Source organism: Marinomonas sp. AWM4_232 (assembly GCF_056158325.1).
Map to the genome: position 1 here is coordinate 1705001 of NZ_JBSWTA010000001.1, position 56472 is coordinate 1761472.

Below are 56472 nucleotides of genomic sequence, written 5' to 3' on the forward strand. Positions count from 1 at the left end.
CTAGGATTAGACCCGAAACCGGGCGATCTATCCATGAGCAGGTTGAAGGTTGGGTAACACTAACTGGAGGACCGAACCCACGTACGTTGAAAAGTCCGGGGATGACTTGTGGATAGGAGTGAAAGGCTAATCAAGCTCGGAGATAGCTGGTTCTCCTCGAAAGCTATTTAGGTAGCGCCTCGCGTATTGCCATTGGGGGTAGAGCACTGTTTGGGCTAGGGGGTCATCCCGACTTACCAACCCCATGCAAACTCCGAATACCAATGAGTATGAGCGCGGGAGACACACGGCGGGTGCTAACGTCCGTCGTGAAAAGGGAAACAACCCAGACCGTCAGCTAAGGTCCCAAAGTTACAGTTAAGTGGGAAACGATGTGGGAAGGCTTAGACAGCTAGGAGGTTGGCTTAGAAGCAGCCATCCTTTAAAGAAAGCGTAATAGCTCACTAGTCGAGTCGGCCTGCGCGGAAGATATAACGGGGCTCAAACTGTACACCGAAGCTACGGGTTTACACTATGTGTAAGCGGTAGAGGAGCGTTCTGTAAGCCGTTGAAGGTCAAGCTGTAAGGCAGGCTGGAGGTATCAGAAGTGCGAATGTTGACATGAGTAACGATAAAGGGAGTGAAAACCTCCCTCGCCGGAAGACCAAGGGTTCCTGTCCCATGCTAATCAGGGCAGGGTGAGTCGGCCCCTAAGGCGAGGCTGAAAAGCGTAGTCGATGGGAAACGGGTTAATATTCCCGTACCGATGTATATTGCGATGGAGAGACGGAGAAGGCTAGGCCAGCACGGCGATGGTTGTCCGTGTTTAAGGCGGTAGGCTGAGTACTTAGGCAAATCCGGGTACTTAAAGGCCGAGAACTGATGACGAGTCCTCTTTTGGACGAAGTGGTTGATGCCATGCTTCCAGGAAAAACTTCTAAGCTTCAGATATACATTGACCGTACCCCAAACCGACACAGGTGGTCAGGTAGAGAATACCAAGGCGCTTGAGAGAACTCGGGTGAAGGAACTAGGCAAAATGGCACCGTAACTTCGGGAGAAGGTGCGCCGGTTAGGGTGAAGGACTTGCTCCGTAAGCTCTGACCGGTCGAAGATACCAGGTGGCTGCGACTGTTTATTAAAAACACAGCACTCTGCAAACACGAAAGTGGACGTATAGGGTGTGACGCCTGCCCGGTGCTTGAAGGTTAATTGATGGGGTTAGCGTAAGCGAAGCTCTTGATCGAAGCCCAAGTAAACGGCGGCCGTAACTATAACGGTCCTAAGGTAGCGAAATTCCTTGTCGGGTAAGTTCCGACCTGCACGAATGGCGTAACGATGGCCACACTGTCTCCACCCGAGACTCAGTGAAATTGAAATCGCAGTGAAGATGCTGTGTATCCGCGGCTAGACGGAAAGACCCCGTGAACCTTTACTATAGCTTCACAGTGAACTTTGAACCTACTTGTGTAGGATAGGTGGGAGGCTTTGAAGTACAGACGCCAGTTTGTATGGAGCCAATCTTGAAATACCACCCTGGTATGTTTGAGGTTCTAACTCAGGTCCCTTATCGGGATCGAGGACACTGTGTGGTGGGTAGTTTGACTGGGGCGGTCTCCTCCCAAAGAGTAACGGAGGAGCACGAAGGTGCGCTCAGCATGGTCGGAAATCATGCAAAGAGTGTAAAGGCAAAAGCGCGCTTAACTGCGAGACAGACACGTCGAGCAGGTACGAAAGTAGGTCTTAGTGATCCGGTGGTTCTGTATGGAAGGGCCATCGCTCAACGGATAAAAGGTACTCCGGGGATAACAGGCTGATACCGCCCAAGAGTTCACATCGACGGCGGTGTTTGGCACCTCGATGTCGGCTCATCACATCCTGGGGCTGAAGCCGGTCCCAAGGGTATGGCTGTTCGCCATTTAAAGTGGTACGCGAGCTGGGTTTAGAACGTCGTGAGACAGTTCGGTCCCTATCTGCCGTGGACGTTTGAGATTTGAGAAGAGTTGCTCCTAGTACGAGAGGACCGGAGTGAACGAACCTCTGGTGTTCCGGTTGTCACGCCAGTGGCATTGCCGGGTAGCTACGTTCGGACGGGATAACCGCTGAAAGCATCTAAGCGGGAAGCCTCCTTCAAGATAAGATCTCACTGGAACTTAGAGTTCCCTAAAGAGCCGTTCGAGACTAGGACGTTGATAGGTTGGGTGTGTAAGCGTTGTGAGGCGTTGAGCTAACCAATACTAATTGCTCGTGAGGCTTGACCATATAACACCAAAGTGGTTTTGCTGAGATTGTTCCAGACAATCTCGAGTACTTCCTCCCTCCATGGAGGTCGTGCACTACAGAATTTACGATAGTACTGAAATTGTTCCAGACAATTTTCAGTATTGCCTCCATCCTTGGAGGTACCGGTTTGATACTTGGTTATCGACTATTTCAAAGTCTAATTGTTAAAGATATCAAGTTTACGAACTTGCGTGTTTTGGACAAGGCAACAGAAAGCCACCCAGAACGAACGCAAACCCGTTTGCTTGACGATCATAGAGGCGTTGAACCACCTGATCCCATCCCGAACTCAGAAGTGAAAAGCGCCATCGCCGATGGTAGTGTGGGAGATCCCATGTGAGAGTAGGTCGTCGTCAAGCTTTTAATTAAAGAAGCCCTGATCGCTAGCGTGGTCAGGGTTTTTTTACGTCTGAAGAAAATCCCTCGCCTTGATCACCCCTGGAGTTCTATCCGGTACGGTATCGTCCCATTGAGTGTGTCTCTGCTCTCATCAAACATCTTTATTTATCTCTTATTTAAATAAATTGCTCTTTTGGAATCGACTCACTGGGTGACGATAAGTACTGCTATTCATATCAATCGCAACCTTGCTTAAAAGAGTTAACACTGATTCAACATTAGGCATCGAGTTTCTAATTTTCAATGTTCTTTTGAAGGCTTTGTTCAGTCGCTCAATCCAGTTGGTGGTGTAAATCATATTTCGGATATCATACTCGAAGCTTAGATAAGTTGAGTAATATGAGAGCCAATATGGATCAGCTAGCCTTTTCATATGAGGGTAGTAGCGCTGCCACCGTTGGGCCACTTGTTGTGCTCTGTCTAGCAACTGTTCTTTTGTATCCTCCCGATTTTCAATTTGAAAAATCTCATTCAAGTCACTGACGACGGCTAGGCGATGCTGCTTTTTGACCTTGTTCAGTATGGATCGCTTGAGATGTAGCACACACTTTTGAATTGAAGCATCAAAGTGCTTTTCTAATGTGCTATCGAGTTCGGTAAGGTTATCGATGACGAATAAGTCTGTTTGCTGCATTCCCCTGTCTTTAAGATCTTGGCAAATCTCATCCCAAAAACTTGATGACTCTGTTGGTGCATTATAGATACCAATCACTTCTCGAGTCATATCAGGTAAAACCGCTAACGCTATGTAATACGCCTCACTGGAGACTCTTTCTCGTTTGGTTTTCACAAACGTGGCATCAAGATATACGATGGGATAATAGCTGTTTAGTGGCCGTTCTCTAAACTCTCGCATTGCATCGGACAAGCTAACAGTAATACGAGAGATCTGGCTTTTTGACAGATGCTGACCGTAGATAGTATGTGTAATGGATTCGATATCACGCGTTGTTAAGCCCTTAGCATACAGCTCAAAACACAACTCATTCAGCGTGTCCGATTGATTCCTCATAATATTGAGTAGTGTCGGCTTGAAGTGCCCTAATCGATCCCTTGGGATTTGCAGTGATAAAGCCTCTCCGATACCAAAGCCATTCACGTTGCGATAGCCATTTGCTTTATTGCCTTGTACAGCAGCCTCAAGATAAGCTGCTCGCTCGGCCTTCATCAGGCTGTTGATCGCCATCTCGAGTAATTTATTGATACCGTCAGGCTGCAAAGTTAGCTGATCAACGGCGGCTTGTATCTGTTGAGTGTTTAGTTTTAAAGTGTCCATAGTCTCTCTTTTGTTAAATGGTTTGTTTTTTGGTCGAAACAAAAACATTTAATGAGAGAGGGGCGCCTAATACAACGTCCTTTACTAGACACACTTCTGGGGACGGTATGTTCTATCCCCGATAGAATCGGGTCGTACGAGTCATCTGATCGAGAAATTGCTCATTCCTTTTATTGTGTATATGAATACGCAGTTCTTTGAAATTCTTTACCGCTTGTCAAGTATTCGTCTGCGTCGAAGCTAGGTAGCATTCCAGCTAATATTAGAAAACTACAGGATATATACGATGCGTAGAAGCTTGTCTTTCCAAACATTGGAACATCAAGGCTTGCAAGCGTTGCTAAAGAGTAGCATACGTCTGGTAAGCAGATTGGCACTCACGGTGAGTGCTTTGGTAAGTGTTACTGCGTGTGCGGTCACACAGCCTATTGTGAACCCTGAGAAGGGAGAAGCGTTCAGCTATGCATGGTTGAAAGGGCATGCAAGAAGTCTCTCAGAAAGGCCTTTTGTGAGTCATGAAGGTGACGTGCCAAGTGTTCTTTCCGATCTAGATTGGGATGAGTATCAGCAGCTCCACTTTAAGCGTGACCAAAGTCTTTGGCAGAAAGACGATACTGCTTATCGTGCCACCTTCTTTCATCTAGGGCAGGGCTTCATCACGCCTGTGCATATCAATGTCGTCGAGGATGGCAAGTCAACGCCTGTAGATTATTCATCAAAAATGTTCGACTACGGTGACTCTCATGTAAATGGTAAATCGCTACCAGAGGATCTTGGTTTCGCTGGTTTTCGTATGCAATATGGTACGGATTGGGAGCGAGATATCGTTGCCTTTTTAGGGGCTAGCTATTTCCGCGCTGTTGGTGCTGAAATGCAGTACGGATTGTCTGCTCGAGGCCTTGCCATTGATACGGCAATGAATAAGCCCGAAGAGTTTCCTGTGTTCACAAATTTCTGGTTTGAAAAACCAAAGCCTAATTCTGATGAAGTGACGATTTATGCTTTATTAGACTCGGACAGCGTGACGGGTGCCTACCGTTTTGATATCAAGGCAGGTGAGCCGCTGAAAATGCGTGTTGATGTGGCTTTATACCCACGTAAAGAAATCGAGCGCCTAGGTGTTGCTCCGCTTACCAGTATGTACATGATTGGTGAGAATGACCGTCGTACCAATTACGACTGGCGTCCAGAGATCCATGACTCAGATGGTTTGGAAATGCTTACTGGCAACGGTGAGTGGATTTGGCGTCCATTGGGTAACCCAGAACAACTTCGCTTCAATGCTTACATGGATAATAACCCTAAAGGTTTTGGTCTAATGCAGCGTGATCGTAACTTTGATCATTATTTAGATGATGGCGTGTTTTATGAGAAGCGTCCACATCTTTGGATTGAGCCAATTGGTGATTGGGGTAAAGGCTCAGTGCAGTTAGTTGAGATTCCAACTCTAGATGAAACATTTGATAATATTGTGGCTTACTGGAACCCGGCGCAAGAGATTGTTCCAGGGCAAGAGCTGTTGTACAGCTACAATATGTACTGGGGCAGTGATGCACCTTTTAAGTCAGGTAAAGCAACGGTTCAGAGCACCTACACTGGTATTGGCGGAGTGGTTGGTAAAAAGCGAGATTACTACAGTAAACGCTTCGCGATTGACTTCGAAGGCGATATTTTTCAAATGTTAGGTCAAAAGGCGGAAGTGAAGCCTGTGATTGAAACGTCTCGTGGTCGAGTGGAAATTACATCGGCACGTCCACAACACCATATTGGCGGTTACCGAGCAATGTTTGACTTAGTGCCTGATGACTCTGTTGAGCCAATTAACATCAAGGTTCATCTAGAAGCTAATGGTCAGCCAATCTCTGAAACATGGGTTTATCAATGGAATCCTCCGGCTCCAGATAAACGTGAGCTGCATAATGCAGGTCACTTAAAATAGAACAATTCCCTAAAAGAAACGCCCTATGTGGGCGTTTTTTTATGGTACTGCATGGCTATCAAGCGAGGCTGTTTGATGCGATAGCGTTGCAAGCGACTACGGAGCTCACTGGGTAAGAGTGCTTCATCAGTGACCTCTGAAAAGCCGTGGCGTGTATAGAAGGGGGTAAGCTCAGGCGTATTTAAGCAATAGCTAGGCTGCTGAGCGAGTTGCTTGCTAATTGAGCGAAGCAGCTGTCCAGCGATGCCTTGATTTCTGTGCCGAGGGTGGGTAATAAGCCCAGTTAACAATAAGCATTGGTCGAGAGGTTTTAAACGCACGGCACAAAGAATATTTGCCCCGTCCTTTATCACCCATAAGGGTTCTGCTTTGTTTGGTTTTCCACTGGGATAGAATGCTTGATAGAACTTCTTTACTAAAGGGAACCATATTGGGTCGACAGGGATGGCGTTAATAACGGATTTCATGCTCTGTAGTTAGTGATTTGCGTGGTTTCCGTTATGATAAGCTTTTTTAGTGAATGCTCAATGGGAGTATGTATGGCTTTAGTGCGTTTGGCTTGGGTTCTGCTCGTAGGGACTGTTTCCTCCTCTGTTCTGGCAAATGCTTGGGTGCAGACCTCGGGAGAGCCATTTGAAGTTTACCGTGAGCGCATGGCGATGCATTTCATGGAAAATAAACTGTGGGTCAGTACGAAGGCTCAACAACAAGAGCTCGAAGCCGTATTACCATTTGAACATCGTCCAAGTGATACCTGCTCTTCAAATTCTGTTGGTGTGTTAATGTTTCACGGTTTGTCTGATTCTCCTTTTTCGCTAAGAGATCCTGCACAAGCGTTGGCAAATCAATGTATTCACGTGCGAGTGATGATTTTACCTGGTCATGGTACTCGTGCAGAGGATTTGCTTGAGGTGACGCGGCAGGATTGGCGTGCAGCGGTAAAGTCTGCGGTCGCAAACTTCTCTTCTGAGGTTGATAGGATGTATTTGGCGGGCTTTTCCACTGGTGGGGCTTTGGTAACGGAGTATGCATGGCAACAGCCAGAGGAGGTGCAAGGGGTCGTGTTATTTTCGCCTCTTTTTAAGATCAATAGTGCGATTGATTGGCTGTCGCCTTGGTTGGCTCCTATGATCGATTGGCTAGATCACTACGACTCAGATGATTACAGTAAGTACGCCTCGATTCCTGTGCCAGCTATAGCTGAGGCTTACTCTTTGGCAAAAGAGGTCAAAGCAACGGTTCTGGCAGAGCCTGGCAGGGTGCCAGTCTTTGTTGCTCTGTCTGAGGAGGATGCTACGGTCGATTCGGCTGTCACTGTTGATGTCTTTGAGCATTCGTTTGTGGCTCACGTGCAAAGTGAGATGATTCTCTACAGTGCGTCTCGTCCAACAAATGATGCACCCCCTGTTCATGTAGTTAACACGGATTTACCAGAGCAGCGTATTTTTGGCTTATCTCATATGTCTGTTCATGGAGCGCCTCATAACCCTTATTACGGTGAGCAGGGTACTTATCGAATATGTTCTTGGTATCAGGGGGACCAAGATCGTTACCAGGAGTGCCGCGAGGCGGAGCAGAACTGGTATGGTGAGCGCTCGAAAGAGTTGCAGGCTAAGAGCGTTGTTGCGGCCAGATTGTCATGGAATCCATACTTCGAAGATCTCATGAAGCGCATTGATAGCTTCATTCACAAGACACAGCAGAGCACCGTTGTGTCTAACTAAAGAATTCGCAGGAAATCAAAATGAGAGAAGTGTTGAAGTTGCTGAGTGATAGCAAGTTCCATTCAGGAGAGGCGCTGGGTGAGGCGCTGGGTATTACGCGCGCGGCTGTTTGGAAACGTTTAAAAAAGATAGAGGCGGCTGGCATAGCGGTGCATTCGGTGAAAGGGCGTGGCTATCGAATCCCTGAGCCTCTCGTTTTGTTGGAGGAGAGTCGTCTTCGTGCAGCGGGCTTGCCGGATGACGTTGCCGTGGATATTCCGTTTGATACACCGTCAACGAATGATGTGTTGAAGAAGAAAATATCATTGGGTGCCAAGTTGCCTGCCTTGGTTATTACGGAGCATCAAACTCAAGGTAAAGGTCGCCGTGGCCGAGTGTGGGAGAGTGGCGTCGCAAAAAATATCACCATGTCATTTGCATGGCAGTTCGAACAAGGTCCTAGTGTTGTCGAAGGCTTGAGCCTTGCGGTAGGCGTAGTGATTGCAAAAGTACTACGCGATATGGGAGTAACCAATCCTGGTCTTAAATGGCCAAATGATATTCATGTCGATAACCATAAAATTTGTGGGATTTTGCTCGAGCTGGTGGCGGATCAAGATGTTTGTCGGGTCATTATTGGAATTGGTTTAAATGTTGAATCAACTCCAGAACAGAGAGCAAAGGTTGATCAGCCGTGGACGGATTTGACTTCTCGTTTGACTTATACGCCAGATCGTAATGAAGTTATTGCAAACATTACTAAGGGGTTGATTGATGTTTGTGAGGCGTTTGCAAGTGGGGAAGATATCGCAAAATATCATGCGCAATGGCAAGCCTTTGATGTGTTGTTCAATCAACCGGTTACGGTGTATATGGGGAATAGGCAGCAAACAGGTATTGCTAGAGGGATTGATATGAATGGGGCGCTTAGGCTTGAAACAGAGCAGGGGATAGAGCTGCTTCATGGAGGAGAAATTAGTGTCCGTAAGCAATAGGGTATTGGTGATCGATGCTGGGAATACGCAGGTGAAGTGCACTCTGTTTCACGCTGATACGATAGTGGATAAATGGCTTTTTGATGATCAGTTGTCCGATCGAGGTCAAGAGTCAGAATTCATTGTGATTGCTAGTGTGCGCTCAAACGAGTTTACCTCCTCCTTGTTAGAGAAATGCGCCTCATACATACCAAACGCTGAGCTGATGCTGTTGCACTCAGAGCGTTCATCATGTGGAGTGCAGAACTCGTATCAAGAACCAGAACGTTTAGGGGTTGATCGTTGGCTCGCGGCGATTGCCGCGTTTCATCATTATGGTGGGCCTTCTGTTGTACTAGACGCCGGTACTGCAATTAAAGCGGAGTTTATTAATGCTGAAGGGGTTCATCTAGGGGGCTATATTGTTCCTGGACTTGAATTAATGGCTTCGAGTTTAATTGATAAAACAGCAAAGATTCGCTATCACAGTGGCGAGGCAAGTGTTTGCGACACGATTCCAGCGAGTACTGCCGATGCGGTAACTCAAGGTGCGACAGAGATGGCTTTGGGTTTTATTCAGCGTTTATATGGCAAGCACTCGGATGCTACTTGGTTGGTAACGGGAGGAACCAGTCAAGCGCTAATGGCTGCTTTGTCAATTCCACATGTATACGATGAGTCTTTAGTGGCCAAGGGCGCGCATTTAGTATGGCAAGAGCGTCTAGAAAAGAGAGGGCTGAAATGAAGTGGTTGTTTTTAGTCATGGTGTTGGCCAACGCAGGGTTCGTGGCTTGGCAGGGGTTTTCAGCGGCTGATGCAGGAGTGCTTCAGCCCCCCGTGTATGCTCCGCCAGTAAGTGAGCGTATATATCTAGTTGGCGAGGTCCGACCAGATGAGCCTGATGACGTGGTTGCCACAGTGGAGCAGCAACCTCTAACAGAAGCTGATAAAGTGCTGGCATTGCTACAACAAGAAGTTAACAAGGTCTCGACTGAAGGCGATCTGCTCTGTCCAATAGTGACACTAGAGCGAAACGCTGACACGTTGACAGTGATGGATGTATTGCGTCAACAAGGTTTGACTTTTAGCGAGCGTAAAACAACGGGTAAACGTGACAAATATTGGCTGTATATATCTGCGCCAGCGACGGCGGAAAAAGCCCAAGATATTGTTTCTGCGTTGAAGTTAAAGCGAATCGACAGTTATGTCATATCTAGAGGGGATATGAAGAACCGCATATCGTTAGGTTTGTTTTCATCTAAGGAGCGAGCAGAACAGGCCCAAGCAAGCATCTCAGAACAATCGGGCATGGAAGTGAATATTTATGCTCATCAGCGTGAAGTTGGGCTGACAGAGCTGCTGTTAGCAGAGCCAATCACTAGTGAGCGCTGGGAGAACGTGATAATGGCGTTAGATTTTTCCAAGCTGTTAATAAAAATAGAAAAAAATCCTTGCTAGTGCTTGCAATTGATAAAACGATTCATATAATGGCATCCACCTTTTGGGGCGTTGTGAGCAATGCTTTGATTCGTGGAGGGGTTCCCGAGTGGCCAAAGGGAGCAGATTGTAAATCTGCCACGAAAGTTTCGGTGGTTCGAATCCACCTCCCTCCACCATTTGCGGGCATGGTATAGTGGCTATTACCTCAGCCTTCCAAGCTGAAGAGGCGGGTTCGATTCCCGCTGCCCGCTCCAATTTGCTCATGTAGCTCAGTTGGTAGAGCACACCCTTGGTAAGGGTGAGGTCGGCAGTTCAAGTCTGCTCATGAGCTCCAGCATTTCTTCAATGCTAAAACAGGCGATTCTAAAGCGCCTTTTTTATTGTCTGAATTTTGGGCAAATACCACTTGCTAAATTTTAAACAAGCCGGTATCATCCTCCGCCCATACGAATGTAGGCCAGTAGTTCAGCTGGTAGAGCGTCGGTCTCCAAAACCGAATGTCGGGGGTTCGAATCCCTCCTGGCCTGCCATCTTTCGTATCCAATTTCTTAGCTAGGGAACACCTGAAGTATGAGTTCGAGTGCTGAAACTCAAGAGTCTCGCGGAGACGTATTAAAGTGGGCGGTTGTTATCCTTCTTGTAGCCGTGGCGGTTGTGGGTAACAATTATTTTTCTGCTGAGTCATTGCTGTATCGCTTGATTGCTGTATTGGTTCTTGCTGGTGTTGCTGGCTTTGTTGCGATCAATACAGCCAAAGGTCGCTCTTTTGCCAAATTGGCGCGAGAAGCGAAGACCGAAATTCGTCGAGTTGTATGGCCAACAAGACAGGAAACGGTTCAAACAACGTTGATCGTTTTGGCGGTTGTTATTTTTATGTCTCTCGTACTGTGGGGAGTTGATTCACTCCTTGGCTGGATCGTTTCCGCAGTAATAGGTTAGGAGTTGCTCGTGGCGAAACGATGGTATGTGGTACAAGCGTACTCAGGTTATGAAAAGCACGTAATGCGCTCGCTCAAAGAGCGTGTTGGCATTATGGGCATGGAAGATTATTTTGGCGATATCCTAGTTCCTACAGAGGAAGTGGTTGAGATTCGCGATGGCAAGAAGCGTAAGAGTGAGCGTAAATTCTATCCTGGTTATGTGCTAGTTCAGATGGATATGAATGACGAATCTTGGCATCTTGTTAAAGGTACTGCGCGTGTGCTTGGCTTTATTGGCGGCACAGCGGACAAACCATCACCAATCACTGATCGTGAAGCAGATGCGATTCTGCAGCGTGTCAACGATGGTGTGGATAAACCTCGTCCTAAGACGTTGTTTGAAGTGGGTGAAGTGGTTCGTGTTAACGAAGGTCCATTTGCTGACTTTAACGGTGTTGTGGAAGAGGTTGATTACGATAAAAGCCGAATCAAAGTGGCTGTCCTTATCTTTGGGCGCTCTACGCCAGTTGATTTGGAATTTAGTCAGGTTGAGAAGACCTGATTGTAATTAAACGGGTAGCCTTCGGGCGGTGACCCATTTGGAGTAAAAAATGGCTAAAAAAGTCCAAGCTTACATCAAGCTACAAGTTAAAGCGGGTCAAGCGAACCCAAGTCCACCAGTTGGTCCAGCTCTTGGTCAACACGGTGTGAACATCATGGAATTCTGTAAAGCGTTCAACGCCAAAACTCAAGGTGTAGAACCTGGTCTTCCAACACCAGTTATCATCACTGTATACAGTGACCGTAGCTTCACATTCGAAACGAAATCTACTCCTGCTGCAGTGCTTCTTAAGAAAGCTGCTGGCATTAAGAGTGGTTCACCACGTCCAAACACTCAGAAAGTTGGTACAGTAACTCGTGCACAACTAGAAGAGATCGTAAACGCTAAGCAGGCTGATTTGACTGCAGCGGATATGGATGCTGCCGTACGTACTATCGCTGGTAGTGCACGTGCAATGGGTCTAGATGTTGAGGGTGTGAACTAATGGCTAAGCTAACTAAACGCGCTCGCTTGATCGCTGAAAAAGTAGACGCAACTAAACTGTACTCTGTAGAAGAGGCTGTAGCTCTTTTATCTGAGCTTTCTACTGTAAAGTTCAAAGAGTCTGTTGACGTATCTGTTAACCTAGGCGTTGACCCACGTAAATCTGATCAGGTTGTTCGTGGTTCTACAGTACTTCCTAACGGTACAGGTAAAGACGTTCGCGTTGCTGTATTCGCACAAGGTGCAAACGCTGAAGCAGCTAAAGAAGCTGGTGCAGACGTTGTAGGTTTTGAAGACCTTGCTGAGCAAGTTAAAGCTGGTAACCTAGATTTCGACGTGGTAATCGCTTCTCCTGATGCGATGCGTATCGTTGGTCAACTAGGTCAGGTGCTTGGTCCACGTGGTCTTATGCCAAACCCTAAAGTTGGTACTGTAACTCCAGACGTTGCAACTGCTGTTAAAAACGCAAAATCTGGCCAGGCACGTTACCGTACTGACAAAAATGGTATCATCCACGCTGGCGTTGGTTCTATCGACTTCGCAGCTGATGCTATCAAAGGCAACCTAGAAGCACTTCTAGCCGATCTGCGTCGTGCTAAGCCTGCTTCTGCTAAAGGTGTCTACATGAAAAAAGTGACTTTGTCCTCTACAATGGGACCTGGTCTACAAATTGATTTAGGTGCTCTAAGCTTCTAAGTCAGAGCTTTGGGGTCTGTACAGCTTGCTGTATAGGTCGTCAAAGACCGCAGGAATCTTTGGATTTAATCAGAACGTTGCGAAACGTTTGTCCTGCGCAGATGGTGTGGCCCGATTCAGATTAAACTGGATCCAACTCACCAGTAAGTACTCCGAATATTCGGAGAGTTGGTAAATTTAGGGATTTATCCCTGCTAATCCAGGAGAAAACCAGTGGCATTAGGTCTAGAAGACAAAAAAGCCATTGTCGCCGAAGTTAGCGAAGCTGCCCAAGGCGCTTTGTCTGCTGTAGTAGCTGACTCTCGCGGTGTTACCGTGACTGATATGACAGCTCTTCGCAAACAAGCACGTGAAGCTGGTGTTTACGTACGTGTTGTGCGTAACACTCTAGCTCGCCGCGCTGTTGAAGGCACAGACTTCGAATGCTTAAAAGATAGCTTCGTTGGTCCAACTCTTATCGCATTCTCTAACGAGCACCCAGGTGCGGCGGCTCGTTTGTTGAAAACTTTCGCGAAAGAGAACGACAAATTTGAAGTTAAAGCATTGGCGTTCAACGGTGAGTTGATCCCAGCTGGCGACATTGATCGTTTGGCAACATTGCCAACATACGACGAAGCAATCGCGAAACTAATGAGCGTTATCCAAGGTGCGACAAGCAAACTTGCTCGTACATTGGCGGCGATTCGCGATCAGAAAGAACAAGAAGCAGCGTAATTTTAAAACGCACTTACTTGAATTCAATTGGTTTTTGTTGCCGCTTATGGCAACCACAAAATGTTAGGAAATCTGAGTCATGGCTCTAACTAAAGAAGATATCATCAATGCAGTAGCAGAAATGTCTGTAATGGACGTTGTTGAACTGATCGAAGCAATGGAAGAAAAATTCGGCGTAACTGCAGCTGCTGCTGTTGCTGCTGGTCCAGCTGCTGGCGATGCTGGTGCAGCTGCTGCTGAACAAACTGAATTTGACGTTGTTCTTACTGCTGCAGGCGATAAGAAAGTTAACGTTATTAAAGCGGTACGTGGCGCAACTGGTCTAGGCCTTAAAGAAGCGAAAGCAATGGTTGACGGCGCTCCAGCTACAGTTAAAGAAGGCGCTTCTAAAGAAGAAGCTGAAGAGCTTAAGAAAGCTCTTGAAGAAGCAGGTGCTTCTGTCGAAATCAAGTAATGTTACTTGTTTCTCAAAAGTTCGGCATCTAGTCGAAATGGCTGGTGGTGTTTTGCCACCGGCCTTTTTGGGTTTCTAAAGCCCTATTAAAAATTTATTCTTTTTTTGAGAGAATACTCTCTCAATTTTCGGTAGGCCTGATTAAGAGGCCTTTTGCGTCAATGTGCACAAGCTGGGGAATGCTGATGGCTTACTCATACACTGAGAAAAAACGTATCCGTAAGGATTTCGGTAAACTGCCGCCCGTTTTGGATGTGCCATACTTGCTGGCAATTCAGCTTGAATCCTACCGTAACTTCTTGCAGGAAGGTAAAGCTCCTGCAGAGCGTGGGGAACTGGGTCTGCATGGGGCCTTTAAATCTGTCTTTCCAATGGTCAGCTTTTCCGGCAATGCGGCGCTAGAATACGTCGATTACCGATTGGGCAAGCCAGTATTTGATGTAAAAGAGTGTCAGCTACGTGGTGTAACGTATGCCGCTCCTTTACGTGTTCGTGTACGCCTTATCATTTATGATAAAGAGTCAGCGAACAAGGCAATCAAAGACATTCGCGAGCAAGAAGTCTACATGGGCGAAATCCCATTAATGACTGAAAATGGTACGTTCGTAATCAACGGTACTGAGCGTGTTATCGTATCTCAGTTACACCGTTCACCTGGTGTGTTCTTCGACCACGATCGTGGTAAGACTCACTCATCAGGTAAACTACTACACTCTGCTCGTGTTATTCCTTACCGTGGTTCATGGTTGGACTTCGAGTTTGATCCAAAAGACTGCGTGTTCGTTCGTATCGACCGTCGTCGTAAGCTGCCTGTATCAATTTTGTTACGCGCGCTTGGTTTTGATACTGAACAAATTCTAGATACCTTCTTCGATACGACTCGTTTCTTCTTGAGCCGTGATGGCGTAGAAATGGAACTGATCGCAAACCGCCTACGTGGTGAGACGGCTCTGTTTGACATCACCGATCAGGATGGCAACGTTATCGTTGAAGAAACTCGCCGTATTACTGCGAAACATATCCGTCAGATGGAAAAAGTAGGTTTAGAGCGTCTCTCTGTTCCTCTTGAGTACCTATTGGGTAAAGTAACGGCTAAAAACCTTGTGCATCCAGGCACAGGAGAGTTGATCGCTGAAGCGAACACAGAAATGTCTGTTGATCTACTAGAGGCGCTTGTTGCCGCTGGTATCAAAGAGATTGATGTTCTTTACACGAACGATCTAGATCACGGTCCGTTTATCTCTGATACATTGCGTATCGACCCTACAAATAACCAGTTAGAAGCATTGGTAGAAATCTACCGTATGATGCGTCCTGGTGAGCCACCAACCAAAGAGTCTGCTGAGGCGTTGTTCCAAAGCTTGTTCTTCTCAGAAGATCGCTACGATCTATCTGGTGTTGGTCGTATGAAATTTAACCGTCGTTTGGGACGTGATGAAGACGAAGGTCTAGGTATTCTAGACAACGACGACATCATTGATGTTCTGAAGACATTGCTAGATATCCGTAACGGTAATGGTATGGTCGATGATATTGACCACCTTGGTAACCGTCGTATTCGTTCTGTCGGCGAAATGGCCGAGAACCAATTCCGTGTTGGTTTAGTACGTGTAGAGCGTGCCGTGAAAGAGCGTTTGTCTATGGCAGAAGCGGATGGCCTAATGCCACAAGATCTATTGAACGCTAAACCCGTTGCGGCTGCGATCAAAGAATTCTTCGGTTCTAGCCAATTGTCACAGTTCATGGACCAAAACAACCCGCTTTCTGAGGTAACTCACAAGCGTCGTGTTTCTGCGTTAGGCCCTGGTGGTCTGACTCGTGAGCGCGCAGGCTTCGAGGTTCGAGACGTTCACGCTACTCACTACGGTCGTGTATGTCCAATCGAAACGCCTGAAGGTCCAAACATCGGTTTGATCAACTCGCTATCGACTTACGCGCGTACTAACAGCTACGGCTTCCTAGAAACGCCTTACCGTAAAGTTATCGATGGCAAAATGACTGACGAAACGGTTTACGTTTCGGCAATCGATGAGGCGAAATACGTTATCGCACAAGCGTCTGTGAACGTTGATGAAGAAGGTCGCCTAGTAGACGAACTTGTTCAGGTTCGTCACATGCATGACACGACTCTACTACCGAAAGAAAAAGTAAACCTAATGGACGTGTCACCACGTCAGGTCGTATCGGTAGCAGCATCGCTTATCCCGTTCCTAGAGCACGATGACGCCAACCGTGCCTTGATGGGATCAAACATGCAGCGTCAGGCTGTACCGACTCTAATCGCTGAAAAACCAGTGGTTGGTACAGGTATGGAGAAGAACGTAGCAAAAGACTCTGGTGTATGTATCGTTGCCCGTCGTGGCGGTGAAATCGAGTCTGTTGATGCGAGCCGTATCGTTGTACGTGTGAACTCTGAAGAGACTGAAGCGGGTGAAGCAGGTGTAGATATCTACAACCTGACGAAATACGTTCGTTCGAACCAGAACACATGTATCAACCAGCGCACTTTGGTACTCAAAGGTGACAAAGTGGCACGCGGTGACATCATGGCTGACGGTCCTTCTGTTGACATGGGTGACCTAGCGCTTGGTCAAAACATGCGTATCGCTTTCATGCCTTGGAACGGTTTCAACTTCGAGGACTCGATTCTAGTATCTGAGCGCGTAGTAGAAGAAGATCGTTTCACTTCGATTCACATCCAAGAGTTAACTTGTGTGGCTCGTGATACGAAGCTTGGGCCTGAAGAAATCACTTCAGATATCCCGAACGTAGGCGAAGGTGCGCTATCTAAACTGGATAACGCTGGTGTGGTTTACATCGGTGCAGAAGTTGAGCCAGGTGATATCCTAGTTGGTAAGGTAACGCCAAAAGGTGAAACTCAGCTAACACCTGAGGAAAAACTTCTACGTGCAATCTTCGGTGAAAAAGCGTCTGACGTAAAAGATACGTCACAACGCGTGAAAACAGGTACGCGCGGTACAGTTATCGACGTACAAGTATTCACTCGTGATGGCATCGAGAAAGATGAGCGTGCTAAGTCTATTGAGAAAGCTCAACTAGACGAAGTTCGTAAAGATTTGAACGAAGAATTCCGCATTGTTGAGAAAGCTACGTTTGAGCGTCTTGCTGAAGCGTTAGTAGGCCAACAGGCTGAAGGTGGTCCAGGTCTTGCGCGTAATGCTGTTATCACTGAAGAATACCTAGCAAATCTTGATCACCCTGAGTGGTTTAAGATTCGTGTAGCGAACGAAGAGGCAAGTGAGCAGCTTGAAAAAGCGCAAGCCGCTTTGATTGAGCGCCGCAAAGAGCTAGATGCTAAGTTCGAAGATAAGAAACGCAAGCTACAAACGGGCGATGATTTAGCACCTGGTGTGTTGAAGATCGTCAAAGTTTACGTGGCTGTGAAACGTCGTATCCAGCCAGGTGATAAAATGGCCGGTCGTCACGGTAACAAGGGTGTAATCTCTAAGATCATGCCTGTTGAAGATATGCCGTATGATGAAAACGGCGATCCAGTTGATATCGTACTAAACCCATTGGGTGTACCGTCACGTATGAACGTTGGTCAGGTACTAGAGACTCACTTGGGTGCAGCAGCGAAAGGCTTGGGTCGTAAGATCGACGAAATGCTTAAGATTGAGCGTGAGAAAGCGGAAACTGTTAAAGAACTTCGTGCTTTCCTAAATGAAATCTATAACGGTTACGAAGGTGATCTTCGTCCAGCTCGTTCAGAAGATCTAGACAGCTTCTCTGATGAAGAGATTCTAGTGTTGGCATCAAACCTTAAGAAAGGTGTGCCAATGGCGTCTGGTGCCTTTGACGGTGCAAAAGAAGCTGAGATTAAGCGTATGCTTCGTCTTGCGGGCATCAACGAGAGTGGGCAGATCAAGCTATTCAACGGCCGTACTGGTGAAGCGTTTGAGCGTCCTGTAACCGTAGGTTACATGTACATGCTTAAGTTGAACCACTTGGTAGATGATAAGATGCACGCTCGTTCAACTGGCTCTTACAGCCTTGTTACTCAGCAGCCGCTGGGTGGTAAAGCTCAATTCGGTGGTCAGCGTTTCGGTGAGATGGAGGTATGGGCACTTGAAGCATACGGTGCTGCCTACACGCTACAAGAAATGTTGACTGTTAAGTCGGACGACGTGAACGGCCGTACTAAGATGTACAAAAACATCGTAGATGGCGATCACCGTATGGAGCCAGGCATGCCTGAATCCTTCAACGTATTGGTGAAAGAAATCCGTTCTCTTGGTATCGACATCGAGCTAGAAAACGAATAAGCACGAATCACATTTGACCTGCTGGGAGGGTTAACCCCTCCCAGCCTTACGAGTGGGGCGAATATCCATGAAAGACTTATTAGGTCTTCTAAAAACACAGGGACAATCAGAAGAGTTTGATGCGATTCGCATTGGCTTAGCTTCTCCAGATATGATTCGTTCATGGTCTTATGGTGAAGTTAAAAAGCCAGAAACCATCAACTACCGTACGTTCAAACCAGAGCGTGACGGTCTGTTCTGTGCCAAAATCTTTGGTCCTATCAAGGACTACGAATGTTTGTGTGGTAAATACAAGCGTTTAAAACACCGTGGTGTCATTTGTGAGAAGTGTGGCGTTGAAGTTGCGTTGTCGAAAGTGCGTCGTGAGCGCATGGGACACATCGAGCTAGCTTCACCGGTTGCTCACATCTGGTTCCTTAAGTCTCTACCATCTCGTATCGGTCTTATCATGGATATGACCCTACGTGATATTGAGCGTGTTCTTTACTTCGAATCATTCATTGTGATTGATCCAGGCATGACGACGCTTGAAAAAGGTCAGCTACTGAACGATGAGCAGTACTTCGAAGCACTAGAAGAGTTCGGTGACGAATTCGACGCTCGCATGGGTGCTGAGGCGATTCAGTGCTTGCTACGTGACATGGATCTTGCTGAAGAAATCAGCACCATGCGCGAAGAGCTAAACGCTACTAACTCTGAGACTCGTATTAAGAAGCTATCTAAGCGTCTTAAACTGATCGAAGCGTTCCATCATTCTGGTAACAATCCAGAGTGGATGGTATTAGACGTACTTCCAGTGTTGCCACCAGATCTTCGCCCTCTAGTTCCACTAGAAGGTGGTCGTTTCGCAACATCTGATTTGAATGATCTATACCGTCGCGTTATTAACCGTAACAACCGTCTAAAACGTCTTCTTGAGCTAGCTGCTCCAGACATCATCGTGCGCAACGAAAAGCGTATGTTGCAAGAGTCTGTTGATGCGCTACTAGACAACGGTCGTCGCGGTCGTGCGATCACAGGTTCTAACAAGCGTCCTCTGAAATCTTTGGCAGACATGATCAAAGGTAAGCAAGGTCGTTTCCGTCAGAACCTTTTGGGTAAACGTGTAGACTACTCTGGCCGTTCTGTTATCACAGTAGGTCCATCTCTACGTTTGCACCAGTGTGGTCTGCCGAAGAAGATGGCTCTTGAGCTATTCAAGCCATTCATCTTCTCGAAACTAGAACTTCGTGGTATGGCAACAACCATCAAAGCTGCGAAGAAAATGGTTGAGCGTGAAACACCTGAGGTTTGGGATATTCTTGATGAAGTTATCCGTGAACACCCAGTAATGCTTAACCGTGCACCAACGCTTCACCGTTTGGGTATCCAAGCGTTTGAGCCGATTCTAATCGAAGGTAAAGCGATTCAGTTGCACCCACTTGTGTGTGCGGCTTACAACGCCGACTTCGACGGTGACCAGATGGCGGTACACGTGCCATTGACAATCGAAGCTCAGCTTGAAGCTCGTGCGTTGATGATGTCTACCAACAACATCCTGTCGCCAGCAAACGGTGAGCCGATCATCGTTCCTTCTCAGGACGTTGTATTGGGTCTGTACTACATGACGCGTGAGAAAATCAACGCGAAAGGTGAGGGCATGGCCTTCGCTGATATCAAAGAAGTACACCGTGCATATGGTGCTAAACAAGTTGAACTGCACGCGAAAATCAAAGTTCGTGTGAATCAAGTTGATACAACGCTTGAAGGTGAGAAGATCCCTTCAACGTTTATTGTTGATACAACTGTTGGTCGTGCATTGTTGTTTGATGTGGTGCCTGATGGCCTACCATTCTCGGTTATTAACCAGCCGATGAAGAAGAAAGCAATCTCGAACCTAATCAACGAGTGTTACCGTAAGGTTGGTCTAAAAGAGACTTGTATCTTCGCTGACCAATTGATGTACACAGGTTTCCAATACGCAACAGCGTCTGGTTCCTCTGTGGGTGTTGACGATTTCGTAATTCCGCCAGAGAAAGTAGATATCATTTCTCGTGCCGAAGAAGAAGTTAAAGAAATCGAATACCAATTCGCCGACGGTCTTGTGACAGCGGGCGAAAAATACAACAAAGTTATCGACTTGTGGTCTCGTACCAACGAAACCGTAACTGAAGCCATGATGAAAAACTTGGCAAAAGAGACGGTTATCGATAAAGAAGGTAACGAAGTTGAGCAGCAATCATTTAACTCAGTTTACATGATGGCCGACTCTGGTGCCCGTGGTAGTGTGGCTCAGATGCGTCAGCTAGGTGGTATGCGTGGTCTGATGGCGAAACCGGATGGTTCCATCATCGAGACACCGATCACTGCGAACTTCCGTGAAGGTCTATCGGTACTTCAGTACTTTACCTCTACACACGGTGCTCGTAAGGGTCTTGCCGATACAGCCTTGAAGACAGCAAACTCTGGTTACCTAACGCGTCGCCTAGTTGACGTTGCGCAAGACTTGGTAATCACAGAAGTAGATTGTGGTGCTGAAAATGGTCTTCTAGTAAGTGCATTGATTGAGGGTGGTGACGTAGTTGTTCCTCTAGGTCAGCGTGTACTAGGTCGTGTTGTAGCTCAAGATGTGTTGGACGCGAAAGGCAATGTTGTTGTTGAGCGTGGTGTTCTAATTGACGAGCACAACGTACGTGCAATTGAAGCAGCGGGTGTGGACGAGATGATCGTTCGCTCTGTAATCAGCTGTGAAACTAAGCACGGTGTGTGTGCGAGCTGTTACGGTCGTGATCTAGCTCGTGGTCACTTGGTGAACATTGGTGAGGCTGTCGGTGTTGTAGCTGCTCAGTCGATCGGTGAGCCGGGTACACAGCTGACCATGCGTACCTTCCACATTGGTGGTGCGGCCTCTCGAGCATCTGCTGTAGACAGTGTGCAAGTTAAGAGTGCCGGTACAGTGCGTTTCCACAAGATGAAGAGCATCGAGCGTGAAACCGGTCAATTGGTTGTAGCATCGCGTTCTTCTGAATTGGCAATTGCAGACGAAGCGGGTCGTGAGAAAGAGCGTTACAAGCTTCCTTACGGTGCGGTGTTGAGTGTTCGCGAAGGCGATCAAGTTTCTGCTGGTCAAGTATTGGCTAACTGGGACCCACACACTCACCCAATCGTTTCTGAGATGCAGGGTAAACTTGAATTCTCTGGTATGGAAGAGGGCGTCACTATTCGCCGTCAGTCTGATGAGCTAACTGGCTTGACGACAATCGAAGTACTTGAGATGAAAGATCGTCCTTCTTCTGGCAAAGACATTCGTCCAACGATCTCTGTTGTCGACGACAACGGTGCGCCTGTGATGATTCCTGGTACTGAAATGCCAGTACAATACATGCTTCCTGAGAAGGCTCTATTGAGCTTGGATCACGGTGCTACCATCAAGTCTGGTGAAGTATTGGCACGTATCCCTCAAGAGTCTCAAGGTAACAAGGATATCACCGGTGGTCTGCCACGCGTAGCTGACTTGTTCGAAGCACGTCGTCCGAAAGATCCTGCTGTGATGGCGGAAGCGACGGGTGTAGTAAGTTTCGGTAAAGAGACGAAAGGTAAGATCCGTTTGGTGATCACACCACAAGATGGCGGTGATCCAATCGAAACTCTGATTCCTAAATGGCGTCAAATCAACATCTTCGACGGTGAAGAAGTTGCGAAGGGTGAGATCATTGCCGACGGTCCTCTAAACCCACATGACATCTTGCGTCTTCAGGGTGTAGCAGCGCTTGCTGATTACATCACTAACGAGATTCAAGAGGTTTACCGTCTGCAGGGTGTAGGCATCAACGATAAGCACATCGAAGTTATTGTGCGTCAGATGCTACGCAAAGTAGACATCACTGAATCAGGTGATACTAACCTCATTCAGGGTGACCAAGTTGAATACACGCAAATGCAAGAAGCAAACGAAGCTGCGGAAGCAGAAGGTCGTTTCCCTTCTAAATACGAGCGTGTCCTACTTGGTATTACTAAAGCTTCTTTGGCAACTGAGTCATTTATCTCTGCGGCATCGTTCCAAGAGACAACTCGTGTCCTAACAGAAGGTGCGGTAACTGGTAAGAAAGACCACCTACGTGGTCTGAAAGAAAACGTTGTTGTAGGTCGTCTGATACCAGCGGGTACAGGTTTGGCTTACCACAGCGGTCGCAAAGCTAAGAAAGAGCTTGCGCAAGCAACGACGGAAGGTGGTGCAACAGTAAGTGCTTCTGATGTAGAAGAAGCATTAAGTGCGGCATTGAAAGACTAGAAGTCATTGTATACGTAAGGGAGGTGAAATTTTGTTCGCCTCCCTATTGACTGTTTTATAGGCGCAAATTACACTTGCGCCTCCTTATTTTTGGCGATTTCCGCCAATAGAATTGGATGTGGAGCTTGTTAAATGGCAACCGTTAACCAGTTGGTTCGTAAACCACGTAAACGTAAAGTGGCAAAAAGTGACGTTCCTGCGTTACAAGCTTGTCCGCAACGCCGCGGCGTCTGCACACGTGTATACACTACTACGCCTAAGAAGCCTAACTCGGCTTTGCGTAAAGTATGTCGTGTTCGCTTGACGAACGGCTTCGAAGTTACTTCCTACATCGGTGGTGAAGGTCACAACCTGCAAGAACACAGCGTAGTGCTGATTCGTGGCGGTCGTGTAAAAGACCTTCCAGGTGTTCGTTACCACACAGTACGTGGTAGCTTGGATACTTCTGGCGTACAAAATCGTAAGCAAGGCCGTTCTAAGTACGGTACTAAGCGTCCTAAGTAAGCTATTACGCTACCTTAATCGTTTAGACATAATTTTTTAATACAGTAAGGCCGAGCACAGAAATGGTCTCGGACTCACCTGAAGAGGATAATATCCATGCCTAGAAGACGCGTCGTCGCTAAGCGTGAAGTGCTTCCAGATCCGAAACACGGAAGCCAACTTCTTGCAAAGTTCATTAACCACGTAATGGTTAGTGGCAAGAAATCTGTAGCTGAAAGCATCGTTTACAATGCACTAAATACAGTTGCAGAACGCACTAAATCAGAAGAGCCAATGGCTATCTTCGAAAAAGCACTAGAATCTATCCAGCCAATGGTTGAGGTTAAATCTCGCCGTGTTGGTGGTGCAACATACCAAGTACCTGTAGAAGTACGTCCAGCTCGTCGTTCAGCGCTATCTATGCGTTGGTTGGTTGAAGCTGCACGTAAGCGTGGCGAAAAATCAATGGCGCTACGTCTTGCAGGCGAAATTCTAGATGCGTCTGAGAACAAAGGTTCAGCTGTTAAGAAACGTGAAGACGTTCACCGTATGGCTGAAGCGAACAAAGCGTTCTCTCACTACCGTTTCTAATCATCCGGAGAAGCTTAAGTGGCACGTAAGACACCCATCAATCGTTACCGCAATATTGGTATTTGTGCGCACGTTGATGCGGGTAAGACGACAACTACTGAGCGTGTTCTGTTCTACACCGGTCTTTCTCACAAGATCGGTGAAGTCCATGATGGTGCAGCCACCATGGACTGGATGGAGCAGGAGCAAGAGCGTGGAATCACGATCACTTCAGCAGCAACAACTTGCTTCTGGAGTGGGATGAGTCAGCAGTTTGATCAACACCGTATTAATATTATCGACACCCCTGGACACGTAGACTTTACCATTGAGGTAGAGCGTTCTTTGCGTGTGTTAGATGGTGCTGTTGTAGTTCTGTGTGGATCTTCTGGTGTGCAGCCTCAAACAGAGACTGTTTGGCGTCAGGCAAATAAATACGAAGTACCTCGCATGGTATTCGTCAATAAAATGGACCGTACGGGTGCAGATTATTTTCATGTTGTTCATCAACTTGAAGATCGTCTGAATGCTAATGCTGTTCCAATTCAGATTAACATCGGTACAGAAGAGAACTTCGCCGGCGTTGTTGATCTGATCTTGATGAAAGCCATCATGTGGAATGAACAAGACCAAGGTATGACTTATACTTTGGAAGATATTCCTGCGGACTTGGTCGATGTTGCTGAAGAGTGGCGTGAAAAAATGGTCGAGGCGGCCGCTGAAGCAAATGAAGAGTTGATGGATAAGTATCTTGAAGAAGGTGAATTGTCCGTTGAAGACATCAAGGCAGGCTTGCGCGCGCGAACACTCGCGAACGAAGTGGTATTGGTAACTTGTGGTTCTGCATTTAAGAACAAAGGTGTCCAAGCTGTGCTTGATGCGGTTGTCGAATATCTTCCTTCACCTCTAGAAGTAAAAGCGATCGAAGGCACCCTTGAAGATGCTGAAACCGTTGTTACTCGTGAAGCGGATGACAATGCGCCATTTGCGGCATTAGCATTTAAAATTGCTACTGACCCATTTGTGGGTACGCTTACTTTCGTGCGTGTATATTCTGGCTCGTTAAATTCTGGTGATGCAGTGTATAACTCTGTAAAACACAAGAAAGAACGTGTTGGACGTATGGTTCAAATGCATGCTAATAACCGTGAGGAAATCAAAGAAGTTCTTGCGGGTGATATTGCGGCATTGATCGGCATGAAAGATGTCACCACAGGGGATACGCTGTGTGATAACAAAGATATTGTTGTCTTAGAGCGTATGGAATTCCCTGAGCCAGTAATTTCTGTCGCTGTAGAGCCTAAGTCTCAAGCGGATCAAGATAAAATGGCTGTGGCTCTTGGTAAGTTAGCGCAGGAAGATCCTTCTTTCCGTGTTGAAACTCACGAAGAGACAGGTCAAACCATTATCTCTGGTATGGGTGAGCTTCACCTAGATATACTTGTGGATCGAATGAAGCGTGAATTTAAAGTTGACGCAAACATTGGTAAGCCGCAGGTATCTTACCGAGAGAAAATTCGCAAAGAAGTGGAAATTAACCACAAATTTGTACGACAGTCTGGTGGCCGAGGACAGTACGGTCACGTTGTTATGAAACTGATTCCAACCGAACAAGAAGGTTTGGAGTTTGTGAATGAGATTGTCGGTGGTGTTATTCCTAAGGAATACATCCCTGCTGTCGAGAAGGGCGTTTCAGAGCAAATGAAGAATGGTGTCATTGCTGGATATCCGTTATTGGGTTTGAAGGTGGTACTATTCGATGGATCCTTCCATGATGTTGACTCTAACGAAATGGCCTTTAAAATTGCAGCTTCTCAAGGCTTAAAGAAAGGTGCTGCGGACGCAGATCCTTGTGTTCTTGAGCCTGTGATGAAGGTAGAAGTTGTAACTCCTGAAGAGTACATGGGTGATGTGATGGGTGACCTGAATCGTCGTCGTGGACTTGTACAGGGGATGGAAGACTCCCCATCTGGTAAGATTATTCGAGCAGAAGTGCCGTTAGGCGAGATGTTTGGATATGCAACAGATGTGCGTAGCTTGTCGCAAGGGCGTGCGAGTTATGCAATGGAGTTTCTGAAATACGCTGAAGCGCCAGCTAGTGTGGCAGACGCGATCATCAAAAATGAAATTTAATCATCATACTTACTATTTATAAGGTGTATGTATCATGGCAAAAGAAAAGTTCGAACGTAGTAAACCACACGTTAACGTTGGTACTATCGGTCACGTTGACCACGGTAAAACTACTCTAACAGCAGCACTTACTCGTGTATGTGCAGAAGTATTCGGCGGTACAGCGGTTGCTTTTGACGGTATCGATAACGCTCCAGAAGAGCGTGAGCGTGGTATCACGATCGCAACTTCTCACGTAGAGTACGATTCTCCAACTCGTCACTACGCACACGTAGACTGTCCTGGACACGCCGATTATGTTAAAAACATGATCACTGGTGCTGCTCAAATGGACGGCGCGATCCTAGTGTGTGGTGCGACTGACGGCCCAATGCCTCAGACTCGTGAGCACATCCTTCTTTCTCGTCAGGTAGGTGTACCTTACATCGTAGTTTTCCTAAACAAAGCAGACCTTCTAGCTGAAGACTGTGGCGGTGCTGACTCTGAAGAATACGCAGAAATGCTTGAGCTTGTAGAGATGGAACTACGTGACCTTCTTTCTGAGTACGACTTCCCAGGTGATGACACTCCAATCATCCCAGGTTCTGCCCTAATGGCATTGAACGGTGAAGACGACAACGAAATGGGTACTACTGCTGTTAAGACACTAGTAGAAACTCTAGACGAGTACATTCCTGAGCCAGAGCGTGCAATCGACGGTGCATTCATCATGCCTATCGAGGACGTATTCTCTATCCAAGGTCGTGGTACTGTAGTAACTGGTCGTGTAGAGCGTGGTATCATCAAAGTTGGTGAAGAAGTTGAAATCGTTGGTATCAAAGATACTACTAAAACAACTTGTACTGGCGTTGAGATGTTCCGTAAACTTCTAGACGAAGGTCGTGCTGGTGAGAACTGTGGTATTCTTCTACGTGGTACTAAGCGTGACGAAGTTCAGCGTGGTCAAGTACTAGCTAAGCCTGGTTCTATCAACCCACACACTGAATTCGAAGCAGAAGTATACGTTCTGTCTAAAGATGAAGGTGGTCGTCACACTCCATTCTTTAAAGGTTACCGTCCACAGTTCTACTTCCGTACAACTGACGTAACTGGTTCTTGTGAACTACCTGAAGGCGTAGAAATGGTTATGCCTGGTGACAACATTCAAATGACTGTTACTCTAATTCACCCAATCGCGATGGACGAAGGTCTACGTTTCGCGATTCGTGAAGGTGGTCGTACAGTAGGTGCTGGTGTTGTTGCTAAGGTTCTTAAGTAATATCTGGTTTATCTAGATAGGTTTAAGAAACCCAACAGAAAAGGTCGCTCCTTGAGCGGCCTTTTTTTATGAGTGCTGTTTTTAAACTGGTTACTTGACAACCAATTTTAAAGCGGCTAACATTCGCCGTCCTTAAATAAGGATGGTAGATCAAGTTTTGTACAGAAGGTCTATCTGAACATAGTATTTGGAGTTGGAAATGCAAAGCCAAAAAATCCGTATTCGTTTGAAAGCATTCGATCACCGTCTGATCGACGCTTCAACGCAAGAGATTGTGGACACTGCTAAGCGCACAGGCGCTCAAGTACGTGGTCCAATTCCACTTCCTACTCGCAAAGAACGTTACACTGTACTGATTTCTCCACACGTAAACAAAGATGCGCGTGACCAATACGAAATCCGTACACACAAACGTGTTCTAGACATCGTTGAGCCAACAGAAAAAACTGTTGACGCTCTAATGAAGCTGGATCTTGCGGCAGGCGTGGAAGTACAAATTTCTTTGGGCTAATCCCCAAAGTTTTAGGGGTGCGATAACCAACAAGTATTTGTTGGCCTAAGCACATTAGTGGAACGATCTGGAATGGTCGGCCGTAGCGGGTGATAGCCCCGTACACAACTGGCAATTGAGGTAAAAAATGGCTATTCAATTAGTCGGACGTAAAGCCGGAATGACACGTATCTTCAATGAAGATGGTGTATCCGTGCCAGTAACCGTTATCGAGGTTGAACCGAACCGTGTAACACAGGTGAAAAACACAGAAACTGACGGCTACGCAGCTGTTCAAGTAACTGTAGGTGCTCGCCGTGCTAGCCGTGTAAACAAAGCTGCTGCAGGTCACTTTGCAAAAGCAAACGTTGAAGCGGGCCGTGGTTTGTGGGAGTTCCGCCTTTCAGGTGACGAAAAAGAAATCAATGTTGGCGACGAGCTAACAGTAGCGGATTTTGAAGCTATTACTTCTGTTGACGTAACTGGTCAATCAAAAGGTAAAGGTTTCCAAGGTGGCGTTAAGCGTCACAACTTCCGTACGCAAGATGCTACACACGGTAACTCATTGTCTCACCGTGCTCCTGGTTCCATCGGTCAATGTCAAACACCTGGTCGTGTTTGGAAAGGCAAAAAGATGGCTGGTCACATGGGCGCAGCTCAAGTAACAACTCAGTCTCTAGAAGTTGTTCGCGTTGATGCTGAGCGTAACCTTATCCTTGTTAAAGGTGCGGTTCCTGGCGCTGTAAATGGTGACGTAATCGTTCAACCAGCAGTTAAAGCTCGCTAAGAGGGGTAGACAATGAACTTGAATCTAACAGGTGCTGAAGGAACTGTAGAAGTTTCTGACGTAACCTTTGCGCGTGAATACAACGAAGCGCTAGTTCACCAGGTTGTTACTGCTTACCTGGCTGGTGCTCGTCAAGGCTCTCGCGCTCAGAAAACTCGCTCTGAAGTAGCCGGTGGCGGTAAAAAGCCATGGCGTCAAAAAGGTTCTGGCCGCGCACGTGCTGGTACAATCCGTAGTCCTCTATGGCGTACTGGTGGCGTAACATTCGCTGCTAAACCTCAAGACCACTCTCAGAAAGTAAACAAGAAGATGTATCGTGCAGCAATGCGCACCATCTGGTCTGAGCTTGCTCGTCAAGACCGTCTTGTTGTAGTTGAAGAGCTTTCAATCGAAGCTCCAAAAACTAAGCTTTTCAAAGCTAAAATGGCTGAATTGAATGTTGAGAACGCGCTAGTTGTAGCGCAAGAGCTAGATGCAAATCTGTTCCTAGCTGCTCGCAACATTCCGAACGTTGACGTTCGTGATGCAGCGTCTGTTGACCCTGTTAGCTTGATTGCATACGACAAAGTGTTGGTGACAGTTGGTGCTCTGAAACAAGTTGAGGAGGCACTAGCATGATCGGCGAACGCATTTATAAAGTGTTGTTAGGTCCACACATCTCTGAGAAAGCGACTATCGTTGCCGAAGGTAATGGTCAGTACGTATTTCGCGTAGTAAAAGACGCGACTAAGCCAGAGATTAAACAAGCAATCGAAGCGTTGTTTGAAGTCAAAGTTGAATCTGTTCGCACGTTGAACCAAAAAGGTAAAACGAAGCGCACTGTTCGTGGTCTAGGCAAGCGTAACGATGTGAAAAAAGCGTACGTACGTTTGGCAGAAGGCCAAGAAATTGATTTCTTGGGCGCTGAATAAGGGGAGATAGGTCAATGGCTGTTGTAAAAAGTAAGCCAACGTCTGCAGGCCGTCGTCACGTTGTTAAAGTTGTTAACACTGACTTGCATAAAGGTGCACCTTACGCGCCTTTGCTAGACAAAAAAAGCAAGTCTGGTGGTCGTAACAACAACGGACGCATCACTACGCGTCACGTAGGTGGTGGTCACAAGCAGCATTACCGTGTTGTAGATTTCCGTCGTAACAAAGATGGTATCCCTGCGGTAGTTGAGCGTTTGGAATATGATCCAAACCGTTCTGCACACATTGCATTGGTTAAATATGCTGATGGTGAACGTCGTTACATCATCGCTTCTAAAGGCTTAGAAGCTGGTGCTGTTATTTCTAGTGGTGCAGATGCGCCTATCAAAACTGGTAATACTTTGCCTCTGCAAAACATTCCAGTAGGTAGTGTTGTACACTGTATCGAGCTTAAGCCAGGTAAAGGTGCACAAATTGCACGTTCTGCTGGTGCTTCTGCTCAGCTTGTTGCTCGTGAAGGTCGTTACGTAACTCTACGTCTACGTTCTGGTGAGATGCGTAAAGTTCTAACTGAATGTCGCGCAACTCTTGGTGAAGTATCTAACTCTGAACACACGTTACGTGTTCTAGGTAAAGCTGGTGCTAAGCGCTGGCGTGGTGTTCGCCCAACAGTTCGTGGTGCGGCAATGAACCCGGTTGATCACCCGCATGGTGGTGGTGAAGGTCGTAGCTCTGGTGGTCGTCACCCTGTTACTCCTTGGGGCGTGCCTACTAAAGGTTACAAAACGCGCAAGAACAAGCGTACTGATAAACTTATTGTACGTCGTCGTACTAAGTAATAAGAGGAAACGACTGTGCCACGTTCACTAAAAAAAGGTCCTTTTATCGACCTTCATTTGTTGAAAAAGGTAGAGGCTGCGGTAGAAAAGAATGACCGTCGTCCAATTAAAACTTGGTCGCGCCGTTCTACAATCTTCCCTGAATTCGTAGGGTTGACTATCGCTGTCCATAATGGTCGCCAACACGTCCCAGTTCTAGTATCTGAGGATATGGTCGGTCATAAATTGGGTGAGTTCGCTCCGACCCGTACCTACAAGGGTCACGCTGCGGACAAAAAGGCCAAACGGTAATTAAGGGGTATTAATCATGAGTGAAGTAAGCGCTTCATTGAAGGGTGCTCGCCTCTCAGCGCAGAAGGCCCGTTTGGTAGCAGATCAAATCCGCGGCAAATCTGTAAGCGAAGCACTGAACATTTTGGCGTTCAGTCCTAAAAAGGCGGCAGCAATTGTCAAGAAAGTACTAGAGTCTGCTGTAGCTAACGCTGAGCATAACGAAGGTGCTGATATCGATGACTTGCGTGTTTCTACGATCTACGTTGATGAGGCTATGACTCTAAAACGTATTAAAGCTCGTGCTAAAGGCCGTGCTGATCGTATTTTAAAACGCGGTTGCCATATTACAGTTAAAGTCGCTGACTAATTAGGAGATACCCAATGGGTCAGAAGGTTCATCCAACTGGAATTCGCCTAGGGATAGTTAAAGACCATACTTCTACTTGGTATGCGAACAACCAAAACTACTCTAAGCAACTTTTAAACGATCTTCAGGTACGTAAATACCTAGAAGAGAAACTTGTTCAGGCTTCTGTTTCTCGCATTGAGATCCAGCGTCCTGCACAAACAGCTCGCATTACTATTCATACTGCTCGTCCAGGTATCGTGATTGGTAAGAAAGGCGAGGATGTTGAGAAACTACGTAACGCTGTATCAGCAATGATGGGTGTTCCAGTTCACATCAACATCGAAGAAATTCGTAAGCCAGAACTAGATGCTAAATTGGTTGCGCAAAACATTGCTGGCCAGCTTGAGCGTCGTGTTATGTTCCGTCGTGCAATGAAGCGTGCAGTACAAAATGCTATGCGTGCCGGCGCGAAAGGTATCAAGGTTCAGGTAAGTGGTCGTCTGGGCGGTGCCGAAATTGCTCGTGCAGAATGGTACCGTGAAGGTCGTGTGCCTCTACACACTCTACGTGCTGACATCGACTACGCTACTTATGAAGCTCTAACAACTTACGGCATCATTGGTGTTAAAGTTTGGATCTTCAAAGGCGAAATCTTGGGCGGTATTGAACAAGTGCGTGCTGATAAAGGCGCACAGAAGAAGAAGTCTAAGTAGGGGGTAGTCAATGTTACAGCCGAAACGTACTAAGTTCCGTAAGACGCAGAAGGGCCGTAACCGCGGTCTAGCTCTTCGCGGTAACCAAGTTAGCTTTGGTGAATTCGGATTGAAAGCGACTGAACGTGGTCGTATCACCGCTCGTCAAATTGAAGCGGCGCGTCGTGCAATGACTCGTCACATCAAACGTGGTGGTAAAATTTGGATCCGTGTATTCCCAGATAAGCCTATTACTCAGAAGCCTCTTGAAGTGCGTCAGGGTAAAGGTAAAGGTAGCGTAGAATACTGGGTGGCTCAAATCCAACCAGGTAAGATGCTTTATGAAGTTGAGGGCGTATCTGAGTCTCTAGCACGCGAAGCGTTCGCGTTAGCGGCAGCTAAGCTTCCTCTATCCACAACTTTCGTAACGCGTACGGTGATGTAGATGAAAGCAAAAGAATTGCAAGAAAAGTCTGTAGCTGAGCTACAGCAGACCTTGATCGAACTGCTACGTGAGCAATTTACACTGCGCATGCAGAAGGCCACTGGTCAGTTGGCTCAAACGCATTTGCTCTCGCAAGTTCGCCGCAATATCGCACGAGTTAAAACCGTGCTAAATGATAAGGCAGGTAACTAAGATGGCAAGTGTAGAAACTCAAGCTCGTACAGCTACTGGTAAAGTAGTTAGCGATAAGATGGATAAGTCCATCGTAGTACTAGTTGAGCGTACGGAACGTCACCCTTTGTATGGTAAGTTCGTTCGTCGTTCAACTAAACTGCACGCTCATGATGAAAACAACGAGTGTCAAGTTGGTGATACGGTTAAGGTTGTTGAAACACGTCCTTACTCTAAAACTAAGACTTGGAAACTGGTTCAGGTTGTTGAGAAAGCAGCTGCTGTATAAGCAGCTCCTTCCTTCATGAGACTTGTTATCTAATTTGATTGGAGAGCAGAAATGATTCAAACAGAATCGATGCTTGATGTAGCAGATAACAGCGGCGCAAAGCGCGTTCAGTGTATTAAAGTACTGGGTGGCTCTCATCGTCGTTATGCTGCAATTGGTGACATTATTAAAGTCACAGTTAAAGAAGCGATCCCACGTGGTCGTGTTAAGAAAGGCCAAGTTATGAACGCTGTTGTCGTTCGAACTAAGAAAGGTGTGCGTCGCCCTGATGGCTCAGTGATCCGTTTTGATGTAAACTCTGCGGTTCTATTGAACGCATCTGGCGCGCCGATTGGTACACGTATCTTTGGCCCTGTGACACGTGAGTTGCGTACAGAGCAATTCATGAAAATTGTTTCTCTTGCACCAGAAGTGCTGTAAGAGGTAGGGGACCGAATATGCGTAAAATCAAACGTGACGATGAAGTCGTTGTAATTGCTGGTAAAGACAAAGGCAAGCGCGGCAAAGTTGTTAAAGTAGTAGACGAAAACCGTGTGATTGTTTCTGGTATCAATATGGTCAAGAAGCATGAGAAGCCAAACCCTATGAAGGGTACGACTGGCGGTATCGTTGAAAAAGAAGCACCTATCCAGGTTTCTAACGTAGCCATTTTTAACAATGCTACTGGTAAAGCGGATCGCGTCGGCTTTAAAGTGAATGAAGACGGTACTAAAGTACGTGTTTTCAAATCAAACAGTGAAGCGATCGACGCCTAAGAGCGAGAATTATAGCCATGGCGAGACTTAAGCAAGTTTATAAAGATCAAGTAGTAGCTCAACTGACTGAACAGTTCAGCTACAAAAACGTAATGGAAGTGCCTAAAATCACTAAAATTACGTTGAACATGGGTGTTGGTGAAGCTATCGCAGACAAGAAACTTCTTGAAAATGCGGTAAATGATCTTACAGCACTTAGCGGCCAAAAAGTTGTAGTAACAAAAGCGCGCAAATCTGTTGCGGGCTTCAAAATCCGTGACGGTTACCCGATCGGTTGTAAAGTTACTCTTCGTGGTGACCGTATGTGGGATTTCTTTGACCGTTTGGTTGATGTTGCAATCCCTCGTATCCGTGACTTCCGTGGTTTGAACCCGAAGTCATTCGACGGACGCGGTAACTACAGCATGGGTGTTAAAGAGCAGATCATCTTCCCAGAAATCGATTACGATAAGGTTGATCGTGTACGTGGTCTTGATATCACTATCACAACAACTGCTCGTACCGACGAAGAAGGTCGTGCTTTGCTAGCCGCCTTTAGTTTCCCTTTCAAGAAATAAGAGGTAGGAATCATGGCTAAAGTATCAATGATTCAACGCGAAGCTAAGCGCACAAAATTAGTAGCTAAGTACGCTGAAAAGCGTGCTGCTCTAAAAGCGATCATTAACGACGTTAATGCATCGGACGATGAAAAGTGGGAAGCTACGCTTAAACTGCAAGCGCTTCCACGCGATTCATCTTCTTCTCGCCAGCGTAACCGTTGTCAGGTTACTGGTCGTCCACACGGCGTATTCCGTCGCTTTGGCTTGTCTCGTATCAAGCTACGTGAAGCAGCGATGCGCGGTGACGTACCAGGCTTGAAGAAAGCTAGTTGGTAAGCAAGTAGAGCGCGATCATAATACATTGCAGTGAAGGGGTGTTCAAATACTGGACATTCCGTTCGCTGCTGTGTACTATGCGCGAGCTCTATTTGCTGCACAATGGTTTTTTCTATTAGGAGCTCTTAAATGAGTATGCAAGATACACTTGCGGATATGATTACTCGTATCCGTAACGCACAGTTGGCTGCAAAAACAACTGTGTCTATGCCTTCATCAAAAATGAAGGTATCTGTTGCTAACGTTCTTCGTGAAGAAGGTTACGTAAGCGGCGTTAGCGTTGAAGAAGGTGCTAAACCTACTCTTACTATCGAACTTAAATACTTCGAAGGTAAGCCAGTAATCGAAGAGATCAAACGCGTCTCTCGTCCAAGTTTGCGTCAATACAAAGCATCAGCAGAACTACCAAAAGTAGAAGCAGGCCTAGGCGTTGCTATTATCTCTACTTCTAAAGGTGTTATGACTGATCGTGCAGCTCGTGCTGCTGGTATTGGTGGCGAAGTTATCTGCACAGTATTCTAGGAGTTAGTATGTCTCGAGTTGCGAAAAGCCCTGTGACGCTTCCTAGTGGTGTAGAAGTTACTCTAAATGGCCAAGCTATTGCTGTAAAAGGTGGTAAAGGCACACTAGAGTTTAACGTCCACGCAAGCGTTGAAGTTAAGCAAGAAGAAAACGTTCTTACTTTTGCTCCACGTGATGGTGCAAAACAAAGCCGTGCACTAGCTGGTACTACTCGTGCCCTAGTTAACAACATGGTTACTGGCGTAAGCCAAGGCTTTGAAAAGCGTCTACTACTACAAGGTGTAGGTTACCGTGCTGCTGTTAAAGGCAACGTACTTAACCTTGCGCTAGGTTTCTCTCACCCAGTAGATTATGAATTGCCTGAAGGCGTCACTGCTGAGTGTGCATCACAAACAGAAGTTATTCTTCGCGGTATCGACAAGCAAGCGCTAGGTCAAGCGGCTGCTGAAGTTCGCGGCTTCCGTCCACCAGAGCCATACAAAGGTAAAGGTGTTCGCTACGCTGACGAAGTTGTTCGCCGTAAAGAAGCTAAGAAAAAGTAGTAGGTAAGCATTCATGAACACTAAGAAACAATCTCGAATTCGTCGTGCTCGCCGCACGCGTTTGCATATTCGTGACCTAGGTGCGAACCGTCTTACTGTAAATCGCACACCACGTCATATGTATGCACAAGTTATTTCGCCATGTGGTAGCAAAGTGCTAGCAAGCGCTTCTACTCTAGACGCGAGCCTACGTTCTACTGCGACTGGTAACAAAGATGCAGCGGCTAAAGTGGGTGCATTAATTGCTGAACGTGCTAAAGAAGCTGGCATTACTGCTGTTGCTTTCGATCGTTCTGGCTTCAAATACCACGGTCGCGTTCAAGCGCTAGCTGATGCTGCGCGTGAAGCTGGTCTAGAGTTCTAAGAGGTAGCAAATGGCAGTTAACGAACAACAAACTAGTGATCTTCAAGAGAAGCTAGTACAAGTAAACCGCGTTGCTAAAGTAGTTAAGGGTGGTCGTATCTTCTCTTTCACTGCTTTAACAGTTGTTGGTGATGGTAACGGTAAAGTAGGTTACGGCCGTGGTAAAGCACGTGAAGTACCTCAAGCTATCCAAAAAGCGATGGAACAAGCTCGCCGCAACATGGTTTCTGTTGCGCTAGATGGCGACACTCTACAGTATCCAGTTAAAGCGGTTCACGGTGCATCTAAAGTGTACATGCAGCCAGCTTCTCAAGGTACTGGTGTTATCGCTGGTGGTGCGATGCGTGCAGTTCTTGAAATTGCAGGCGTACACAACGTATTAGCAAAATGCTACGGTTCAACTAACCCTGTTAACGTTGTGCAAGCAACGATCAAAGGTTTGGCTGACATGCGTGCACCTGAGCAAATCGCTGCGAAACGCGGTAAGTCTGTCGATCAAATTTTGGGGTAATGTGAAATGGCTAACAAAACCATCTCAGTACAACTGACTCGTAGCCCAATCGGTCGTCTTCCAAAGCACCGTGAAACAGTTAAAGGCTTGGGTCTTAAAAAGATCGGTCAAGTTCGTGAACTAGAAGATACGCCTTCTGTTCGTGGCATGATCAATAAAGTTTATTACATGGTTAAAGTGGTAGGAGAATAACATGTTCCTAAATACTATTCGCCCTGGCGAAGGTAGCAAGCATGCTCCTAAACGTGTAGGCCGCGGTATTGGTAGCGGTTTGGGCAAAACAGGCGGACGTGGTCATAAAGGTCTTAAGTCTCGTTCTGGTGGCTCAGTTAAGCCAGGTTTTGAAGGCGGTCAAATGCCATTGCAGCGTCGTCTGCCAAAATTTGGTTTCACTTCACGTCAGGCTCAGTATGTAGCTGAAGTTCGTCTAAACGAACTAGCCGCAGTGAATGCAGAAGTTGTAGATTTGGCTGCTCTTAAAGCTGCCGACATCCTTGGTGACAAAATTAAGACTGCTAAAGTTATTCTTTCTGGCTCTATCGAGAAAGCTGTAACCGTACGTGGCCTTAAAGTTACTAAAGGTGCTCGTGCTGCGATTGAAGCAGCTGGCGGAAAAGTTGAGGAATAGATGACAAAGCGTGGCTCACTACCAGCAGGTATGCAAAGCGGACTTGGCGAGCTTTGGGCTCGCATCCGTTTTGTTTTCTTAGCAATTATTGTATATCGAATTGGTGCACACATTCCGGTTCCAGGTATTAACCCGGATCGTTTGTCTGCATTGTTCGACCAGAACGAAGGCACAATCCTGAGTCTCTTTAATGTGTTCTCAGGCGGCGCATTGGAACGAATGAGTATTTTTGCTCTTGGTATCCTGCCCTATATTTCTGCTTCGATCATTATGCAGTTATTGACTGTAGTGAGTCCACAGCTAGAGCAGCTTAAGAAGGAAGGTGAGGCAGGTCGTCGTAAGATAACCCAGTACACTCGATATGGTACGGTTCTTCTTGCTCTTGTTCAGTCTGCTTCTATGGCAGTCGGTCTAGCAAGCCAAGGTATTTCGTTCAGTTCAGGCCTAGAGTTTTACGCTGTTGCAGTGGTGACTCTTGTAGCTGGTACGGTTTTCTTGATGTGGCTAGGTGAGCAAGTAACAGAGAAGGGTATTGGTAATGGTATTTCGATCCTTATCTTTGCTGGTATCGTAGCGGGTCTTCCTTCAGCTCTAGGTCGTTCTTTTGAATCAGCCCGTCAAGGTGATATCAATATCCTTGCACTGCTTTTGATTGGTGTGTTGGCTGTTGCAACGGTTGCGTTTGTTGTTTTCATCGAACGTGGTCAACGTCGTATCACAGTCAACTATGCTAAGCGTCAGCAGGGCAAAAAGGTGTTTGCCGCACAAAAGAGTCATTTGCCACTAAAAGTAAATATGGCCGGTGTCATTCCGCCTATCTTTGCTTCTAGTATTCTTCTATTCCCCGCATCGATTGGACAATGGTTCGGTCAAGGTGAGGGTATGGAATGGTTGCAAAATATATCTTTGGCTCTAGCTCCTGGGCAACCGCTATATGTGCTGTTGTTTGCGATAGCAATTGTTTTCTTTTGCTTCTTTTATACAGCGCTGGTGTTCAACCCTAAAGATGTGGCAGATAACTTGAAAAAGTCCGGTGCGTTTTTGCCGGGCATTCGTCCAGGCGACCATACAGCTCGATATATCGACGGTGTTATGACTCGTTTGACGCTATTCGGTGCATTGTATATCACGCTAGTGTCATTGATGCCTCAGTTCTTTGTTGTAGCATGGAATGTCCCTTTCTACTTCGGCGGTACTTCGATGTTAATCGTAGTGGTCGTTGTGATGGACTTCATGTCTCAAGTACAAAGTCACTTAATGAGTCATCAATACGAATCATTAATGAAAAAGTCTAATCTGACTGGATATGGTCCAAATGGCCTAATGCGTTAAGCATAGGTTGGAGTTGAACATGAAAGTACGTGCATCTGTAAAGAAAATCTGTCGTAACTGTAAGATCGTTCGTCGTAACGGTTCAGTTCGAGTGATCTGCTCTGAGCCTCGTCACAAACAGCGTCAAGGTTAATAGCTCGATTATTCGATGATGGGAGGGTGGTTGATTTTTGTCCGCTATGCTGGCATAATCGTCCGCCCTCATGAAAGCAAAGTGATGAAGAGATTCATCCATAACAACGGAGTAAAGTGAATGGCCCGTATAGCCGGTGTCAATATTCCTGACAATAAACATGCGGTCATTTCTCTAACTTACATCTTCGGGATCGGTCGCACACGTTCACAAGAAATCTGCCAAGCTGCAGGTATCGCAGAAACTGATAAAATCGGTTCTCTAAGTGATGAAGTGCTAGACCGTCTACGTGGCGAAGTTGCTAAGTTTACTGTAGAGGGTGACCTCCGCCGTGAAGTCAGCATGTCTATCAAACGTCTGATGGACTTAGGCTGTAACCGTGGCATCCGTCACCGCCGCAGCTTACCTGTTCGTGGTCAACGTACCAAAACGAACGCTCGTACGCGAAAAGGCCCTCGTAAGCCAATTCGTAAGTAATTCAACGCGTTTCGCTCTAGTGCATTAAGTCTGCTAGAGCTGAGCATTAGATTTAGGAAAAGTGCAATATGGCTAAGCCAGCAACGCGCAATACCAAGAAAAAAGTCAAAAAGACGGTCGTCGACGGTGTTGCTCATGTACACGCGTCTTTTAACAACACGATCGTGACTATCACCGATCGCCAAGGCAACGCTTTGTCTTGGGCGACTGCAGGTGGTTCTGGTTTCCGCGGTTCTCGTAAAAGTACCCCATTTGCGGCACAGGTTGCTGCAGAACGTGCCGGAGCTGCTGCTCAAGAGTTCGGCCTAAAGAACGTTGACGTAATGATCAAGGGCCCTGGTCCTGGTCGTGAATCCGCAGTTCGTGCATTGAATGCATTGGGTCTGCGCATCAATAACATCACAGACGTGACGCCAATTCCGCACAATGGTTGCCGTCCGCCTAAGAAACGTCGCGTTTAAGAGGAGACAGACACATGGCTCGTTATTTAGGTCCTACTTGTAAATTGTCTCGTCGTGAAGGCACAGACTTACAACTTAAAAGTGGCTCACGCGCTTTAGAATCAAAATGTAAAGCAGAAACAGTTCCTGGTGTGCACGGTGCACGTCGTGGTCGTCTTTCTGATTACGGTCTACAGCTTCGTGAAAAGCAAAAAGTTCGTCGTATTTACGGCATTCTTGAAAAACAATTCCGCAACTACTACAAAGACGCGGCTCGTATCAAAGGTGCAACAGGTGAAAACCTTCTGCAACTTCTTGAGTCTCGTCTAGACAACGTAGTTTACCGTGCTGGCTTCGGTTCAACACGTGCGGAAGCTCGTCAGCTAGTAGGCCACAAGGCTATCCTAGTTAACGGCGAAGCGGTTAACATTGCATCTTACCAAGTTAAAGCTGGTGATGTTGTGTCTATCCGTGAAAAAGCTAAGAAGCAGTTGCGTGTACAAAACGCACTAGAGCTATCTAAAAATCGTGCGCCGATCCACTGGATCGAAGTTGATTCAACTAAATTGGAAGCAACTTACAAAGCTGCTCCTGAGCGTGCCGATTTATCAGCTGAAATTAATGAGAACCTAATCGTCGAGCTTTACTCTAAGTAATAGCTAGATGGTTAGGATTAAGAAATAGGTGGATCTATGCAGCGTTCAGTGAGCGAATTGTTAACCCCACGCAACATCGAAGTTCAAGAATTAGGTCAATCACGTGCCAAAGTGACACTACAACCACTAGAGCGTGGTTTTGGTCATACTTTGGGTAACGCGTTGCGCCGTATTCTTTTGTCTTCTATGCCTGGTTGTGCAATCGTTGAGGTAGAAATCGACGGTGTATTGCATGAATACAGTGCGATTGAAGGGGTAAAAGAAGACGTTATTGAAATTCTTCTTAACCTAAAAGGAGTTGCGATCGCTCTACACGGGCAAGATGAAGCAACTCTAACACTAAGTAAGAAAGGTCCTGGTGTTGTAACAGCTGGAGATATCCAACTTGTTGCCGACTCAGAGATCGCTAACCCAGATCATGTGATTTGTCACCTTGATGACACTGCTGAGCTTAACATGCAGATCAAGGTTGCACGTGGTCGTGGTTATGAGCCTGCTGACGCTCGTGTTGCTAGTGACGATGAGACTCGTCCTATTGGTCGCTTGCAGCTGGATGCCTCTTTCAGTCCTGTTCGTCGTGTTGCTTACAGCGTCGAGAATGCTCGTGTAGAGCAGCGTACCGACTTAGACAAACTTGTCATTGACATTGAGTCTAATGGTACGATCGATGCTGAAGAAGCGATTCGCCGTGCAGCGACAATTCTACAACAGCAAATCGCAGTATTTGTCGCTCTTGAGAGTGAAAGCGAAGCGGTTGTAGAAGAAGAAGAGGATGAGATTGATCCGATTTTGCTACGCCCGGTTGATGATCTTGAGCTAACCGTTCGCAGTGCTAACTGTCTAAAAGCAGAAAACATCTACTACATCGGTGATTTGATTCAGCGTACAGAGGTTGAGCTACTTAAAACGCCTAACCTTGGTAAGAAATCATTAACTGAAATTAAAGATGTTTTAGCACAGCGCGGTCTGTCTTTGGGAATGCGTCTAGAAAACTGGCCACCAGCTAGTTTGAAAGACGACAGCAAAGTTCTAGCTCGCTAGATCATTGTTCCCTGACCACCGTAGTTTGGTAAGGAATGTAAAATGCGTCATCGTAAGAGTGGACGTCACTTAAACCGTACTAGCTCACATCGTAAAGCGATGTTCAAAAACATGGCTGCTTCTTTATTCGAGCACGAAGTTATTAAGACTACGTTGCCGAAAGCCAAAGAACTTCGTCGCGTTGCTGAGCCTTTGATCACATTGGCGAAAGAAGATTCCGTTGCGAATCGTCGCCTAGCCTTTGCTCGTACTCGTAGCAAAGATGCAGTAGGTAAATTGTTCTCTGAACTTGGTCCTCGTTACCAAGGTCGTCCTGGTGGTTACGTTCGCATTCTAAAATGCGGCTTCCGCGCAGGTGACAATGCACCTATGGCTTACGTTGAACTGGTTGATCGTCCAGTTGCGGAAGCTGCAGACGCTGAGTAATACAGCATTTGCTTAAAAAAAGCCGAGCCAAAAGCTCGGCTTTTTTATGTCTGAATGTTATTCATACCCAACAGGGTTTGAATAAAAAAGGAGCTATACGCTCCTTTTTTATCATCAAATTTCTCATTTAAAGCATTGGCTTTAAGAACCTAGCTGTGTGTGAAGTCATGTGTTCTGCAACAGCTTCAGGTGTTCCTTCGGCAATAATATAGCCTCCACCACTACCGCCTTCTGGCCCTAAATCTACAATCCAATCAGCCGTTTTAATCACGTCTAAGTTATGCTCAATTACCACAATCGTATTGCCGTGGTCGCGTAAGCGATGCAGAACTGATAAAAGAAGTTCAATGTCTGCAAAGTGAAGTCCTGTTGTCGGTTCATCTAAGATATAAAGCGTTTTACCAGTATCGCGTTTAGAAAGTTCTTTGGCGAGTTTCACCCGCTGTGCTTCACCACCAGAAAGGGTTGTTGCTGCTTGCCCTAAACGTATATAGCCAAGGCCAACATCGATCAGTGTTTGTAGTTTTCGTGCAATGGATGGAACTGGGTCAAAAAATTCACGTGCTTCTTCGATCGTCATTTCTAAACATTCGTGAATGTTTTTGCCTTTATAAGTGATTTCCAAGGTCTCTCGGTTGTAACGTTGTCCTTTACATACATCACATGGAACATACACGTCGGGTAGGAAGTGCATTTCTACTTTGATTACACCATCACCCTGACAAGCTTCACAACGCCCACCCTTAACGTTAAAAGAGAAGCGCCCAGGTTTGTAGCCACGGGAGCGAGCTTCTTGAGTGGCGGAGAAAAGCTCGCGCATTGGTGTAAAAATGCCAGTGTAGGTCGCAGGGTTTGAACGAGGTGTTCGACCGATTGGGCTTTGGTCAATATCGACGCATTTATCAAAATGATCTAATCCCTCGATTTTCTCGTGTGGTGCTGCGCTTAATGTGGTCGCGCCATTCAACGCTGTTGCAGCTAAGGGGAACAGTGTTCCATTGATCAAAGTCGATTTACCAGAGCCCGATACACCTGTTACACAGGTCATGACGCCAACTGGAATGCTCAAGGTGACATCGTTAAGGTTGTTGCCTTTCGCCCCATGTAGAGTCAGCTGTTTGCCTTGTGTTGCTTGATGACGTAACGCTGGCACCTCGATCTTACGTTTACCTGTTAGGTATTGGCCTGTAATAGAGGCTTCACAGTCCATGATGTCTTGCGGTGTCCCCGAGGCAATTACTTGACCGCCGTGTACACCTGCACCCGGGCCAATATCAATTAGGTGATCTGCTACGCGTATGGCGTCTTCATCGTGCTCGACTACGATGACGGTATTTCCCAAGTCTCTTAAGCGAGTTAACGTGCTTATTAAGCGTTCGTTATCGCGCTGATGTAGTCCAATGGAGGGTTCATCAAGGATGTACATTACCCCAACAAGTCCAGCACCGATTTGACTGGCTAAGCGGATTCGCTGTGCTTCCCCGCCTGAAAGTGAGTCAGCCTTACGATCTAGAGTAAGGTAATCCAGTCCAACATTCACAAGGAAGCTTAGTCGATCGCGAATTTCCTTTAGAATCTTGGCTGCGATTTCACCTTTAGCGCCCGTTAGCTGCAGCTGTTCGAAGTATTCTAGGCATTCAGCAATTGGCTTTTTGACGATGTCGGGCAGAGTCTCATTGGCAATAAACACATTACGAGCCGCTTTGTTTAAGCGTGTGCCATGGCAGCTTGGGCATGGCTTGGTGCTAATGTATTGTGATAGATCGTCACGGACACTGTCAGATTCAGTTTCGTGATAACGTCGGCTTAAGTTAGGTAATACCCCTTCGAATACATGTGAGCGTGTCATCTTGTCGCCACGTTCATTGATGTAGACAAAGTCGATCTTATCTTTTCCTGAGCCATTTAAGATTTTGTCTTGATAAGCTTTAGGGATGTCTTTGAATTTCGTATCAATATCAAAGCCATAGAAGTTAGCCAGCGCATTAAGTTGCTGGAAATAGAAAATGCTGCGGCGCCCCCAACCTCGGATAGCACCTTCACCCAGCGTTAAATTCTCATCTTGGATAACTCGGTCCGCATCAAATGCCTGCTGTGTGCCAAGTCCGTCACAAGTCTGACAGGCGCCATTAGGGTTGTTGAATGAAAAGAGCCTAGGTTCAAGTTCCGTAATCGCGTACCCACAAACTGGGCAGGCAAATTTACTTGAGAAAACCAGTTCATCCTTTTCATCATCCATATTGATGACTTTTGCGATGCCATCTGAGAGAGATAAACAGGTTTCAAAAGACTCTGCTAAACGAAGCTGTAAATCAGAGCGCACTTTAAGGCGATCAATGACGACTTCTATGGTGTGCTTTTTGTTCTTCTCCAGAGCTGGAGCATCGTCCAAGTCTACAACAATGCCATCGATACGTGCTCTGACAAAACCTTTAGAGAGTAATTCGCTGATGGTATGAAGGTGTTCACCTTTACGATCTTTGATGATCGGCGCGAGCATCATCATTTTGCTTTCTTCTGGCAGCGATAAAACCTTGTCGACCATCTGGCTGATGGTTTGCGCTTCCAGCGGTTCCCCGTGATCTGGACAGCGTGGTTGGCCAGCGCGAGCATAGAGTAAGCGCAGATAATCGTACACTTCAGTAATGGTGCCCACTGTTGAGCGCGGGTTATGTGATGTGGACTTTTGCTCAATCGAAATCGCAGGGGATAAGCCCTCAATGTGGTCGATGTCTGGCTTTTCCATCATGGACAAGAATTGACGAGCATAAGTTGAAAGTGATTCAACGTAGCGACGTTGCCCTTCCGCATACAAAGTATCGAATGCCAGCGATGATTTACCGGACCCTGATAGGCCGGTGATGACCACTAGTTTGTCGCGAGGAATGTCCAAATCGATGTTTTTAAGATTGTGGGTCCGTGCGCCGCGAAGGGTTATAGTGTCCATGAGTCTCCAAAATGTAATGCAACCAAGGAAAAAGTCATTCAAACAAGAATAACTGTCTATTTTTACAGTAGTTAAAATAGAGCTTCAACGGTATTTTTAGTAAAATCTGCGATCTTTCAATAATCGTCTCTCAATTACGCAAGCAGTCGCACTTATGGATGTTATCGAACGCCGCTCAGTTTTAGCCTTAGCAATGGTTTATTTATTCCGTATGCTTGGGCTGTTTCTAATTATGCCTGTTATCAGTGTCGCTGCGGATGGCTTAGATGGAGCGGATGCTGCATTGATCGGCGCTGCAATTGGGATTTATGGTTTTACACAAGCTTCACTGCAAATCCCAATGGGGATGTTGTCCGATAAGCTAGGACGTAAGCGGGTCATACTATTTGGATTGTTGCTGTTTGCACTAGGTAGCATCATTTGTGCTCACGCTGACAGCATTGCCACTTTGATTATCGGTCGAGCGGTACAAGGCGCTGGCGCGATTGCCAGTACATTAATGGCGTTGCTGAGCGATGTGACCAAAGAGCAAAATCGTACTAAAGCCATGGCGATGGTCGGGATTAGTATCGGTGCATCGTTTATGTTGTCCTTAATACTAGGTCCAGTTCTGTTTCAATGGGTTGGCTTAGCAGGGCTGTTCTATCTATCTTTTGCCTTCTCTATTGTGGGGATGGGATTAATCGTATGGGCTGTCCCTAATGTGACGGAACATACGTTTAAGCGTGATACGACCCCAAGTTTGGTAGCATTAAAAGATGTATTGCGTAATGGGCGCCTGCGCTTTTTAAACATCAGTGTGTTTCTACTACATGGCAGTTTAACAGCCCTGTTCGTTGCGATTCCAAGCCTATTGATTCATCGCTATGAGCTGACCCTAGGGCAACACAGTATTTTATATTTGCTGGTCATGGGCGCAGCCTTTGTGCTTATGTTACCGTTGGTCATTGCTGCGGAAGCAAAAGGCTTAATGAAGCATGTGTTAACCATTGTGATCACTATAATTGGTCTAGCGACGGTGGCGATGGAGTGGGCATCTAACGTATGGCTGTTTGGCGTTACTGTATGCTTGTTCTTTGTCGCATTTAACACGCTCGAAGCTACATTGCCTTCTGTTGTTAGTAAATTGGCACCAGTAGGATACCGCGGTACCGCTATGGGGGTCTTTTCAACTCATCAGTTTTTGGGCGCCTTTGTTGGTGGAGCTGGTGGTGGTTGGTTACTACAAAATACCTCGATGACTATGCTGTTTAGTATTATTGGCGGTATTTGGTTACTTTGGGCAGTGGTCAGCGCGTGGCAGCCAGCCCCAAAGCAAGTAACCAGTATGGCTTTTAGTGTTGTTGCACACACCGAAGACGATGTGCAGCAATTAACCGAAGAAATCATGGCAATCCAAGGAGTGGAAGACATGCAAATATTTATGGATGAGCAGACCGCTTATTTGAAAGTAGACAAAAAGCAGCTTGATAAAGCTGCGTTGCAGCGCATTGTGCCGCATGTAAAGTAATCTAGTATCAATCAGTACTGAAAATATTATTGGAGTAGCGTCATGGCACGTGGAGTAAATAAAGTAATCTTGATTGGCAACGCTGGCAGCGATGCAGAAGTGCGTTTCATGCCATCAGGTGCAGCCGTTGCAAATGTTAACTTGGCAACGACAGAAAGCTGGCGCGATCGCCAAACAGGTCAAATGCAAGAGCGCACAGAATGGCACCGTGTTGCCTTTATGGACCGTGGTAATTACCGCTTAGGCCAGATTGCTGGCGACTTCATCAAGAAAGGTTCAAAAGTGTACGTCGAAGGCTCTTTGCGTACACGCGAGTGGGAAAAAGACGGCATCAAACGTTACACCACTGAGATCGTTGCTAACGAAATGCAACTTCTGGACGGCCGAGCAGATGGTCAACAAGGTGGTTATGACAACAACATGGGCGGCGGTTACGGTGGTGGTCAGCCTCAGCAGTCAGCGCCACAGCAAGGTGGTTACGGCTCGGCACCTCAGCAACCAGCACAACAGCCTCAGCAGGGTGGCTACGGTCAGCAACCTGCTCAAAGTGGCTATGGTCAGCCTCAGCAAGCAGCACCCGCAGCGCAACCGCAATCATTTGGCAGCTGGGGTAATCAACCGCAGCAAGCTCCTGCACAACCAAAAGCGCCAGAGCCAGCGAAACCACAACAGCCTGCGCCAAACTTTGACGACTTTGATGACGACATTCCTTTTTGAACCAAGATAAAGTTAGAAATGTTTAAAACTTTTCTTGAAAGCCGCTGTTTAGCGGCTTTCTTTTTTCTGTAAATAAAAAATGTTTAAAAGCTTGGTAGAATTGTCATCAGTACAATAAGACAAAAATAAATGTTTAAAATCTTTCTATAAAGAACGGGCATTAACTCCAAAAGTTGGTTCAATAGATGTGTGGTAAGGTACACCTGTGAGAGCATATGAAGATGCTTCATCAGACTCACATATAAATTAGTTTCGCATATATGGAAACGGTTACAGGTCAAAGGAAGGTTGTTTCTGAATTTTATAGGTAATGGCTAGAGTGGTAGTTCAAAGAGTCCTCCACTATTTACAGGAGATTTCTATTTTTCCTTCAACTAGGCTGAATATTAGATATAGTTTTTTATAGCAAATCGATCACACTCATTTTGATTCTTCGATTCTTGCTTTTATCGCTTTTATAATAAGCTGCTTTCCTTCGTCATCTAGCATATCTGCTAAACGTGCAATTTCTGCACTCAGTTCATCTTCACAGTAAAAAAAACTCAAGGGTACATGTAGTGCCTTGGCTATCTTTCTTGAAAGCTCAATATCTGGCATATGCCTCCCTTTCTCATAGTGGTTCATTTTTCCGCTAGCATTGCTTTCATCCATGCCGACCTTAATACCCAGCTCTTTTTGTGGTATGCCGAATGCTTGTCGTGCTTGCTTGAGACGAATGGGGAAAGGATTGTTTTTGCTGGTCACAGTAAGTTCAACTATCAGTATCAAATAAGCTAGATTGTCTAAGTTTTACGTAGCCTTGTACACTTAGCACTCCTAAGTTTTGGGTAGGGGGATTGCCACTTCCGTCAATAGTTTCTAATAAATCGATTATTTTTCTTAGCTTTCCTAAGTTTTTGTTGCCATAAATCGTTTCTTTAATTATCCTGCTTAGGAATCCTAAGTTTTGTTGTCATGTAGCCCTTTTTTGTTCTCTCTACTTAGGGATACTTAGTTTGGTTGCTATATAGCGTTTTTTGCCTGTTTTACTTAGGAATACTAAGTTTTAACTTGGGGTGTCTTTCAGAAATGCGAGTAGAAAAGTTTTGGTTTAGATGTATTTGCTCCTTGCTGCGTTACTAAGTCTTACTTGGTATGCCTTGAATCACTTTAGATCTGGTTCCAGGCAAAGCCGAAAACGTAGTTGTTTACAGTCTCACTCTCTTGAAAGGTTGAGACATACGAAAGAGCTGAAGTCATAGATGAGAGGCATCTGTTAGGTATGTATATTTTTATTAATGCTGGAGTTTAATGAAAATTAAGATAGCTAAATTTAAAAGTGGTGAGCGCTACCCATTTTTGTTGTCAGAAGATGGTGTTCCAGACTTTTGGGTAACTCACTTTGTTACTCAAAGATTACGTATGGATATGGCTGCCACTACAATTTCAACATACCTGAAAAACTTTCACCATTTTAAGAAGTGGGAAATAGCTAATAATAGAAATATCCTTGACGAGATTTATAAAGGGAAAATTCCTTGTAGAGAAGATATTGATAATATTAAAGAACACTGCCTATATCAAGCTAAAGCTCTATCGGTAAAAGCCGGCAGAAAGGTAATTGATATGGCAAAGTTTATGATTTTAAGTGACCAAGAAAAACTTACAGTTAGTAAAAGTAGTTATATAACTAGAGTTGCTCATATAGCTGAGTTCTTAAGCTTTATAGGTCGAGAGAGGGTTAAGCATAAGCCAAATGCTGCAATGCTTTTTAATGAACTTGATAAAATGAAAAAATTATTTAAACGGAATATGCCTAAGAGTAAAGTGAAAATTAGAAAGCCTGATAAGTCAGAAATAGAAAGTAGTGTATTTTATGAATTTATCGAAGTCTCAAAGCCAAATTCTCCGATTAATCCGTTTAAAGGAGCTGATGTTAAATTTAGGAATTTTTTAATACTTCAGGTGCTTATTGAAACAGGCTTTCGTCGAAGTGAATTACTTTCTCTTCAAATATCTAATATTGGAAGTAATGCTAATGAACCGGCTTTAACTGTAGTTCGTGAACATGATAGAGAAAATGACCCTCGAACTGATGAGCCTAATGCAAAAACACTTGGTAGAACTGTTCCAATTTCTAAAGAGCTTCGAGATCTTCTTTATTTTTATATAAATAATATTCGTACTAAAACAAAAATTGCAGATAAATATCCTTATATATTTGTATCTCATAAAGATAAGAAAGGAAGTTATAAATCAGGTAAGCCTCTTGAGAAGCAAACGATAAATGACATTCTAAACAGGATTAAGAGTGTAAATCCTGAACGATTTTGGGGGATTACACCGCATTTATATAGACACTTCTTTAATGAATTATTATCTATTCAGATTGATAATGAACGGCAAGAAGTCCAAAAGGAGGTAGAGAGACTAGAGCGTTCTGGGTTACACGAAGCTGCAAAAGCGTATAGAAGTGAAAATGAAATTACGGAGCAAAGGGAACTGGAAATCAGAGCGGATTTTAATGGCCATAGCTCTCTTGATTCTGGAAGAACCTACTTAAAAAGAACTATTAAAAAGAAGCTTCAGAAAATATCGAAAGAAGTACAAAAAAAACTATCTAAAGCAGCAGTGGAAGTAGCTAATGAATTTAAATGAAAAAAATGTTTCCGCGTCTTCAGATGGCCTTAAAGAAATACGCACTTCTAAAGCAAACTATGACTTTGATATTAATAGTGATTTTTGGCAGATAGACTCAAATTCAAGAGTTAGCTTCAAATCTTTGAAATTATTGAACTTAGAAGATTTTTTTTTAAGGGATTTGAAGTTGGTTCTTTCAAATTATGCCTGTGAGTTCTCATCAGGTTATATTCTTAGATTGGTAAATGATCTAAGGTTTTTCTTTAAAGAGGTAAATGTTAAAAATAACATTGATGAAAAACATATAATAAATTTCAGGTCAACTCTAGAAAAAGATACAGAGTATAAGCTGGGTGGTCTTAGAGCATTTTTGCTTGACTGGTATGAAGAAGGTATAAAAGGAGTTGATGTAAAGGCGGTCGAACTGCTTGCCTCTATTAAGTTATCCGGAAACGTTAAAGGCAAGTCTGTTGCTACTCGATGTCCATTCAGTGGTGCATATACCTTTGAAGAACAAGCAGCTTTTATTAGCTGGTATTTAAACGCATTTAGTGAAAACTTAATTTCATTTGAAGACTACGCAATTATAATGATATTACAGAACACGGGTATTCGGCCAATCCAAATCTCTAAGTTATATATAGAAGATATAGTTTTAAATGAGACTGAAGATGGTGGAGAGCAATTCGATCTTCATGTCCCTAATGCCAAAAAGAAATCAGAATTCAGAGGCGTTATGTCGACTCTAACTGATATTAGTGAAGATTTAGCAATTGTTCTAATGCATCAGGCTCAGAAATCTTTGGATATTGTCGAGAGTTATTTTGATGTTAAGTTATCTTTTGAAGAAAAAAAGAAAATCCCGATTTTTCTAAATTTAGATACTCTTTACTCACTTAACGATTTTATTGATTTTAAAAATATTCAGAAAGAAAGGCCTGATTCATTGTGTATTCGGATAAGAGGAGTTTCAGATTCTATCATTGAAAGAATAAAGAAGATTGCTAAGTTATGCCCTTTAAAAACGCAGCGTATTATTCTAGATGGTGAATTTGGAGATTTGCATATTAGTGCACGACGCTTTAGGTATACACATGCAACAAATTTAGCAATGCATGGAGCAAGTGACTATGTGATTGCAGAAGCTATGACGCATGAAGACACTCAGCATGTAAAAGTTTATACAGAATTCAATGAAGAAATGGCAGAGAGAATTGATGAAGCACTTAAGCCCAGTCTAACACCTTTAGCTCAAGCATTTTCGGGTACTTTGATAGACAGTGAAAAAGATGCAATAAGGGCAAATGATCCCCGTAGCAGAATTCATATAAGGAATGCTGACGAAGTTGGAAATTGTGGAACGTTTGGTTTTTGTGGACTGGGCTCCATTCATTGCTATACATGCAATAAGTTTCAGCCTTGGCTCAATGCAAATCACGAAGCTGTATTAGAAGAGGTGACGGCTCAGAGAGATCACAGGCGAGATTTGGGAGCAAGTGAATTTGTATTGCAGGGAGCTAACCGAACTATTGATGCTATTAAGGTTGTTATTGATAAATGCAAAGAGAGGCGTGAAGAACTTGCTAATGAAGGAGTTATAAATGGCTGAATTACTTGTTTTTACACCTCAACACCAGCTTGATTATCAGAAAAATTATGATGACTTCATTGCTTTTACAAAGAATGAGCTGACTCTTTTCTCTGATGCTGAATTAGTCACTAAAGATGGCATTCAGAAGGGGTGGGAATGTGACAAGTGGTCTTGGGCCTCTGAACGGGGGAGAAAACTCACAATCGTGTTTGGAAAGAGCCAGAGTCGTTCAAAATATACTCCTTTCAAGTATCCATTTTCAGACTTCGCAAAAGCATACGTTCGTTATGAGCAGTCTCTTAATCCAAAAAATGCAACTACGTGGGCATCCTCACTAGCGTTTATATATAGCGGCCTTGAAGAGAAAGCCAAGCTTAATGGAAGTGCTACGATAAGTATCATGGATCTTGATAATCAAGTTATTAATGAAGTTGAAGATATGATCAGAACTTCCAATCTTAATGCTGGAGCAAAACGTAATGTTGGATTATCACTTCAAAAAGTACTGGATTTTATTGTAGATAAAAGATTCAAACTTAACTTACAAGAATGGAGCAACCCATTTGCAAGACCGATCGACACCAGAATTAAGACCGATGATAGCAGTCGTAAGATAGAAGAAGACAAATGCCCTTCAGATTTTCAAATGTTGCAAGTTGCGGAAGCATTTCGCCGAGCGAAAACACCTAAACAAAAATATTTTGCAAGCCTATGTGTAGCAATGATGCTCCAGCCAAGCCGTGCTGTAGAGCTGAGTGGACTCACAGTGCATTCTTTACAAAAAAGCGAGAAAGGGCGATGGTTCTTAGCTTGGTATCCTGCTAAAGGTGGCGACCCAGTTACGAAATGGATACCTAAATTACTAGAAGATGTTGCTCAGCAAGCTATTACTAATCTTATCGAGATCTCGAAGCCAGCCCGTAACGCCGCAAAATTCGCTTTTGAAAATCCTAATATGTTTATGATTCATGAGAAGTGTAGTACTCCTGCTGGTTTCTCTCAAAGTAATGGTCTGACTTATACGCAATTTGCAAATGCTCTTGGTTTTCGGTCTGGCGTAGATTCCAATGGTCGAAATATAACTTGGAATAACGTAACAAATTTGAAGTGGCTTAATAACTTGTTTAATCGTTTGAATAACACTTCAAATTGGCGAAAAGAGCGATTATCTGGCCTAACTTTAAAGGCCAATAACGAGGTGTTTAAAAAGAATGGAAAAGAGCCAATTGAAGTTGATTTGAAATTTCCTAGTTATGCCGATCTTCGTACCGTTGTAGATGATGAATATATGACAGAAGACTTCCCGAAATATGGAGATTTTCCAATTTGGGATTGCATCACATTAATCCGTGACAATGAGTTCCACAAAGAATTTTCAGTTAAGCCCTTCTCGTGGGTGTTCACAGGCCATGGGACGGTCAGTGATGCGATTGGCTCTGAGCGAATTGAAGGCTCGCAATCCATCTTTGATGAGTTAGAAATTTATGATGAAGATGGAAGCTTACTTATGCTAAATACTCATCAGTTCCGTCATTGGTTGAATACAAAGCTAAAACTGGCAGGGGAAGCAGACTGGTTGATTGCGAAATGGTCAGGGAGAGCAAACATCGAGCAAAATAAAGCCTACGATGGTAGAACCCCTGAACAAAGATCACGTTTAACGAAAAGGATAGGAGCTGTTTCTAATACAAGTAACGTGTTGACAGTTGCTGAAGCAGACAAGCTCCTTGCTGATTACACTGCTGATAATCCTCCGCCAGCCCTTATATTACATGATCTTAAGCTTCCTATTCCTCTTAGCTTTTTTGACGTCAATCGTAGTGGGGCAGCGATATTTACGGGGCTTGGCTATTGTCTACATAATCACGCTGAAAGCCCTTGTATAAAAAATATTGACTGTGCCGTTTGCACGGACCACTCGTGCCTAAAAGGGCTTCCAAATAGTCTAAATGAGCTGATGAACCTTGAGTTGCTTGATGAGGGTGAATTAGAAAAAGCTAAAGAGAAGGCTGGTAATTTAGTCTTTGGAGCTGATAGGTGGGTGACTTATTACGGCTTAAGGCTAGCAAAAATAAAGACTCTAATAAGAGGCCTTCAAGACCCAAAGAGGCCCGATGGCTCAGCTATAAGAGTAGCGAAAGGACTAGATCCATCTCCTGTTAAACGATCTCTCGGTATTACAGAGCTAGATGGATTGAAAGAGATAATAGGTCGAAAAGACGCAGTCAAACAAACTCTTGTACCAGCTCTTGAGCCTGTGCAGCCTTTGGACCTTCTCGCCTTAGCTGAATCTGACTTGAAGGAGTTCTGATGGCTTTTGTATCAGATCATAAAGAAGAGATCCTAACGATCATTCATAGCTGGACTGGGAAGTTCAGTGACGATCGGTTGGTAAAAAAAATTCAGGTTGAATTGGGGCTTAAAAAAGCACCATCTCGGCATACATTGACAAAGCATGATGAGATTAAGCTAGCTATACAGCTCAAACGAGAAGAGTTAAGAGATAAGAAATCACAAGCTATTGAAGAAGCGAAGCAGCACATTGAGCGAGGCGATAAGCTAAGTGACTTAATAGAAGCACTGAGAGATGACAGCGCAACTATTGCCGAGCTTATTAAGCTTGTGAAAAAACTCGAAGAAGAGAATGTTGGGTTAAGTTCAAAGAATGAAGTTTTAGAAGTAAAACTGAATAATGTTCTAGAGCGCTTTGCTAGATGGCAATTTAACTTAAGCAAAATGGATGGAGTTGACCTTAATAAGCTTGACCAGGGGTTGCCTGCAAAGAATAGAGACTGATTTCTTACCTTGGTTTGTTCTGAAGCAGCCCTAATAGAGAGGGCTGTTATCAGAAGGGCATCCCGTATCCCATTTGAGCCAAGCAAAGCAATTACTTTCGTTTGGCTTCGTGTAAGCGAGCTTTACCATTTATTTTAATTGGGAAGGGGAGCTGTTTGTTAAGAACCATGACCAGTCCATCTTCTCCCAGCTCTCGATAAACCTCTTTGCAGTATGCATAAAATGGCTCAACGTTACCCACTCCATGCTCTAGTTCTTTGTCCATTTGTTTCATATGCTGTTTAGTATGATTTGTAATTGGAAAGCTGTTCTCTAAGTTCATTAGCATCCACATCACACCTGCCATAAGCACTCCCCACTCCGCTTCGTTGGGGATATCTAAATATTTATACTGCATTAGCCCTCGTTTGATTTTCATGAGTTAGACATATGCAATATTGTCCCTGTTTTGGGGACAAGTGGCAACTCATTGATAATCTGAGGATGATTAAACACATCAATGACCCTCGATATGAAGCCTTGGTGAATTGGCTGATCTCAGCTAGAAAAAGTAAGGGGCTTACTACAAGAGAGCTTGGGGCTGCTCTGGACGAGTCACATCAGTTTGTTAACAAAGTAGAAACAATGCAGCGTAGGTTGAATGTCTATGAGTTCGTTCAGTATTGCGAAGTACTGGGCCTTGAGCCAGAGAATGGCATTGCATTATTAAAGCGGAAATAGCTGTAATGTCAGAGTGTCGCTATTGTCATTCTGAATATGATTCTCTGGTAGTTCTTAGCGCCGAGCAGGTCTTACTAAAGAGATCCGCTCAGCACCATGTCACTTTAAACAGCTCCCCTAGTTAGACAATCATCACATGCTTTAATTACATATTCTGGTATCAAGTCATATTTTTTTGGGTCAAGCTGACATATGTACTCGTTTTCAATATGGTACGTTTCATTTATAAATTTCTGGAGAACTGAGTTATCTACTTCAATACCATTCAATAAACGGAAGACCTGAAGTTTCTCGTATCCGCTAGAGCAGTTATCGTAGATATTTTTGAGGGCTGATCTATCTTGAAGCCGAAGTAGGGTTTCCTCATAGTTGAAGTGTTCAATTTCTGATGCAATCCTAAGACTCCCATGACTCAGCTTGCTAGCTACCATCAAAGGATTTCCTTCTTCCCTGTTATCGATTGCCTCATTCAGAGGACGTAAGTGGAGCAAATTAGAAAGTACTTGGTATGCATCTCCCATATCGTCAACAATCTCGAAATGTCTACGGAGATAGATTAGCTTTAGAATGGGATCTGCATCTGTCTCTAAGTAATCTTTACATATTTGGGAAAAGGTCTTTATGTCGCCTGTATTTATTGGAAGTTCATTGATTTCTCCCTGATCGAATCTCAAATATGACGAGAATACTTGATTGTCAAACTGTTTCTTCACCGCTTTGACTGTATCTATTATCGGTTCGACATCATGAGTGAGCATCAAGACGGTTTTGCTTTTCAGGCAGTTTTCAGGCTTCCGTCTGAATAGCATCTCTAGAATGGCATACTTCTTATTTTTATCGAAAGAGGATATTGGGTCGTCGAGAATAATTAAACCAGGCTTCCTGTACAGGCATTCGTACATGAATAATACAATTGCGAATGCATTTCTCTCACCAAAACTTAGATGTTGGTCACCACCAGCAACAAAGTCATCATTGTCGAGATGCTGTAACTTCAACTGAGATTTGTCACCTTCTCCTGAGATTTGTACCTTGTATCTATATCCAGCATAAGAGAGGAAGCTATTAATTTCTCTTTGGTACTTCTGGACTAAGGTTTGCATCATCCCATGCTGCTGGTTTAACTTGCCTTGGAGGTGTCCGGCCTTAACTATAACTTCTTCAATTGACCGGTTTATCGTGCCAATTGCATTTGCAGTGGCTTCCGAGTTCAGTTCAGGTAAGAAAGTTAGGTCAATTTTGTATGAAGTGAGCTGGTCACGAACTTGTTCATCTCTTTTAAAATCAAACCCTTTCAATGATCTTAGCTTTAACAAATTATCTGACAATCTATCGATTTGAGTTTTGATTCGTTTCAGGTAGTCGATGTGCTCTGGTTCAAGAGTATTTGGAAGTCTAGTAATGCTACTCAGATTTTGTCTTGCTTCAGGTGTTAAGTAGTCGCCTAGCTTTTCTATTGTGTCAATGATTTGTACTAGGTTCTTAATCACATTTTTGTCGTACTCACTGCCAACTTTTGTAATTTGCTCTTTCTTATCTGTAGTGTCGGCAGAGCAGTATGGACAGCAATCTGATAATCCTGAGAATTGCTTAGAGCCTTTTGTCTGCCAGTCAATCCAAGCTACATTTGAAGTACTTCTGATGAAGGGCTGATAGGCTTCTAAGCCTTCAGGGATGTGTTCTAGCTTGTTGCCTTGCGAGAGACCTTTCATACCAGATGATTTTAAGGATAAACCAGTTTTGGTTAAGGTAAACGCGTCTCCTAAATCTTTTAAATTGGAAATAAGTGACTCTAGATCGTCATTCTCATCAAATAACACCTTAATGTCATTAACAATAGCCTCAATATCTGCCTCAGCTGCCTTGTACGTATCCGTCCTTATAAAAATGTCAAAGCTGTTAGTTAATAGCTCACCTGGCTGGAATGTGAATTGACGAACGTACTCCTCGTTAAAGCACATCACATCATTGATATCTTCATCTGAATAGACTTCGGGTGATTTGGATTCAGGGTTTTTGCTTCGTAGCTTAAATGGCATCAACTCATCTAAGGGCTTTCCTTGTGTATGCAAAGAGATTGCTTTAGCTATCGTGCTTTTTCCTGTGCCGTTGGGAGCAAACTTGATGTTTAGCTTTTTGGCAGTAAGCGAAATTACTGCTCTATCAATACTGTTGCAATTCTCTATGGTGATATTCATTGCTCATCCTTGTCTGTATCAGTCTTAAAGACTTGTGCTTGTATAGCGTTATACGAAAAGTTGTTCTTCATGATTTCATTGAGGCTAGCATATGTGAATGCACTTTATATGGTGGAAGCTAAAGTTCATGAACTAAAATTAAAATAATCAATTAAAGTTCACGTAATTCGGTTGGTGAACTAAAGTTATAACTTTAGTTCAGTGAGGTAGCATATGGCGTTAATAGGTTTTGCGAGGGTCAGTACGCAAGAACAAGATCTTGCCTCTCAGGTTGATGCATTAAAGCGGTATGGCTGCGCAAAAATATTCTCGGGTAAGCAAGGCGGTACTTCGTCTGAAAATCAGAAGAAGTTGGAAGAAATGTTAGCTTATATCAGAGAAGGTGACACTGTCTGCGTTACCAAGCTGGACCGCTTAGGCCGTAGCTTAAGAGGTATCATGCTGGCTATTGATGCTATCCATGAAAAAGGTGCTTCACTCACGACTTTAGATGGCGTAATCAATAGTGCGGATGACTCACCATTCGGTAAAGCTGTGCTGCACGTAATCGCTGTTTTTGCTGAGCTTAATAAAAGCCTGATCATTAAGAATACGACTGAAGGAA

At 45.0% G+C, this 56472-nt stretch carries 59 protein-coding genes, 4 tRNA genes and 2 rRNA genes (2 of these 65 only partly in view); 59 read left to right on the forward strand and 6 right to left on the reverse strand.

Annotated features, from left to right (window positions below; translation table 11 throughout):
* Both ACXAC1_RS08050 and rrf read left to right on the forward strand, forming a co-directional pair.
* A 23S ribosomal RNA gene (locus ACXAC1_RS08050) occupies positions 1-2241 on the forward strand (it extends 646 nt beyond the left edge of the window).
* A gap of 265 nt (positions 2242-2506) precedes the next feature.
* Positions 2507-2621: ribosomal RNA gene (gene rrf / locus ACXAC1_RS08055) — 5S ribosomal RNA — on the forward strand.
* Between the two features lie 152 nt (positions 2622-2773).
* On the opposite strand, the gene ACXAC1_RS08060 is transcribed toward rrf, so the two are convergent.
* Positions 2774-3937 (reverse strand): IS256 family transposase, encoded by a 1164-nt coding sequence (locus tag ACXAC1_RS08060; protein ID WP_475058256.1) that lies wholly within the window; start codon positions 3935-3937, stop codon positions 2774-2776.
* Between the two features lie 286 nt (positions 3938-4223).
* Here ACXAC1_RS08060 and ACXAC1_RS08065 point away from each other — a divergent pair, with 286 nt between their 5' ends.
* The gene (locus ACXAC1_RS08065; RefSeq protein WP_475060705.1) at positions 4224-5876 is read left to right on the forward strand and encodes an OpgD/OpgG family glucan biosynthesis protein; all 1653 of its coding nucleotides are present in this window, start codon (positions 4224-4226) and stop codon (positions 5874-5876) included.
* A 23-nt stretch (positions 5877-5899) separates the two neighbouring features.
* Here the strand turns inward: ACXAC1_RS08065 and ACXAC1_RS08070 are convergent, their stop codons facing one another.
* Positions 5900-6343 carry a GNAT family N-acetyltransferase gene (locus tag ACXAC1_RS08070; protein WP_475060707.1) on the reverse strand — a complete coding sequence of 148 codons (444 nt, stop codon included), beginning with the start codon at positions 6341-6343 and terminating at the stop codon, positions 5900-5902.
* Between the two features lie 72 nt (positions 6344-6415).
* Here ACXAC1_RS08070 and ACXAC1_RS08075 point away from each other — a divergent pair, with 72 nt between their 5' ends.
* From ACXAC1_RS08075 to rplQ, 48 genes are all read left to right on the forward strand, one after another.
* Positions 6416-7600, forward strand: coding sequence for an alpha/beta hydrolase (locus ACXAC1_RS08075; RefSeq protein ID WP_475060710.1), 1185 nt, complete (start codon positions 6416-6418; stop codon positions 7598-7600).
* 20 nt (positions 7601-7620) lie between these two features.
* Entirely contained in the window at positions 7621-8574 is a 954-nt protein-coding gene (locus ACXAC1_RS08080; protein ID WP_475060712.1) for a biotin--[acetyl-CoA-carboxylase] ligase, read from the forward strand.
* Positions 8558-9298, forward strand: a complete 741-nt coding sequence (locus ACXAC1_RS08085) for a type III pantothenate kinase (protein WP_475060715.1) — start codon at positions 8558-8560, stop codon at positions 9296-9298. Before ACXAC1_RS08080 ends, ACXAC1_RS08085 begins: the two co-directional genes overlap by 17 nt.
* Positions 9295-10011: an SPOR domain-containing protein gene (locus tag ACXAC1_RS08090; RefSeq protein ID WP_475060718.1), complete on the forward strand. Its 717-nt coding sequence runs from the start codon at positions 9295-9297 to the stop codon at positions 10009-10011. Before ACXAC1_RS08085 ends, ACXAC1_RS08090 begins: the two co-directional genes overlap by 4 nt.
* A 74-nt stretch (positions 10012-10085) precedes the next feature.
* Positions 10086-10169, forward strand: a tRNA-Tyr gene (locus ACXAC1_RS08095).
* A gap of 3 nt (positions 10170-10172) precedes the next feature.
* Positions 10173-10247, forward strand: a tRNA-Gly gene (locus ACXAC1_RS08100).
* Positions 10248-10251: 4 nt separating this feature from the next.
* Positions 10252-10327 (forward strand) — tRNA-Thr (locus tag ACXAC1_RS08105).
* Positions 10328-10447: 120 nt separating this feature from the next.
* A tRNA-Trp gene (locus ACXAC1_RS08110) sits at positions 10448-10523 on the forward strand.
* A gap of 40 nt (positions 10524-10563) precedes the next feature.
* A complete protein-coding gene (secE, locus tag ACXAC1_RS08115; protein WP_475060720.1) occupies positions 10564-10932 on the forward strand; it encodes a preprotein translocase subunit SecE in 369 nt (122 codons plus the stop codon).
* A 9-nt stretch (positions 10933-10941) separates the two neighbouring features.
* Positions 10942-11475, forward strand: coding sequence for a transcription termination/antitermination protein NusG (gene nusG / locus ACXAC1_RS08120; RefSeq protein ID WP_475060723.1), 534 nt, complete (start codon positions 10942-10944; stop codon positions 11473-11475).
* A 49-nt stretch (positions 11476-11524) separates the two neighbouring features.
* Positions 11525-11959 carry a 50S ribosomal protein L11 gene (rplK, locus tag ACXAC1_RS08125; protein ID WP_377365823.1) on the forward strand — a complete coding sequence of 145 codons (435 nt, stop codon included), beginning with the start codon at positions 11525-11527 and terminating at the stop codon, positions 11957-11959.
* Positions 11959-12654 (forward strand): 50S ribosomal protein L1, encoded by a 696-nt coding sequence (gene rplA / locus ACXAC1_RS08130; RefSeq protein WP_133565174.1) that lies wholly within the window; start codon positions 11959-11961, stop codon positions 12652-12654. Before rplK ends, rplA begins: the two co-directional genes overlap by 1 nt.
* Before the next feature lie 213 nt (positions 12655-12867).
* Complete coding sequence (gene rplJ / locus ACXAC1_RS08135) at positions 12868-13368, forward strand: 50S ribosomal protein L10 (protein ID WP_133565175.1); 501 nt, start codon at positions 12868-12870, stop codon at positions 13366-13368.
* A gap of 79 nt (positions 13369-13447) precedes the next feature.
* Entirely contained in the window at positions 13448-13822 is a 375-nt protein-coding gene (gene rplL / locus ACXAC1_RS08140; RefSeq protein ID WP_133565177.1) for a 50S ribosomal protein L7/L12, read from the forward strand.
* 185 nt (positions 13823-14007) lie between these two features.
* Positions 14008-18108, forward strand: coding sequence for a DNA-directed RNA polymerase subunit beta (gene rpoB / locus ACXAC1_RS08145; RefSeq protein ID WP_475060726.1), 4101 nt, complete (start codon positions 14008-14010; stop codon positions 18106-18108).
* A gap of 67 nt (positions 18109-18175) precedes the next feature.
* Positions 18176-22378, forward strand: coding sequence for a DNA-directed RNA polymerase subunit beta' (rpoC, locus tag ACXAC1_RS08150; RefSeq protein WP_475060728.1), 4203 nt, complete (start codon positions 18176-18178; stop codon positions 22376-22378).
* A gap of 132 nt (positions 22379-22510) precedes the next feature.
* Positions 22511-22882 carry a 30S ribosomal protein S12 gene (gene rpsL / locus ACXAC1_RS08155; RefSeq protein WP_013659444.1) on the forward strand — a complete coding sequence of 124 codons (372 nt, stop codon included), beginning with the start codon at positions 22511-22513 and terminating at the stop codon, positions 22880-22882.
* Between the two features lie 96 nt (positions 22883-22978).
* Positions 22979-23452 carry a 30S ribosomal protein S7 gene (rpsG, locus tag ACXAC1_RS08160; protein ID WP_199464006.1) on the forward strand — a complete coding sequence of 158 codons (474 nt, stop codon included), beginning with the start codon at positions 22979-22981 and terminating at the stop codon, positions 23450-23452.
* 18 nt (positions 23453-23470) lie between these two features.
* Complete coding sequence (gene fusA, locus ACXAC1_RS08165; RefSeq protein ID WP_475060731.1) at positions 23471-25564, forward strand: elongation factor G; 2094 nt, start codon at positions 23471-23473, stop codon at positions 25562-25564.
* A 34-nt stretch (positions 25565-25598) separates the two neighbouring features.
* On the forward strand, positions 25599-26822 hold the full coding sequence (gene tuf, locus ACXAC1_RS08170) for an elongation factor Tu (protein WP_475060734.1): 1224 nt from the start codon (positions 25599-25601) through the stop codon (positions 26820-26822).
* A 199-nt stretch (positions 26823-27021) separates the two neighbouring features.
* The gene (rpsJ, locus tag ACXAC1_RS08175; protein ID WP_012071937.1) at positions 27022-27333 is read left to right on the forward strand and encodes a 30S ribosomal protein S10; all 312 of its coding nucleotides are present in this window, start codon (positions 27022-27024) and stop codon (positions 27331-27333) included.
* Between the two features lie 127 nt (positions 27334-27460).
* Complete coding sequence (gene rplC, locus ACXAC1_RS08180) at positions 27461-28099, forward strand: 50S ribosomal protein L3 (RefSeq protein ID WP_475060737.1); 639 nt, start codon at positions 27461-27463, stop codon at positions 28097-28099.
* Positions 28100-28111: 12 nt separating this feature from the next.
* Entirely contained in the window at positions 28112-28717 is a 606-nt protein-coding gene (gene rplD / locus ACXAC1_RS08185) for a 50S ribosomal protein L4 (RefSeq protein ID WP_133565187.1), read from the forward strand.
* Complete coding sequence (rplW, locus tag ACXAC1_RS08190; RefSeq protein ID WP_133565188.1) at positions 28714-29010, forward strand: 50S ribosomal protein L23; 297 nt, start codon at positions 28714-28716, stop codon at positions 29008-29010. The genes rplD and rplW overlap by 4 nt, the downstream gene beginning before the upstream one ends.
* A 14-nt stretch (positions 29011-29024) precedes the next feature.
* Positions 29025-29849, forward strand: a complete 825-nt coding sequence (gene rplB, locus ACXAC1_RS08195) for a 50S ribosomal protein L2 (protein ID WP_475060740.1) — start codon at positions 29025-29027, stop codon at positions 29847-29849.
* A 15-nt stretch (positions 29850-29864) separates the two neighbouring features.
* Positions 29865-30140 carry a 30S ribosomal protein S19 gene (rpsS, locus tag ACXAC1_RS08200; protein WP_055462806.1) on the forward strand — a complete coding sequence of 92 codons (276 nt, stop codon included), beginning with the start codon at positions 29865-29867 and terminating at the stop codon, positions 30138-30140.
* 16 nt (positions 30141-30156) lie between these two features.
* Positions 30157-30489, forward strand: coding sequence for a 50S ribosomal protein L22 (gene rplV, locus ACXAC1_RS08205; protein WP_055462807.1), 333 nt, complete (start codon positions 30157-30159; stop codon positions 30487-30489).
* Between the two features lie 14 nt (positions 30490-30503).
* Positions 30504-31184: a 30S ribosomal protein S3 gene (gene rpsC, locus ACXAC1_RS08210; RefSeq protein WP_055462808.1), complete on the forward strand. Its 681-nt coding sequence runs from the start codon at positions 30504-30506 to the stop codon at positions 31182-31184.
* Between the two features lie 10 nt (positions 31185-31194).
* Complete coding sequence (gene rplP / locus ACXAC1_RS08215; protein ID WP_204147607.1) at positions 31195-31608, forward strand: 50S ribosomal protein L16; 414 nt, start codon at positions 31195-31197, stop codon at positions 31606-31608.
* Positions 31609-31800, forward strand: a complete 192-nt coding sequence (rpmC, locus tag ACXAC1_RS08220; RefSeq protein WP_055462810.1) for a 50S ribosomal protein L29 — start codon at positions 31609-31611, stop codon at positions 31798-31800. It begins immediately after the preceding gene.
* A 1-nt stretch (position 31801) separates the two neighbouring features.
* Positions 31802-32068: a 30S ribosomal protein S17 gene (gene rpsQ, locus ACXAC1_RS08225; protein WP_133565194.1), complete on the forward strand. Its 267-nt coding sequence runs from the start codon at positions 31802-31804 to the stop codon at positions 32066-32068.
* A gap of 51 nt (positions 32069-32119) precedes the next feature.
* Positions 32120-32488 carry a 50S ribosomal protein L14 gene (rplN, locus tag ACXAC1_RS08230; protein ID WP_475060743.1) on the forward strand — a complete coding sequence of 123 codons (369 nt, stop codon included), beginning with the start codon at positions 32120-32122 and terminating at the stop codon, positions 32486-32488.
* A 17-nt stretch (positions 32489-32505) separates the two neighbouring features.
* Positions 32506-32823, forward strand: coding sequence for a 50S ribosomal protein L24 (rplX, locus tag ACXAC1_RS08235; protein ID WP_133565196.1), 318 nt, complete (start codon positions 32506-32508; stop codon positions 32821-32823).
* 17 nt (positions 32824-32840) lie between these two features.
* Positions 32841-33380: a 50S ribosomal protein L5 gene (rplE, locus tag ACXAC1_RS08240; RefSeq protein WP_133565199.1), complete on the forward strand. Its 540-nt coding sequence runs from the start codon at positions 32841-32843 to the stop codon at positions 33378-33380.
* A 12-nt stretch (positions 33381-33392) separates the two neighbouring features.
* Positions 33393-33698: a 30S ribosomal protein S14 gene (gene rpsN, locus ACXAC1_RS08245; RefSeq protein WP_055462815.1), complete on the forward strand. Its 306-nt coding sequence runs from the start codon at positions 33393-33395 to the stop codon at positions 33696-33698.
* Between the two features lie 129 nt (positions 33699-33827).
* On the forward strand, positions 33828-34220 hold the full coding sequence (gene rpsH / locus ACXAC1_RS08250; RefSeq protein WP_133565201.1) for a 30S ribosomal protein S8: 393 nt from the start codon (positions 33828-33830) through the stop codon (positions 34218-34220).
* An 8-nt stretch (positions 34221-34228) separates the two neighbouring features.
* Complete coding sequence (gene rplF / locus ACXAC1_RS08255) at positions 34229-34762, forward strand: 50S ribosomal protein L6 (protein ID WP_333703609.1); 534 nt, start codon at positions 34229-34231, stop codon at positions 34760-34762.
* Positions 34763-34775: 13 nt separating this feature from the next.
* Positions 34776-35126: a 50S ribosomal protein L18 gene (gene rplR, locus ACXAC1_RS08260; protein ID WP_133565205.1), complete on the forward strand. Its 351-nt coding sequence runs from the start codon at positions 34776-34778 to the stop codon at positions 35124-35126.
* A gap of 10 nt (positions 35127-35136) precedes the next feature.
* Positions 35137-35637: a 30S ribosomal protein S5 gene (gene rpsE / locus ACXAC1_RS08265; protein WP_133565208.1), complete on the forward strand. Its 501-nt coding sequence runs from the start codon at positions 35137-35139 to the stop codon at positions 35635-35637.
* Between the two features lie 6 nt (positions 35638-35643).
* Positions 35644-35829: a 50S ribosomal protein L30 gene (gene rpmD / locus ACXAC1_RS08270; RefSeq protein ID WP_055462820.1), complete on the forward strand. Its 186-nt coding sequence runs from the start codon at positions 35644-35646 to the stop codon at positions 35827-35829.
* 1 nt (position 35830) lies between these two features.
* Positions 35831-36265 (forward strand): 50S ribosomal protein L15, encoded by a 435-nt coding sequence (rplO, locus tag ACXAC1_RS08275; RefSeq protein WP_133565210.1) that lies wholly within the window; start codon positions 35831-35833, stop codon positions 36263-36265.
* Positions 36266-37597, forward strand: coding sequence for a preprotein translocase subunit SecY (gene secY / locus ACXAC1_RS08280; RefSeq protein WP_133565212.1), 1332 nt, complete (start codon positions 36266-36268; stop codon positions 37595-37597). It begins immediately after the preceding gene.
* Positions 37598-37616: 19 nt separating this feature from the next.
* Entirely contained in the window at positions 37617-37730 is a 114-nt protein-coding gene (rpmJ, locus tag ACXAC1_RS08285; protein ID WP_055462823.1) for a 50S ribosomal protein L36, read from the forward strand.
* Between the two features lie 120 nt (positions 37731-37850).
* A complete protein-coding gene (gene rpsM / locus ACXAC1_RS08290) occupies positions 37851-38207 on the forward strand; it encodes a 30S ribosomal protein S13 (RefSeq protein ID WP_133565214.1) in 357 nt (118 codons plus the stop codon).
* 68 nt (positions 38208-38275) lie between these two features.
* Entirely contained in the window at positions 38276-38668 is a 393-nt protein-coding gene (gene rpsK, locus ACXAC1_RS08295) for a 30S ribosomal protein S11 (protein WP_133565216.1), read from the forward strand.
* A gap of 14 nt (positions 38669-38682) precedes the next feature.
* Positions 38683-39303: a 30S ribosomal protein S4 gene (rpsD, locus tag ACXAC1_RS08300; protein WP_133565217.1), complete on the forward strand. Its 621-nt coding sequence runs from the start codon at positions 38683-38685 to the stop codon at positions 39301-39303.
* Between the two features lie 36 nt (positions 39304-39339).
* Positions 39340-40344 carry a DNA-directed RNA polymerase subunit alpha gene (locus ACXAC1_RS08305; protein ID WP_133565219.1) on the forward strand — a complete coding sequence of 335 codons (1005 nt, stop codon included), beginning with the start codon at positions 39340-39342 and terminating at the stop codon, positions 40342-40344.
* Between the two features lie 42 nt (positions 40345-40386).
* Complete coding sequence (gene rplQ / locus ACXAC1_RS08310) at positions 40387-40770, forward strand: 50S ribosomal protein L17 (RefSeq protein ID WP_055462827.1); 384 nt, start codon at positions 40387-40389, stop codon at positions 40768-40770.
* A gap of 127 nt (positions 40771-40897) precedes the next feature.
* On the opposite strand, the gene uvrA is transcribed toward rplQ, so the two are convergent.
* Entirely contained in the window at positions 40898-43717 is a 2820-nt protein-coding gene (uvrA, locus tag ACXAC1_RS08315; RefSeq protein WP_475060746.1) for an excinuclease ABC subunit UvrA, read from the reverse strand.
* 154 nt (positions 43718-43871) lie between these two features.
* On the opposite strand from uvrA, the gene ACXAC1_RS08320 reads away from it, so the two are divergent.
* Complete coding sequence (locus ACXAC1_RS08320; protein WP_475060749.1) at positions 43872-45227, forward strand: MFS transporter; 1356 nt, start codon at positions 43872-43874, stop codon at positions 45225-45227.
* Positions 45228-45269: 42 nt separating this feature from the next.
* On the forward strand, positions 45270-45944 hold the full coding sequence (gene ssb, locus ACXAC1_RS08325; protein ID WP_475060751.1) for a single-stranded DNA-binding protein: 675 nt from the start codon (positions 45270-45272) through the stop codon (positions 45942-45944).
* A 420-nt stretch (positions 45945-46364) separates the two neighbouring features.
* Here ssb and ACXAC1_RS08330 read toward each other — a convergent pair whose 3' ends face one another.
* Positions 46365-46688, reverse strand: a complete 324-nt coding sequence (locus ACXAC1_RS08330) for a helix-turn-helix domain-containing protein (protein WP_475060754.1) — start codon at positions 46686-46688, stop codon at positions 46365-46367.
* A 546-nt stretch (positions 46689-47234) separates the two neighbouring features.
* Here ACXAC1_RS08330 and ACXAC1_RS08335 point away from each other — a divergent pair.
* The 4 genes from ACXAC1_RS08335 to ACXAC1_RS08350 are packed head-to-tail and all read left to right on the forward strand — an operon-like array spanning position 47235 to position 52950.
* Positions 47235-48581 carry a site-specific integrase gene (locus ACXAC1_RS08335; protein ID WP_475060756.1) on the forward strand — a complete coding sequence of 449 codons (1347 nt, stop codon included), beginning with the start codon at positions 47235-47237 and terminating at the stop codon, positions 48579-48581.
* Entirely contained in the window at positions 48568-50172 is a 1605-nt protein-coding gene (locus ACXAC1_RS08340; protein ID WP_475060759.1) for a site-specific integrase, read from the forward strand. The genes ACXAC1_RS08335 and ACXAC1_RS08340 overlap by 14 nt, the downstream gene beginning before the upstream one ends.
* Positions 50165-52465 carry a hypothetical protein gene (locus ACXAC1_RS08345; protein ID WP_475060761.1) on the forward strand — a complete coding sequence of 767 codons (2301 nt, stop codon included), beginning with the start codon at positions 50165-50167 and terminating at the stop codon, positions 52463-52465. The genes ACXAC1_RS08340 and ACXAC1_RS08345 overlap by 8 nt, the downstream gene beginning before the upstream one ends.
* Positions 52465-52950, forward strand: coding sequence for a hypothetical protein (locus ACXAC1_RS08350; RefSeq protein WP_475060764.1), 486 nt, complete (start codon positions 52465-52467; stop codon positions 52948-52950). The genes ACXAC1_RS08345 and ACXAC1_RS08350 overlap by 1 nt, the downstream gene beginning before the upstream one ends.
* A 91-nt stretch (positions 52951-53041) precedes the next feature.
* Here the strand turns inward: ACXAC1_RS08350 and ACXAC1_RS08355 are convergent, their stop codons facing one another.
* Positions 53042-53347, reverse strand: a complete 306-nt coding sequence (locus tag ACXAC1_RS08355; protein WP_475060767.1) for a hypothetical protein — start codon at positions 53345-53347, stop codon at positions 53042-53044.
* Positions 53348-53433: 86 nt separating this feature from the next.
* On the opposite strand from ACXAC1_RS08355, the gene ACXAC1_RS08360 reads away from it, so the two are divergent.
* A complete protein-coding gene (locus ACXAC1_RS08360; RefSeq protein ID WP_475060770.1) occupies positions 53434-53670 on the forward strand; it encodes a helix-turn-helix domain-containing protein in 237 nt (78 codons plus the stop codon).
* Positions 53671-53774: 104 nt separating this feature from the next.
* On the opposite strand, the gene ACXAC1_RS08365 is transcribed toward ACXAC1_RS08360, so the two are convergent.
* Positions 53775-55868 carry an AAA family ATPase gene (locus tag ACXAC1_RS08365; protein ID WP_475060773.1) on the reverse strand — a complete coding sequence of 698 codons (2094 nt, stop codon included), beginning with the start codon at positions 55866-55868 and terminating at the stop codon, positions 53775-53777.
* 213 nt (positions 55869-56081) lie between these two features.
* Here ACXAC1_RS08365 and ACXAC1_RS08370 point away from each other — a divergent pair, with 213 nt between their 5' ends.
* On the forward strand, positions 56082-56472 hold the 5' portion of the coding sequence (locus tag ACXAC1_RS08370) for a recombinase family protein (RefSeq protein WP_475060775.1). It continues 173 nt past the right edge of the window; 391 of the gene's 564 nt are visible here — the first part of the coding sequence; it begins with the start codon at positions 56082-56084; its stop codon lies off the right edge, out of view.

Excerpts from the sequence above, each read along its gene's own strand:
- rpsL (WP_013659444.1), top strand. The coding sequence starts at position 22,511 with ATGGCAACCGTTAACCAGTTGGTTCGTAAACCACGTAAACGTAAAGTG.
- uvrA (WP_475060746.1), bottom strand. The coding sequence starts at position 43,717 with ATGGACACTATAACCCTTCGCGGCGCACGGACCCACAATCTTAAAAAC.
- rpsD (WP_133565217.1), top strand. The coding sequence starts at position 38,683 with ATGGCTCGTTATTTAGGTCCTACTTGTAAATTGTCTCGTCGTGAAGGC.
- ACXAC1_RS08335 (WP_475060756.1), top strand. The coding sequence starts at position 47,235 with ATGAAAATTAAGATAGCTAAATTTAAAAGTGGTGAGCGCTACCCATTT.
- rplE (WP_133565199.1), top strand. The coding sequence starts at position 32,841 with ATGGCGAGACTTAAGCAAGTTTATAAAGATCAAGTAGTAGCTCAACTG.
- rpsM (WP_133565214.1), top strand. The coding sequence starts at position 37,851 with ATGGCCCGTATAGCCGGTGTCAATATTCCTGACAATAAACATGCGGTC.
- rplQ (WP_055462827.1), top strand. The coding sequence starts at position 40,387 with ATGCGTCATCGTAAGAGTGGACGTCACTTAAACCGTACTAGCTCACAT.
- ACXAC1_RS08065 (WP_475060705.1), top strand. The coding sequence starts at position 4,224 with ATGCGTAGAAGCTTGTCTTTCCAAACATTGGAACATCAAGGCTTGCAA.
- ACXAC1_RS08345 (WP_475060761.1), top strand. The coding sequence starts at position 50,165 with ATGGCTGAATTACTTGTTTTTACACCTCAACACCAGCTTGATTATCAG.
- rpmJ (WP_055462823.1), top strand. The coding sequence starts at position 37,617 with ATGAAAGTACGTGCATCTGTAAAGAAAATCTGTCGTAACTGTAAGATC.
- ACXAC1_RS08350 (WP_475060764.1), top strand. The coding sequence starts at position 52,465 with ATGGCTTTTGTATCAGATCATAAAGAAGAGATCCTAACGATCATTCAT.
- rplB (WP_475060740.1), top strand. The coding sequence starts at position 29,025 with ATGGCTGTTGTAAAAAGTAAGCCAACGTCTGCAGGCCGTCGTCACGTT.
- rplA (WP_133565174.1), top strand. The coding sequence starts at position 11,959 with ATGGCTAAGCTAACTAAACGCGCTCGCTTGATCGCTGAAAAAGTAGAC.
- ACXAC1_RS08360 (WP_475060770.1), top strand. The coding sequence starts at position 53,434 with ATGATTAAACACATCAATGACCCTCGATATGAAGCCTTGGTGAATTGG.
- rpoB (WP_475060726.1), top strand. The coding sequence starts at position 14,008 with ATGGCTTACTCATACACTGAGAAAAAACGTATCCGTAAGGATTTCGGT.
- rpsG (WP_199464006.1), top strand. The coding sequence starts at position 22,979 with ATGCCTAGAAGACGCGTCGTCGCTAAGCGTGAAGTGCTTCCAGATCCG.
- tuf (WP_475060734.1), top strand. The coding sequence starts at position 25,599 with ATGGCAAAAGAAAAGTTCGAACGTAGTAAACCACACGTTAACGTTGGT.
- rpsE (WP_133565208.1), top strand. The coding sequence starts at position 35,137 with ATGGCAGTTAACGAACAACAAACTAGTGATCTTCAAGAGAAGCTAGTA.
- ACXAC1_RS08355 (WP_475060767.1), bottom strand. The coding sequence starts at position 53,347 with ATGCAGTATAAATATTTAGATATCCCCAACGAAGCGGAGTGGGGAGTG.
- rpsK (WP_133565216.1), top strand. The coding sequence starts at position 38,276 with ATGGCTAAGCCAGCAACGCGCAATACCAAGAAAAAAGTCAAAAAGACG.
- rpsC (WP_055462808.1), top strand. The coding sequence starts at position 30,504 with ATGGGTCAGAAGGTTCATCCAACTGGAATTCGCCTAGGGATAGTTAAA.
- rplW (WP_133565188.1), top strand. The coding sequence starts at position 28,714 with ATGATCGGCGAACGCATTTATAAAGTGTTGTTAGGTCCACACATCTCT.
- rplK (WP_377365823.1), top strand. The coding sequence starts at position 11,525 with ATGGCTAAAAAAGTCCAAGCTTACATCAAGCTACAAGTTAAAGCGGGT.
- rplD (WP_133565187.1), top strand. The coding sequence starts at position 28,112 with ATGAACTTGAATCTAACAGGTGCTGAAGGAACTGTAGAAGTTTCTGAC.
- rpsQ (WP_133565194.1), top strand. The coding sequence starts at position 31,802 with ATGGCAAGTGTAGAAACTCAAGCTCGTACAGCTACTGGTAAAGTAGTT.
- ACXAC1_RS08320 (WP_475060749.1), top strand. The coding sequence starts at position 43,872 with ATGGATGTTATCGAACGCCGCTCAGTTTTAGCCTTAGCAATGGTTTAT.
- rpsJ (WP_012071937.1), top strand. The coding sequence starts at position 27,022 with ATGCAAAGCCAAAAAATCCGTATTCGTTTGAAAGCATTCGATCACCGT.
- ACXAC1_RS08070 (WP_475060707.1), bottom strand. The coding sequence starts at position 6,343 with ATGAAATCCGTTATTAACGCCATCCCTGTCGACCCAATATGGTTCCCT.
- rpmC (WP_055462810.1), top strand. The coding sequence starts at position 31,609 with ATGAAAGCAAAAGAATTGCAAGAAAAGTCTGTAGCTGAGCTACAGCAG.
- ACXAC1_RS08080 (WP_475060712.1), top strand. The coding sequence starts at position 7,621 with ATGAGAGAAGTGTTGAAGTTGCTGAGTGATAGCAAGTTCCATTCAGGA.
- ACXAC1_RS08090 (WP_475060718.1), top strand. The coding sequence starts at position 9,295 with ATGAAGTGGTTGTTTTTAGTCATGGTGTTGGCCAACGCAGGGTTCGTG.
- rpsH (WP_133565201.1), top strand. The coding sequence starts at position 33,828 with ATGAGTATGCAAGATACACTTGCGGATATGATTACTCGTATCCGTAAC.
- rplC (WP_475060737.1), top strand. The coding sequence starts at position 27,461 with ATGGCTATTCAATTAGTCGGACGTAAAGCCGGAATGACACGTATCTTC.
- rplF (WP_333703609.1), top strand. The coding sequence starts at position 34,229 with ATGTCTCGAGTTGCGAAAAGCCCTGTGACGCTTCCTAGTGGTGTAGAA.
- ACXAC1_RS08365 (WP_475060773.1), bottom strand. The coding sequence starts at position 55,868 with ATGAATATCACCATAGAGAATTGCAACAGTATTGATAGAGCAGTAATT.
- secY (WP_133565212.1), top strand. The coding sequence starts at position 36,266 with ATGACAAAGCGTGGCTCACTACCAGCAGGTATGCAAAGCGGACTTGGC.
- secE (WP_475060720.1), top strand. The coding sequence starts at position 10,564 with ATGAGTTCGAGTGCTGAAACTCAAGAGTCTCGCGGAGACGTATTAAAG.
- ACXAC1_RS08075 (WP_475060710.1), top strand. The coding sequence starts at position 6,416 with ATGGCTTTAGTGCGTTTGGCTTGGGTTCTGCTCGTAGGGACTGTTTCC.
- rpoC (WP_475060728.1), top strand. The coding sequence starts at position 18,176 with ATGAAAGACTTATTAGGTCTTCTAAAAACACAGGGACAATCAGAAGAG.
- rplN (WP_475060743.1), top strand. The coding sequence starts at position 32,120 with ATGATTCAAACAGAATCGATGCTTGATGTAGCAGATAACAGCGGCGCA.
- rplR (WP_133565205.1), top strand. The coding sequence starts at position 34,776 with ATGAACACTAAGAAACAATCTCGAATTCGTCGTGCTCGCCGCACGCGT.
- ACXAC1_RS08305 (WP_133565219.1), top strand. The coding sequence starts at position 39,340 with ATGCAGCGTTCAGTGAGCGAATTGTTAACCCCACGCAACATCGAAGTT.
- ACXAC1_RS08340 (WP_475060759.1), top strand. The coding sequence starts at position 48,568 with ATGAATTTAAATGAAAAAAATGTTTCCGCGTCTTCAGATGGCCTTAAA.
- rplX (WP_133565196.1), top strand. The coding sequence starts at position 32,506 with ATGCGTAAAATCAAACGTGACGATGAAGTCGTTGTAATTGCTGGTAAA.
- rplV (WP_055462807.1), top strand. The coding sequence starts at position 30,157 with ATGAGTGAAGTAAGCGCTTCATTGAAGGGTGCTCGCCTCTCAGCGCAG.
- ACXAC1_RS08060 (WP_475058256.1), bottom strand. The coding sequence starts at position 3,937 with ATGGACACTTTAAAACTAAACACTCAACAGATACAAGCCGCCGTTGAT.
- rplP (WP_204147607.1), top strand. The coding sequence starts at position 31,195 with ATGTTACAGCCGAAACGTACTAAGTTCCGTAAGACGCAGAAGGGCCGT.
- rplL (WP_133565177.1), top strand. The coding sequence starts at position 13,448 with ATGGCTCTAACTAAAGAAGATATCATCAATGCAGTAGCAGAAATGTCT.
- rpmD (WP_055462820.1), top strand. The coding sequence starts at position 35,644 with ATGGCTAACAAAACCATCTCAGTACAACTGACTCGTAGCCCAATCGGT.
- ssb (WP_475060751.1), top strand. The coding sequence starts at position 45,270 with ATGGCACGTGGAGTAAATAAAGTAATCTTGATTGGCAACGCTGGCAGC.
- rplO (WP_133565210.1), top strand. The coding sequence starts at position 35,831 with ATGTTCCTAAATACTATTCGCCCTGGCGAAGGTAGCAAGCATGCTCCT.
- rpsN (WP_055462815.1), top strand. The coding sequence starts at position 33,393 with ATGGCTAAAGTATCAATGATTCAACGCGAAGCTAAGCGCACAAAATTA.